Below are 57,671 nucleotides of genomic sequence, written 5' to 3' on the forward strand. Positions count from 1 at the left end.
TCAAAATCCAGAAAATTTTATTAATGAATTAAAAAAAGCAGGTGCCACATTATTTACGCCTGAAAATAAAGAAACAGATTGGTACATGGAACATGATAATACTGAATTTTCAGCTCCTACTATCAGTTTATGTATAAGAAAAATGCATCCCGCAGGAATAAATCTTCTTATCGTTAAAGGTCCTGATTTATCGCAATGTGAAGCGGTTCGTATCGAAGATGCAGAAAAAACTGTCTCTATATTTACGACTCTTGGCTACCATTGTATTCTCAATTATACAAAATCAAGAGAAATTTATTTTCTAGATAAGTTTCATATCACTATTGATAAGTTAGATAAATTAGGCTCATTTGCTGAGTTTGCCATTATGACTGACGACCCAAGTAAACTCCCACTCTATATTGACCAACTAAGGCATTTAGCCACAAAATTTGGCTTCACAGATAAAAATCTTGAGAAAAAGAACTATAAAACACTAATGTTAAATAACTTAAAATCATAAATACATTTATCCCTTCACGCTATCATTCTTTAGGGATCTTTTTGCTTCTCTCTCACTTATAACGTTAGAGTCTCTTATTTGTTCTATTAAATAAACAAAAAATAATTTAATTTATTGCTGTTTTAATCATTATTACTTTTTTATTTTATAAATAGAAGCACTCACACTATTTAAACCTAATTGTTTAAAAAGAAATGAGTTAATTACATAAAATTAATAATAAATCAACAGGTTAACTACCATTCTCTAAGGAGGTATCTTTTATATCATTTTTATTATTTATCTTTAACTTTTAATATTTAAGAAAAATTAATTAAAAATCAAAGCATTACGAAGCAATAAAATACATTTGATAAATTTATTAATTAGAACAATAAATAAGCATAAAGAATATTTATAAAATGCCGATACTATTTTTTAGTATTTGAAAAAATCAAAAGGATATATGGCATTAAATCAAAGAGTGACCTAAAAACATATTTTCATGTGTTTTTTTATTCTTTGTCTATACCAGTTACAGGAAGTAAAAATAAAACTTAAAAATCAATAAATTACACAGTTATATTTTTATGAAAAAGGAAATAACATTACATGTTTAACAACTTAAAACAACGTTATTTGCCAAACGTCTCTTTTAATATGTCAGGTTTAAAAACCACCACTTTAGTTTGGCTTATTACAGGCTCTTTAATCTTACTTCTTGGTCTAGCCTGTGTTCTATTCCTCTCTTCAGTTAATGATTACAAGAGAAATTTAAACACATTAAACAATATCTATCATGAACAATCACTATTAAATAGTACTTGGGAGGATTTACTACAAACGCGTAATACCTTAAATAGAGCCAGCTCTCGCCACTTATTAATTATTAATAAAATGGCTACAGCTAACACTGACATCTCTTCATTATTACAACAAACTAAAGAAAAGCTACAGCACGTTGAAAATGGATGGGAAAGTTTCAAAAATTTTCCTCATAACGTTGAAGATCAAAATTATGTGCAACAATTAGAGCAAAAATATACTGAACTTAATGTAGCACTCATTGAATTTTTAGCCTTCCTAGAACAAGGCAAAACATACGAGTATTTAAATCAGCCAACACAAACCTATCAAGACAATTTTGAGCAAGCCTATACAGCCTATCATCAACAACTAGAAAACTATTACACAGCTTCATTGGATGAAGGTGAGTTGCTGTACGATAAAATTATTTATAGTTTAATCGTTATTTCAGTTTTAATTGTTATCTTTTCTTTCTTAGTCCAAGTTGTACTGCGAAAAAACTTTATTTCACCTTTAAACGCAATAATGAAAAATATTGAAGATATTAGCAATGGAAAATTAGCAACCGATGTCACCACAAAAGGTCTATATGAAATAAATATTCTCACTGCTAATATTCAAAAAATGCGAGATCAGATAAAACGGATAGTCAATAATATCAATCATAGCTCAGGTCTTATTAATTCAGAATTAAGTGATATTGCTGTTATGAACAATAATCTTGCTATTCGAGTTGAACAACAATCAGCAGCCGTACTCGAAACTTCCGCAGGAATACGACAATTAAGTGTTACATCAAAACAGCATGCAGAAAATACACAAGCATCATGTGAGCTAGTAACAAAAGCAGATACGATGATCCACCAAAGCAATGAAATGCTCGCTAACGTTGTTGAAAATATGCATGAAGTTGTCACGTTCTCTGAACAAATTAATGATATTACTTCTACGATCGACAATATTGCCTTTCAAACAAACCTATTGGCTTTAAATGCTGCCGTAGAAGCGGCAAGAGTGGGAGAACACGGAAAAGGTTTTGCTGTTGTTGCTAAAGAAGTAAGAGAATTATCCATTAGCTGTAATTTAGCATCAAAAGAGATAAAAATACTTGTCGCTAATTCAAGTAAAAAAATAAATCAGTGCTTTCAGCTAGCCGCTGACGCAAACGATAATATGATAGATATTTCTAAGCATACTGAAAATATTAATGAAATGATCCACGATATTTCTATTTCTACAAATGAACAAAGTAATGGCATTGCTCAAATTGAAGATGCAATAAATCAATTAGATCAAACCACACAAGCTAACGCAACAATGACACGAGAATTAGTTAGTTCATTAGATTCATTGCAAACACAATCAGATAGACTGAAACAAGAACTAACTGTTTTTCATCAGTAAATGTTAAAGCCACTTCATATCATAAAAGCTATCTTAATCTTAGGATAGCTTTTTTATTCATGATTTAACCCAATGTTAAAAATGGCTAAATTCAGGGATCTCTTTTTTACCGTGTGATTTTAGAAAATCTAGCACTCTTCTTGGGGTTACATTTAGTATACGCTCTTGTGGAAAATCTATTTGGGCTAATACTTTTAATACTCGATCAAATTTTCCCAGAGAAGAAGCTATATGTGAGTCAGAACCTAATGCAATTAATCCTCCCGCATCACGTACAGCTTTAGCGATTTCTATACAGTTTTTCTCACTTCCTACTCTAGAATGAATAAATGATGAGTTATTCATTTCTAAAGCAACATTGTAACTAGCAGCGGCTTTTGCAACTTCAGCAATCTCTATTGGATATTTTGGATTACCTGGATGCGTAATCATTTGAACGCAACCACTTGCTATTGTTGCAATTAATGCTTTTGTATTATCAACAAGGCCTAATGACCCCATGACAGGATCATGAAAACCAGCAAGCACAATATCTAATTTCTTGCTCATTTTCTCACTACAATCTGTTTCACCTTTAATATTTTTAATATTCGCTTCTATACCGTAAAGAATACCCACACCATCAATAATACGAGGGATCACAGGTAAGTTAGAAAAATGCCATTCATGAGGAGCATCATCCATATCTGGGCCATGATCAGTAATTGCAAATAATTGAATACCCTGTTTTTTAGCTTGTTGGAAATATTCACTAACTGTACTGTAAGCATGTGTACTAGCAATAGTATGAGCATGTAAATCAACGGGATACATAAATAACTCCTTCCTAAAAACACCTTATGAACATCAATAAGATAGTTTTCTTAGCTATAAGATCTATCTAATATTAATTATCAATTCCAGTAAAATACGTAATAACCAACAAGCAATATACTATCGACTTGATCCTTTCTCACATTGGAAAGAAATGAAGATAAATTTTGATAAATATGCTTTAATCTTTAACATACTATTTAATATCAAATAGATAAATAAATTTCACTTTAGTACTATACACAACACAAGAATTTTGAAAACACATTATATTATGTAATTTCGTTTTAAATCCGGCTTTCAACTTTATAAAAGGTTATTTATGTTCAACTATCCAGCAATCGCTCATTTTGATGAAGAAAGTGAAACTTACGAAATTACCTACCGTGATTTTGATAACATACATGCAGTTGCTTATACAGAAGATGATATTGAACTAGAAGCCTCTGATATTTTACATGTAGGCCTTGAAGAATTTATTGCGAGTAAACTGCCTATTCCTGCACCATCAAAAGCACAAGCTGGTGATTTTATTGTCTACTTACCCCTTATCAGCTGTTTAAAAATTGCATTACATAATGCGATGCTAGAAACAAAAACAAAAAAATCCGATCTTGCAAGAAAAATGAATTTAACGAGCGCACAAATAGAGCGTTTACTTGAAATTAATCAAACCTCAAAAGTAGATAGCCTAGAGCAAGCACTTTATTTATTAGGTTATGCTATTTCAGTCAGCGTTAATAAAGATATTAAACAATAGTAATTAAAATAAAAATGGCTCTAAATCGATTAGAGCCATTCGTGCTAGACTATTTCACAACAAGTATGCAGGATATTAAAGCTTTTTACTTGCTAAAAAATTCGCATGGTTTGTATAAATAGCAACAATATCTTCACCACGCCCTACTAACCCAGCAACCTGATTTACCATATCCAGATGATCTTCAGCATAATCATCTTTAATCAGTTTACCTAACCGCATACTTGTACGACCTACCAAACCATCATTTTCATGTTCAGTAAAGAATGCACTTAATACACGCATTGCTGCATGAGTAGGATCCAGTAGATTGCCTTTCTCACCAACAATCAAACCTTGAATATAACTACCAAATGAATAATAGTAGACGCCATTTACAACTTCTTTACCTTCACCACCACGAATGGCAGGTAACCCTTGTGGGTACTTTTTATTAAACTCAGTTACATTTTCAGTTGTTAATGCTTCCAATGCAGCAACGGCATCTTGTGGATTACTGCGATGACCTGAAAATGTAGAGATAATAGTACCAATAGCTTTCATTACTGCATCAGCAATATATTCTGGCACACTATCCTTACGTACAATACGTCGTACCAAATCTGCAATCTCTGAACCATGGTTTACACCATTAATAGAGGTAACAGAAGCAATATTTTTTGCATGTTTTGCAGCAACATAACGACAAGCTAATGGTCCTTGGCTATGGCCAATTAAATTTACTTTTTTGGCTTTCGTTTCTTTGAGAACTTTTTGCACAAATCCCCAAAGTTGTTCACCACGAACTTCATTAGCGTTAAATGCCGAAAGAGAGGCAGTAAAAACTTTATGACCATCCTTTTCTAAGGCATCCGCGATGCCATAAAAATAAGGATAACCGACGACATTATCAAAACCAGATAGACCATGAACTAAAACAATTGGATATGTAGTTGGCATATTTTCCATTCCTTGGGCTTAAGTTAATCTATTTAATTTGCTAAACATCCTATTAGCAATTTCTAGAACAATATTTAGAGCACAAAAATCAAAACACAATATTTGAAGCGCAAAAATTATAGTAAACATCGTGTTTCAATGCCTTAATTATTCTAAGTATTATTAGCATAATCTCTATTTTACGATCGTAAAGCATTATTTTAATTTATTTATAATCTTAATTAACACCCGAAAAAATCAGCATACCTTCAATTATACCTTCCGCTTTTTTCAATTTTTTTCCAATATATGTATCCGAACATTTTTCATATTTTGCAAGCTGAATAAATGTCTTACCAAAAACATAATAATTAATAAGTAACTGATAATCCTTTTTATTGTTCACCATCAATCTTTTCATTAAATCATTGATAATATTAGCATCATGATGCGTACATTTTTTTCTTAATCTTATGCGTTCTGGTATGATTTCTTTTTTATTATTCAATAGATTAATGGCTTTTTGATCATTAGCCATCCATGCTCCCCACATTTCTAAAACTTTTGAAATATTTTCCATATTAACATCCTTATTTATCCATAAAGTCATAATTGCGTCCTACAATCATTTAATAAAACTTTATTAAAACTTAATAAACATTGATATTAATATAGTAAATAACGTGTAATTTACAACTAAGATTATAAATATACTAAGTTTTTAACTTAATTCATTGATACTAATGAAAAATAAAGAAGATATAAGTAGCCACTTTAATTAAAAACTCAATCATTTTGAAACTATAAAGAGTATTTTCTCTTAAAATGGCTATAAATATAAAAGAGTAGCAATTATGGTAATACTTCTTCAGGACGCAAAGTGAGTACTTCATATCCTGTTGCTGTTACTAAAATAGTATGCTCTGATTGAGCAGATAATTTTTTATCTCTTGTCACAACTGTCCAACCATCTTTTTTGGTTTTTATTTTAGCGCCACCTTGATTTATCATTGGCTCAATCGTAAAAGTCATACCTTCTTTTAATTCAACACCTTGTCCTTTAATGCCATAATGTAGCACTTGTGGTGCTTCATGCATTTCTCTTCCTATTCCATGTCCACAGTATTCTCTCACTACACTATACCCATGACTTTGTGCAAAACTTTGAATAGCATGACCAATATCACCTAATGTCGCACCTGGTTTTACTTCCTTGATACCTTCCCACATTGCTTGATACGTTATTTTTGCTAATTTGCGCGCAATAGGAGATGCCTCTGGCATAATATACATTTTACTAGAGTCAGCAATAAATCCATTTTTTTCTAGTGTAATATCAACATTAACAATATCTTTGCTTTTAAGGCGTTCATCTGCTTTTGGCACACCATGGCAAACAACTTCGTTGATAGATGTATTTAGCACATACTCATAACCATATTGACCTTTACTTGCTGGTCTCGATTGGAGTTCATTGACAATAAAATCATCAACTTTATCGTTAATCTCTAGTGTAGAAACACCCGGTACAATAAAATCATCAAGCATTGTAAAAACTTTCGCCAATAAACGTCCTGACTCACGCATTAATTCAATTTCATCAGCTGTTTTAATCGTTATTTTATCCACTCTTCTTTCCTCTTATTCTACTTCTTGCTTGATGGCTTCTTTTTCCAGCATCTCATTGATAATCATTGGAAACGTTTTATCTGGATTTAATTCAGCTTGAATGCCAATTTTTATCCAAAACTCTGCTTGAGCATTAACAGAGCGTGACATCACACTACTTGCTTTTCGCAAGTACTCATGTAACTCATCAGAAATTTTTACAATACCCACGTCAATCCTTATATACATATCATTATAAAACATATACGTTCTATAATAGAATTAAATTCATCTTCTTTCAATTGCTATTCGATATCGTTATAGGCATAAAATGCCGAAATAAAAAATAAGAAGAACAAGAGGAAATAAAACTCAATATAATGAGATTACCTTTTTATTTTTATATAGTTAATTATCTGTGTTTATAAATTCATACTATTTGATTTTAAACTATCAACTCTTATCAAAATAAAAGTTCTTTATTAAAAAATGTAGTTATTTACTAAATCCTTTCCAAAATAGCAACGATGCCCTAGAGCCTTGCATTCCTTAATGTTTATTCATTGCGTTTATTCTAATATAATGTAATCATTACGCTATTTTTTGAGCTTCGTGAAATAAAGCCACTTAAGATTTATATTAGCATTTAATGCTAATACACTTTTCTAGTTTCCTTTTTAAGTATACTTAACCTCTAACAACTTTAGTCTTAACGCCTTCTATACATCATCACCATTCTCTTAATTAATTATATAAACTTATAGGAGTTATCATGCCTGCAAAATCAGATCGTATTATATTAACTGGAGGCCCCGGCTCTGGAAAAACCACACTAATAAATGAACTTAAAAATAGAGGTTATCCTTGTTTTTTAGAAGCAGGAAGAGCCATTATTCAAGACCAAAGTGTGATTGAAGGAAATGCATTACCATGGGAAGAACCTAACGTTTTTGCACAAGCAATGCTAATTTGGGAGTTACGGTCATGGCATGAAGCAAACAACAATAAAAAACTTTATTTCTATGATAGAGGCCTCCCTGATATTGCAGGGTATTTACTACTATGTGGTTTAGCTATTCCCAAACACATTGATAAGGCAATTAACTTATTTCGTTATTCCACAAATGTGTTTATAGCACCACCATGGGCCGAAATTTATACTCAAGATCAAGAAAGAAAACAAACAGAAAAAGAAGCAAAAGAAACCTATTTAGCTATGGTAGCTATTTATAAAAGATATAATTATAATTTAATAGAGCTACCTAAAATAAGTATAACTGATAGAGCTAATTTTATTATTAATAAAATATAAAAATTTATTATCAGCCAGTAGTCATTACTGGCATAGATAATAGTGTTAAATTTTAATAAGAAGCCATGATCTGCAAATCAGGTTTTTCGCCTCGCATAATTGCCCGTTGTTGTTCATGAACGGCTTCATTAATTGCTTTTTGTTCTCCGGGGGTTCGAGTATTCTTACCACAAACTAATGTAGAACACACTGGGCTGCCTATTCTATGGCTCCCTGAATTACCCGCACTAAAAGTAACATTATCAGTAGTACAACCCAGTAAAAGAACAGATAATAAGAAGATTACTATACGCATATTTTTCCATATAAAATAAATTTTAATTTGATATTAAAATATTAATAGGCATCAAAAGTATAATGTGGCTTTTGTTTCCATTTGAATTCAACTGTTTGTTTTTCTTCATTCCAAATAGGTTCAGGAACAGGCATGGTAAAGCTTATTTTTTGAATAGGCTTTAATGTTGAATTATTATTTAAATACTGATTATTTATTGATGGTTTTTTATCGTTTAAACCAACTTTAAAGACTTGTCCAAATCTTTGTTTTTCTTCTTGGGCTTCCACTTCAAAACGAGACTGTTTTCCTAACATAAAAGCCAAGTTATTATTAATCAAGTGACTATCAATATTGGGATTATTTGAGCGTGTTTTCGTTAACTTAACCTGAGTTATTTTATTAGTAGTACAACCAGTGCTTATAAATACAGAAAGTAATAAAAATAAAAAATAATGCATAAACTGAATGTCAATAAGAAATAGGAGAAAATAATTATTTCATAAAATCGTTTCATCAACAAAATAAATTTCTTCATTTATATAAAAATAAAAAAATCAACTTATAAAATGATAATAAGAGATAATTTAAGCTATAAACTGGTTAGTAATACAAAATAAGAGAATAACTTAACTTAAATAATGAGAAAAAAAGCCTTATAACTTTAATTATTATAAGGCTTATCGTAATAGAATAAAATTTATTGGCCTGCTGACATTTTTTTCATTTGCTCTAAAGAATCTAAAGCTTGCTTACAAGTACTTTCCTGAACATCTTTAGGTAATGCTGCAAATTGTTCTTTAGCTTGATCATATTGCGCTTTCATTGCTTCTGCTTGAGCTTTAGTTGAATCATTTTTTGCCATTAACTCAACATAAGAGTCAGTTTCTTTAAAATAGTCTTCACATGCTTTAGATAAATCAGCAGAAACAGCGATAGATGAAATTGACAACAAACCCAATGCTAAAATAAGCTTTCTCATAAATATCCTTTAAGTGTTATTAACCATTAAAAAGTAACTTCCATTATTTTCTTACGTCAGCATTATCTCAAATAATAATAAAATAAGGATAAGCATTATCTTAATTAAAAAAACAAAGCCTAATCTAATAATGATTATTATTACAAACACAATCAAAATATGATGATTAATTTTAGTTTATTAATTTTGACGTGATCTATTTAAAAGAATCATGCTTTATTCTTATATATAGTTGCTCCGTACTTAATAGGTTCTATTAGTCAGGGGGGCTCCCCCATCAACGGAGGCATTTGATGTCTATAAAATGGGTTTTAATCTTATCTGGATTTATTATTGGTGCTATTGCGTTACTTCTTGGTATTAACGGAAATCCACCTAATATGGGGATTTGTGTAGCTTGCTTTATTCGTGATAGCTCAGGAAGTATGGGCTTACATCACACCGAAACGGTACAATATCTTCGTCCTGAAATATTTGGTTTTATTCTTGGTTCTTTTATTGCCGCACTTATCTTTAAAGAATTTCAATCAAAAGCAGGTTCTGCACCTATTATTCGTTTTACACTGGGCTTTCTAATGATGGTTGGTTGCTTAGTATTTTTAGGTTGTCCATTAAGAATGGTACTTCGTATCGGTGCCGGTGATTTAAATGCTGTAATAGGATTAATTGGATTAATTATAGGAATTGGTATTGGCAGTTTATTTGTTAAAAAAGGATTTTCTCTCCCAAGAAATTACAGCCAATCACCTATAGAAGGTTTTATTTTACCTACTATATGTATATTCCTATTTGCTTTATTCTTATGGAAGAGTGATATATTCAATGCCAGTGTAAAAGGACCTGGATCAAGTCATGCACCAGTATGGATGTCTATCATTGCAGGGCTTATTATTGGTTTTATTATTCAACGAACAAGATTCTGCTTTATTGGAATGGCCAAACATGTATTTCTATCACGCAATTATAATATGGCGCTTGGTGTAATCGCATTAACACTCGTTGTTTTTATGGGTAATCTCTATTTAGGCAAGTTTAATTTTAGTTTTGAAAATCAACCCATAGCCCACAGCGATGGATTATGGAATTTTCTCTCTATGACACTGGTAGGCTTATGCGGTGTACTCATTACAGGTTGCCCATTACGACAACTAGCTAATGCTGGTCAAGGTAACTCAGACGCTGCAATAAGCGTGATGGGGATGTTAGTCGGGGCTGCATTTGCTCATAACTTCAATTATGCCTCGAGCCCAGCCGGTGTCACGGATAATGGTAAGCTAGTTATTATTATTGGTTTATTGTTTGCTGTCATTGTTGCGACCATTTATACCCTTAATATAAGTAAAGCAAATAATAATGGAACTAGAAAAAATGACGCATAACTATTTATTTCTTTTTCATGAACAATACGCTGTAAAAAAACTTCAACAACAACTCCAGCAAAATAATTTTTCCTCAAAAATTATTGATGCTCCGCGAAAAATATCATCAGAATGTGAGCTAGCCATATCTATTTATTTTTCTGACGATGAAAATTATAAACAGTATATTAATGATAATGTTAGAGCTGTTTATAAAATAAATTCAAATCATTTTGATGTACTTTGGAAAGATGAATTTTAACATAGTACATAACTAAATTACCATTTTTAGAACCTAGGCAGTAAAAAGGCTACATCAGTAGCCTTTTCTTTATAAATAAACGGTGTGATTTATACGATTTTTAATCAAAAATAAATTATTTTTCTAAAAATCAAAAACCATCCTTTTTTAGTTAGATGGTTTTGTATCTTTATAAATTTATGGAGTAATTATTTTTACTACTTACTCTTCTTCCGGTGGATTTTTGAGGATCTGATGAATTTTTTCTTTCAGTTTCAATTTTTGTTTTTTTAGCTCAACAACTTCTTCACCATACCCTCTTCTATCTTTATGCTCTAATCTAACAATTCTATGGTCAAGTTCGTTATGTTGTTCAAAAAGAGCACGAAAATCGGGATCAGTCTGGCGAAGTTTTGAAATTAAATCACGATATTCTGGAAACATAAATAGTTACCTTCCTTATTAATTGTGAATTAAATACTCTTATAATATTTACCCAAACCGAGTAGACTGTCATTGCCTTTATGTTAAAAACAAGACCAATATCAATTAATATTTTTATTTTTTAAAATAACCTATTATTCTTATATTGTGCACTTTCAACATAGTTATAAAATTCAATGCACAAGAGCGTATAAAAAATGTAAATATAATTAATCTAAAAATCATAACGTAATGAAAAATACGTGTTTATTTATCTCTTCAAACCAAACATATCCATCCCTACCAATAATAAATTATATCCTTTTGGTAGATAAAGATAATTTATTACTTTAGGTAGCCATCTTTCCAGATATTCTGTAAACAGAGTTGATAAAAGTTGTCTTTTGCACACGATATTCCTCACAATAGGAAAATCAACTTATCGCTATCAACTAAGTACCGCCAAAAGAGAACATAGAGCCATCTATTCACATAGCAAAAAGTAAAAACAAGTAAACCCACGTAACACCAGATGCTCATAGGGAATGAAAAAACACCAATTTGCCTTAAAACTAGACAACATAAAGCATAAAAACACTTTTTTACTAAAAAAAAGCATTTATTGTTAATTTATAAAATGAAAATTCACTACATTTATATCGATCTCTAATAGTTTTTTATACCCATCTATTCGAGTCACTAAGCCCAATGCCGCCACATTGGGCTTTTTTATTAGCAATGGTTAGTATTAGTAGCATGTCTGATTATAGCTAGATTACATCTCTTTCACTTTACTCTAATACTTTTTAAAAAACTAAAACCATTTGATTTAATGTAACTTAATCAATGCTAACGACTACATTAAGCAATATTTTTATTTTTTCTCTATTTTTTATCTCACTATATTAACGTGCCTAATTTTACAACCGTTCATTTAATACAATAAAAAACAGGTAAAACAATAAACTCCTACGACAAAAATCATAAAAATAGAGATGCCGACTTAATTCCCTCTTGTCGGCATTAGTTACTATTTATTAGATGAAATATCTTGCTCTCGTAATTTAGAAAGCGCTAATTCTTTCATCCAATCTGCAAGTAATGGTGCTGTTTTTATTGAATCCAATAATGCGCGTTCTTTTTTTGTTAAACGAATAACAATAACTTCTGTTTTCATTGTAGACATAATATTTCCCCATTTGTAAAAAGAAAATATTGACACAAAACAGTAACAGAACGGTCTGACTTACACTGTTTTACAAAATCATCATTTAACGATGACGAGCAATACATTATGGTGGATTTATTTAACTTGGCTTAATCATTCTAATTTTTATATAGATGTTTTATTTAAGATGGATCATCATTAATAATAAGAACCATACAAATATAAATAAAGGTAAAAGAGTTAAAAGAAATTACAAATATGCGGAAAAGTATTATGTTAAGTTGTCGCGTAACTAGCAAACCAGCATCAAATCACACTAGCCATTTAATCTATATCCGCACAATCTGCTTCGGAAGCAGAAAACCCTTTCTCGCAAGAAAAAAGGAAGGTTCAACTCTTAAGGCTCTTAAACCCACAAGGTTATGGTTATAGATTAAAACTCAGCAATTGTTCAACTATATTTAATTCATTATAATATTTTAATCAAAAACATTATTAATGATTGAAACCACTATTGCTGTGCTTAATGCAATTAACACCAAATCATTTCCAACAATGCGCCATTCGTAACCAGGATAGTAAGGTAATTGGCTAAGCATTTTTTCAGGAACCATTTTCTTCGCAATACCAGGAGGCAATGGCTTTCCTCTTACTAAATTTTTAGCAATACCTGGCGGTAGCGATGAGTATCCAGTAAATCCACCATTCAGCGCAATTGCTCTAGCCTCATTGTAAGATAACGAAATTGAGAAAGATGTTTCATTATCAAAGTGGTTATTTTGTGATTTATTATGCCATTTGTTTGGTTTCTCTCCTTGATATCCTTTATTTTGACCTCTTCCATGCCCATTATTTGGATCAGCATAAGAAGAAACAGATATCATTGACAATCCTATAATTATCAGCAACGATTTACTTATTCTAGAAAGCGTTCTCATATCTATGACCTCAACAATTAATTTTTCACAGAATATCCTTCAAGTTACACGACTACCATAAGTAATACTCCTAGAAAAAGAATAATTAACAATATCATAGGGTTGATTCTGTAGTCAGCACTGACAAAAGTCTCACTAAACCAATTATTATAATAAGTGACTGATTCATACTCTGCACTGCCAGAATTTTTCTGCTGTTAGATTATTCCAAGCATATTGAGTTAGTAATAAACTGATTCACAACACCCAAGATAAAACATATTGATATTTTTATATTACAAAAGATCATTATTGCGATATAGCTATTGAGTTTTTATTTTATTTTGTTTATTAATAATAATGTCATTAACGCTGTAGGGTTATAGATTCTAAGTTGTTCATTTAGTTAACATGCTGTTCTCATCATTATACGATATGAGTATTTTCCTTTTAATCCATCTTCCCCAGATGGATTTTTTTTGTCTTTGAATAATTTGAATAATAAGAAGAGCCATATAAAAAACAGGATACTTCAATTAAGTAAAATTGCGTGAACTATATCATTAGATTTAAAATTCTGTTTATTAAATAAATATCAAAATGATAATTTTGTAATTCTAAATGATAATTTTCACTCAAACAACCTTTCTTAGTATTCTTTTAATTTAGAAAATTAAAAATTAAAAATTAAACTTTGTGATCAGAATCAATAAAATTATCGACCATAAACATTGACCGTTATAAAAAAATAATTTATTAATAATAACGGAATTAATTTTTATACAAATGTGTAATGATTAATTTCTAGAATACTTATTTCAAATAAGTGTTCTAATTCCTTCCTACTGCATATTTTATTACTTTTTTAATCCATCTCACTCAGATGGATTTTTTTTACCTTTTCCCTTACCCATAAAAATATTTAATTTTTATAAAAAAACAATATTTTTTTATCTCATATTAATAAAATTAAATAGAAAACATGGAGATTTAAATTATTTTATAATATAAAGAAAACTCATAATCTTTTTCTTATTATAACAATATAACCCATTTCCCCCAATTCACCTTGGGGGTTTTTTATTGAATAATTTAATACAAAATAACAAAAAAGGTCACCGAAGTGACCTTTATAAGAATGCTAAATAATTTTTAATAAAACTAATAATTATTAGCTAGCTTTGCAACCACTCAATACTGGTTTGTCTGTTCCTTCAACTAAATCGGCATTATCACCTTTAGTATAAAGCTTATAGGTGTAATTTTTATTTATTGCCTCATAATTTGCTCCAGAAGCCATTTTCATAATTTTCATTGGTATCATTTCGTTCATTTGATTAATAATTGCATAGCTATCCTTTTCTGTATTTATATAAATAACTTCCATTATTTTATTGTTTTCACATGTATAAGATACTTTCGTTACCTCATCTGCATTATCAGCCATAACAAAACCCGCAGATAAAAGGCTAACCGTAAAAGCAAAACTTTTTAATAATAGTTTCATATAATCTCCTAATACTATTTGGTACATACGTCTAATACATCACTAACTAATTTAATATAATTAATCAAAACTTTATATTTTTTTCCATGAGATTTATCCAATTGTAAAAAACACCATTGATTATTGAATAATAAAGAGATTATTTTAAGCTTTTCTTAATTTATATTGAAGATATAAACATGATTAGGTAAGTATTCAAAATATTAGCTGGCGAAATAGGTGTTGGCTCTAAGTTAAGGAATATGGAACAAAATCACAAAAGACCAGGCGTTTATTAAAAGCATTATGACAAATATAATTATTTAAGAGAAAAACACGTGATATGTAGAGTGAAAAGCCATCTTCACTTCAAGATTAGTGACATTTTATCTACACCCAACATAACGAGCTTTGAATATAGAATACCCCCTATATTATAATCCCCTCCCCCTATCTTAACTAATCAGTTTATCAGAATGAAGCTCAAACGAATTATCCACCAACACTGTATTTCTACCTAGTATAGGCGCCAAACTATTTCGCATTCAAGTTCTGTTACTTTGTATAAAATTCTTGCTTCACTCAGAATTTTAATACTTCTTCCCATAATTTTTGTCTAACTTTATCGACATTCTTAAATTTTTGATCACACAATTTATCTGCTATTTAATCAAGAATGGGTACACTATTTTCTTCTCCTGCATTATTGATGCTACTTATCATTTAATTAATATAAAACAATTAGTTATAGTAGATTTGGACTAAAATTATAGAACGACTATTTATTCAAGGTAAATTGAAACTGTTTCTTAGTTAATGCCAATAAATTCATTTCAAATAAGTATATCAATACAGTACAATGAATTAATTTCTATATAGGGCGCCCATATGAAACAACAAATTAAGCCTGAATCAAATCAAATTACCCAACCATATTGGCCTACTTTAAAGCTGATATTGAGTTCTTTTATTGTTTTTAATTTCTACTTAAATTTAGCTGATAAAAATAAAGTCTCATTTTTTATTGATATTTTTGACTTAACATTAATTCCTATGTTTGTATTTATAGTTGCATTCGTAACGAAGAATACCACGTGGAAATCTTTAAAACTTAGTTTACTTTCATCTTTTATCATTTACTTAACATTTCAAACAGTTGATGCAATTCCGCTATACTTCTCAGGCGAATTGAGTTTAAATACTTATATCTTTGAACCTCAAAATGGAGTATGGTTTTTCTTAGCCACTCCTGTTTGGCAAGCTTTTTTCTTATTATTACCAAAAAAATTAAAATCTAATAGCTTAATATTATTTTGTATTTTGATAGGATCATTATTCCTTTCTTATTTAGCCCAAAATAATTTAATTAACTCGTCAAAATTTTTCTCTATTATTATATATTTCCCATTCTTTATAATTGCTTATTTTATTAGTGCTGAAAAAATATCCTCACTTAGAAAAAAGCCTTGTTTGATAATTGTAATCACGACAACTTTAGCTATAGTCACACTCTATCATAAGGAAAGTATCACAAGCTTAATTATAAACATGACCAAAGTTGATTTTTTATCGTCTTTTTTTGTTATGTATATTTTAAAATTCTTTATAAGTATCGTTTTAGGTTCTAGTATAATTTATTTCGCTTTATCAACTGATAAATATGCTAGAGTATCAAACAATGCTTTAGGTGTTTATTTAATCCATCCTATTATTTGTTTTATTTTTTTACAAATCCTAGCTTATTTCCATGTAGAATATAATTCATTAGTAATAATATTACTGACACTATCAACTATTTTCCTCTCTATTTTATTAACTTTTAACTCTACCATTCACTGGTTTATTGAGCCTAAAAGAGTTGTTTTTTTTCAAAAGGATTAAGACAGATATGATTATTTAAGAAAAATAGGGTTCACGTAATGTGTGGTGTGAAAATTTTTCGTTACTAAAAGATGAGTAACACTTTATCTGTATCCAACATAATTAGCTTTAAACATATAAAAAACCCCATTAAAAGGCCTCTGTTAACTTAAAAAAGCAATAATTAACCTTTTAAATCAAGACGTACCATTTTTTGCAAGCCATTCTTTAACGCCCCCTTCGGGGGCGTTTACACTAACGTCGATATCTTTAGCTACACGATTAATGTTGTTCAGCATTATCTGCCATAACAAAACTAGAAGACAAAATACCTACTGCAAGAAAAATACTTTTAAATAAAAATCTCATATAGCCTCCTAAATGCCATTACGTTAGCATTTATAGAGTATTCTTTTACTCTTCACTCATTAAAAAAACCTATCTGAAACTCTAATGGGATTTATACCATTTAATATTAATCAATTAGTTATCTTTTGTTGGCCCCATGCAACGACTATTATGGCAACTAGCGAATCCAGCTATCGCTTTATTTGAATATACTCGAGTAAATTTGGGATGAGTCCAAACATTAGGCTGAACGTATAATCTAAAGCTTTTACCTGTTGTGTAGTAATAATGTGCTTGCTGAAAAAAGTGCTCATAAGAAGAAGCCCAATCTGACTTGTTAGACACTGCACAGGCGATAACTTCACCACCATGATTCATGGCTTTAACACAAAAATACCGACCATCTTCAATTTTTCCTGAATTAAAATCCGTTAACGTAACATTAGAATAATATTCAATATTATGACTTAATGTATCTGTGGCAAATGCCACTGGCGTTAATAATGAAAAGGCAAAAAACAGACTACGCACTAACATACTATTCCTTAAGAAAATAAAGATAAAAAGCCTCTAATTAGAATAATATTTCTTATTATTTTTTATTCTTTGCTGTAAACAAAGCTACAGTACCTTGTACATGTATAGAGATGTCATGGAATAAAGAGGAAAGCATTTCTTCCAAAGAGTCCGCTGAATCAGAATAATTGCAAAAAATACCTTTTTTGTTGTAAATAGACATTAATTTTTTACCAAAAATATTATGCTTTACTCCCTGCCCTAAAATCGTTGTGCCATATAAAACCCCTTTTTCTGTCAGTAAATAACTTATATTTTCTATCGCTTTTTTCTTATCAACCATCGTTCCTGGTAAACAATGTAGTAAATAAAACAAGGAGATAGAATTATAAGATGCATTTAATTTATTAGAAAAAGGCTGAAAAACATCATGCTGGAGACAATTTATTAATTTATCATCAGGTACATACTTTTTAGTATGTTCCAGACTGTGTAAATTAAGATCAGTCAATGAGATTTCTTTTATATAATTTAAAGATTTTTTTAAATAAAATCCCGTTCCAACACCAATATCCATATGGCGATCGCCGAGATGATTTTTAAAATGTGGTATTAAATATTTATTCGTATCACACTGCCATGCATAGCTATTAGAAATATTAAGCACCCACCAATCATATAGCTTCAATGACACTGGTGTATATACTTTAGCTCCATCATGTGTACTTAATGTCATACAATACCCTATCAAAAAATGACTATTTTATTTTTTATTTCTTGAATGAATAGTTGGAAATACCGAATAGTAAATCAGGAAATATTTTTAAAATATCATCTACTAACTAAATCACTTACTTCATTTCTATTAATTATAAATGAAAGCTTTCATTACTAAAAATTATCAATAATAACAATGATATATGATTTATTATTCTATATTTTAAGTAAATTTCAGTAACAATCAGCAACCATTACTTACCTTTATAATCTAAATATGATTAAGTAATAATCACTATTAACTAACTTATTCTGGTGATAGTTATGTCTTGCAAATACAAAATTCCTCTTGGAATTAATGTGCTAGATGCTACTCAAACACGAATTGAATGGTTGTTTGATACTTTTGAACAAATCTCTCTCTCCTTTTCTGGAGGTAAAGATTCTACTGTTCTGTTTCATCTTGTTGCTGCAGAAGCAAGAAAGCGACATCGAAAATTCAATGTTATGTTTCTTGACTGGGAAGTCCAATACTCCGCTACCATTAGCCATGTTGCAAAAATGAAGCTTTTGTATGCAGATTGTACGGAACGATTTTACTGGATAGCATTACCTATAACGACAGAAAGTGGGATCTCACAATATGAACCAACTTGGACAGCTTGGGAACCTGAAAAAAAATGGGTAAGACAACCTCCAGAAGATGCAATCACTGATCCAAACTTTTTCCCTTTTTATCATTCGAATATGATTTTTGAAGACTTTACACCCGCATTTAATCAATGGATCACAGGAAATCATCGTAGTTCAGTTATTTTATTAGGGATCAGAGCCGATGAATCATTAAATCGCTTTATTGCTATCAATAACAACAAAAAACTACGTTATGCTGATGATATACCATGGACAACGGCATCACCCGAAGGTTTTTATTATATGGCCTATCCTATTTATGACTGGCATGTAAAAGATATTTGGACATACATTTCACGTTTTAACCTCCCCTATAATTCTATTTATGATCTAATGCACCAAGCTGGGGTTAGTTTAAGTCAGATGCGCATTTGTGAGCCATTTGGTCCTGAACAACGTAAAGGACTATGGTTATACCATGTTTTAGAACCTGAGACGTGGAGTCTCGCCTGTGAACGAGTGAGCGGTGCTGATGCAGGTATGTTATACACTCACCCTCATAATAAATCAGGTTTTTTTGGGCAACGTAAAATTAGTAAACCTACCCATCATACATGGAAATCTTACGCCCACTTTTTACTAGCGAGCTTACCAAAACAAACAGCCGAACATTACCGAAATAAAATCGCAGTTTATCTTCATTGGTATGCTGAACGGGATTACCCAAATGGAATACCTGATGAACAAGACGGTGATACTAGCAGTAAACAAATCCCGTCTTGGCGACGGATCTGTAAAACTATTTTACGTAATGATTTTTGGTGTAGAACATTAGCATTTAGTCCTACCAAATCACACTGTTATGACCGATATTGCAAACGGATACAGGAAAAACGTAAAAATTGGCAGTTGATTTAACAAGAGGTAAATATGACTATTGAAACAGTGTTTTCTTCACTAAAAGATTATTTGCTAAAACTAAATGATGAACAAAAAATCGAAGCGATAAACAAAATTAAATTATTTCTTCATCAAATTAGCCCGTTCAAAAATGAACCTATAGATTGTGTTCTTTGGGTAAAGCAAAATCAAGTCGTAGCAAATGACTACAATCCTAATGTTATGTCTCCTACAGAAAAGAGATTACTCAAAACCTCATTAATAAAAGACGGTTATACTCAACCCGTTGTAGTATTGTCTGCACAACAAAATAAAACTAAACAATTGCAATGGCAAATCATTGATGGCTATCATCGTTATTTATTAAGCAAAGAAAATGCCTTAAAAAAACGGATTAATAATTATTTGCCCGTCACCATCCTTGATATTAAAAACAACACAATGTCAGATCAAATAGCAACTACTATTCGGCATAATCGAGCAAGAGGACAACATCAAGTCGCAGCGATGTCAGATATAGTTAGAGATCTATCTCGATTAGGATGGAGCGATAAACGAATTGGTGATGAACTAGGTATGTCACAAGATGAAGTATTACGCTTAAAACAAATCTGTGGATTAGCTGAATTATTTTCAAAGCGCCATTTCTCAGAGGCTTGGACAGTAAAATAAAAAATAACTGTTTTCTACCGATAAAACCAATCAACTCGGTTTTAAATTAATCCAATTTAAAACCCTGACAAAAACAATTAAGGCTACACATAATGCGTAGCCTTAATCTTATTCACGTTACCTAACTCAATTAGCTTTTATCTTTGTTTTCTATCGCTATTGTTTGCCGTTTTTCTTCTTCCGGCAACTCATATTCAATAGCAATAGTCAGAAGCCCACTTGATAAATCGGCTTTTTCTATTTTAACATTTTTACCGAGGTCAAACTGCAATGTAAATTGTCCTTGAGATATACCTCGGTGGATCCATTTATCATTGTCTTCTTCTGATTTTTCTTCTTTTTTCCCTTCAATCAATAAACGACTTCCTTTTAATGAAACCGATAGGTCATTTTCTTGATATCCAGGCACACTCACTGTCAGTTCATAATGGTTATCATCAATCTGTTTCAGGTTATAAGTCTGTACAGGTGATGCTATTGGCTTACTGCCTGTTAACTGACTAAACAGGCGATCTATCTGATCAAAACGATTTGAAACTAAGTTGTCAGATAATGTTGGGAATAATGAAAAAGGTTTAATGTTAGGCATAATTCCTCCTTCAGTATTTAGTAAATTATGGGCGGTATCTTATTGACCCTAAATATAAATATGAACGAACGAGAGTTTTTCAAGCCCTAAAATCTAAATTTTTTTATCTGTAGCCAATATGAGATTGTAGATAACAAAAAACCCCCCGCCGAAGCGAGGTTTTGTATATTCAACTATTTAATGCTTAACACATTTGAGCTGTCATCACATTTTTGCAAAAGATACATTTTGCGCCGCCCGGGTTGTTCACTGAGACATCGAATTGTGATGTTCTATATTGTGAACCGCGATAACAAGGGCATTTAAACAAGGTCTTCTGTTGCTCGATATGATCTAGCAGATGTACTAATTGCAATTTCTTTCATAATATAAATATAGTATTCGATATTAAATGTTTCATTTTAATATTTTTTAGAAAAATATTAACCATCAAATAATTAACAACAACTCTCACCATGAAAAATATATTTTTTTGATATTTTTATATAATAAAAATGCATTTATGAAAAATAATCATTGCTATTTTATATTATGTTAATTAATAATAGCATCGTTATTAGACATTATCCGTTTATTTAAATTTGCTTTATTCGATAAATTTCGTCATTTTCATTATACGATTGATATATACATTTCTTTAATCCATCTAAAAAGATGGATTTTTTTTACCTTCCTTTCAAAAAGAAGAAAAACCTTACTATTAAAACTGATACTAAATTAGTATTTTTTTATCTCAAAATAATAAATCCCCCAAAAAAGCATTGCAATTAACAATTATTTTATTATAAATGATACCTACAATATTTTTTCCTATGTCATTATATAACTCACTTCCCCCAACTCACTTGGGGTTTTTTTATTAAAAACCGATATGAATATTTTGATCTTTTTTAAAAGATTAAATAAATGCTAACACAAAGTTACATACATAGAGTTCCATATTTATATATACAACTCACCATTGCTATTTTCTCTAAGATATTTAAAAAGGAAAAGTTTTTATGTCTAAGAAATTAATCATTACTATAGCAACATCAATATGTTTACTTTCTGGCTGTGCAGTTAGATTAGCATCCTCACCAGAAGATTACCAAGGATCTGATTTTTCAAGAATTAGGGCTAAAAATTACGCATACCCACTTACGATGAATATTTATGAGAAAGACGGGGACTGCTATAAACACACTGATACAAAAAGTTTGGGGCCTGGATTTAATATTTTTGGTATAAAATCAACATATAACAAAAAAATACCTGGAATGTTACCCGCATCAAAAGAAATGCAAGGATTAGATGCTCTAGAATATAAAATAAAAGCTAATCAGCGGATTGAATTAGAATATAAAGCAGTAACATTCCGTTCTCAATACACACAAACAATTACAACATACCGACATAGATTTATACCTAAAGAAGGTCATGACTATGATTTATATGACGACAATTTAGGAATAATAAATATCTTTGATTTAACAACAAATAGCTTTGTAAATGATGGCTGGGGAAGCGACAAAGAATGCAAAGGTAAAGTAAGTTATTGGACAGGTAAAATGAATTATGATTAAAGCTAATAATATTACTTACCACCTTATTAAACCTCATTTAACTTATGTAAACTATTTTCTAAAAACAGAGTGGATAAACTTATTGACTCCCCCTCAAACGAGAAACACTTGATATATGGAGTGAAAAGCTTTTTCACTTTAAGATATATAATAATTATTTTACATAAAGTTAATCAACGATGATATTTTTAGGTAATCATAACCACCCGTAAAACGGGTGGTTTGCTCTCGCCCTATAAGGGTTTGTTATCGACTGCGCCTAAATGACGCTGCTTTCTCTTCGTTCAAGCTAAGTGTCTTTGCTACTTTGACTTACCCCTTGAAGAGGTTTTCATATTCTTACTACTCAATTTATCCAAGATTAAATCCGACTTTTCTTGCTCTCTGATATACTTTTGAATAGAGGCTTCATTGAGTCCAACTGTTGTGTCATAGAACCTTTCCGCCCAAAACTTTCTGTTGCCAAATTTATATTTGAGATTGGCATGTCTATCAAAGATCATCAACGAACTTTTACCTTTCAAATATCCCATGAAACTTGATACGCATATCTTCGATGGAATACTCACTAACATATGAACATTATTTGGCATAAGATGCCCTTCGATTATTTCCACACCTTTATACTTACAAAGGTCTCGAAGGATCTCACCTATACTTGAACGAATTTTATTAAAAATTACTTTCCGTCTATATTTCGGCGAAAAGACGATATGGTATTTACACAGCCACTTTGTATGTGCTGAGATTTGTGCTTTAATGCCCACAATAAAAACCGGAAACTAATAAGCTCCCGTTAACTATTTATCAAATTAACAATTACCTATATTTGATAATTGCGCCTTCCATACCTTTAATGATTAAATCAGCAGCTTCTGTCCAATCCATATAGCGTAGCATTATACCCATAATAATTAAGTAACTTATTAAATAAATTATAATTATTAGGGGTGATAATCTTTTTTTATGTGATCTTGGTTTGTATGTAACTGGTTGATTTTTAGTTTGGGTTGGAGTGGTTTTGGGGAAGATATTTTAAATGATTGAGAGCTTATTAAACTTGCCGCCAAACACTCAAATCTATTATTTATATTAAATAATAGATTTAGTTATAATAATTAAAGCTAGTAATAAATTAGAATATCTTATTTAAACTGAAAATAAAAAATAACAATTTATTATTCAACCGTTAGAACTTGATTATCAGCTTTGAGCGAAGAGCCGACTAATGGAGTAGATATACTAATATTGATATTTCCACGAGTCGATATCTAGGTATCCAGCAGTTTCTAATTCCTTTAGAGTTATTTTTTCCTCATGTATAATTCGGTGTAGCCAACTTATTAAGCTAGGAATAACATACTTTCGTCTGATAAAAGAAGGCAACTCAGACACTACCTGACATATTTCATTCCCATAATATTGCTGAGAGAAACTTGATTCAGTTTTCAATATATCCATATATTCACTATCAGATATATTAACAGGGAGATAGCTTAAAGCCATACTAAACTGTGAACATCGCCCTATAAGCAGTTCTGTAGTGGGTGGAAATATTTTAATTTTATTTGGCCTAGAGGATATATCTGCTAAAGAAAACCTATTCTCAATTATTGTTCTTAAAATTACAGGTGCATCGTCTTCATCTTCGTTTAAGTCAAAGATATAGAAATTAAGTTTTCCATTTGTGCAAACATTATGAAGAACTTCTTGCAAATAACGTTCACGTTCTTTCATTCGACGAAGTTTTTTTCGGAGTTTAAGTCTTTTTATTCGAATATCCTTCTGTATAGGCTCAACTGCCATTTCATTGATTTTTTTAATCAATTCATCAGTTTCACGTTGTCTTACAATAACATGCCCTGTTGGCCAATCATGATAATCCTCATATAATTCTCTTACAGCTATTGACCATTCCTCATCGGCTAACTCAACTTTGCCATCGCTTGTATACCATGTGCTAAGCAAAGGTGAGAATTCATTTGAATTAGCACCTACTGAGAAATGTTTTTTGGCTACCATAGGATAGAGTGCAATTTTTCTTACAATATCTCCCCAAAACAAAACTTGCACCAGAAAGTTACCATTTTGTTTGCGCGACACATTTAATTTCCTGATGTCTTTTTGTAATTTAGCATCAGCTGAAGCTGTGGTAAGAATGTAGAACTCTTTTAGCGGAGGAATAAATTTTTCAGCTTTTTCAATTTCAGATGTTATTTCGGATAATTTTATTTCTTTCTCGGGCCACTTAGATTTTTTTTTACATTGTAGACCAACTGGATAATCTTCCCCTCTTGCAGCAATAATATCTACTCCATCTTGTACCTGTCCCGCTCGTCCATGCCTAACAAGATTAGGATCACTCCACATGATCTCGAAAAGGTCGGCACAGAGTTCCTCAAACTGTTCCCATGACCTTGGTGGTGCATACTCAAAGTGAACTAATTCTGCCATCAACTAAACTCCTTCAAACAATGATTTTTATAAAATACCATTTGTTTCTGTTAAAAGTGACAAATAACTTCGAAATCATATCAAGATTCAAGCGTCCACTTCTGGCACAGGGCTGATAAACAGCCCTGATAGATTTATACTTCAATTGACTCAGAAATTTCCAATGCATCATCGACTTCAATACCGAGGTAACGGACCGTGCTTTCCAGTTTTTTATGTCCTAATAATAACTGAATTACACGAAGATTCTTTGTTTTCTGGTAGATCAGGTATGGCTTAGTTCTGCGCATAGAATGCGAGCTGTACAACGAATTATCAAGGCCTAGCTTTTCAATCCAACCATGAAAAATACGGTTGTATTGTCTGGTAGAGATATGATGAGCAGAACCTACTCGGGATTGGAAAATATAGTCCGCACTACGCAACTGAGCCATTCTTATCCATGCAGCAACTGAATCTCTAGTTCCTTTAGTCAGTTCAAATTGGACAGGACTACCCGTCTTTTGTTGTAACACTGTTGCTCTGCTGGAGACTGAACTGCCATATGCAACATCTGACACTCTCAACTTAACGAGATCACAGTCCCGAAGCTTGCTATCCAAGGTTAAATTAAACAAAGCTAAGTCGCGAATTTTCCCTTCTAACTCTAGTCTAATACGGAACCCCCAGATATGAGATATTTTAAGCGGTCGTTTTTGCCCAATGATACGATTTTTATTCCACGGTGACTTAGACATAATTAAATCTCCTATGATGTAGAGATTTAATTATGATTGTTATCCCGAAAGGAGCGAAGAGTTGAAAAGGTACCTGCTCTGTATGCAGGAAAGCCTCTAGAAGTATATGGAACGATTATATGGGATACTTACAATCCCTACAAAATTAGCATCGCAATAGATTTATTCAACAGGATCATCCTGATCAGAAAATCGATCTATCAAGTGGTTGAGATTCGGCACCTCTATTCCAGGAGGCAGCTGTGATTGGATAAAAGAAGAGCGATAGGGAATGTAGGAGTTCGAAAGGTCTTTTAATGTGATGAAGCTTAGATCTGGATAGAAGTTTGGCTCAGGGTGGGAAATCCCGTGGACAATTCGACCGGTATGCATCCCATTTAAAGTAATTTCAGGTGCTGGCGTGACTGATTTCATCTCTCGGCTCAGCCTGTTTGTCTCTTCCTGCCACAGTGAAGTCAAATAATTTTCATGTATGTGACTGCCGAAATATACTGAGTTATAAGACTCGTGGATTTGCAGCTTGTTGATTTGATGTACGTCTTCTTCGTTGTGGATATCAATGACAATGCTTGCTGAGCCTCCAGTAATTTCATACGCCTCGGTATCGTACAGGAATGCTAGCAGTGATGGGCTTAGCGGAAAAAATACCATCAATCCCAAGTTAATATTGCCCAGCTTGCTGCACTTATAGTCACTCAGGGCGATGTTGGTAAACGATACCGGAGAGTCGCTAAAAATGAATGGGCGACTTGTAGTGTTTTTCAGAATGATTAATTTTAAATCACTGACTTCATCTACCTTGTCTGGCACACACATAAGATTTACATACTGCGTTATTTTAGGATCACTAAAGGAGGACAACACTTGTTTCATTGCTTGCCTTACAGCGTCGGTAGCTTCTTGTGAGTGCCCAGAGTCATAGTTTACCAAGTCATCAATCTGGGGCTGGAGAAAATTTTTATAAAAATCCCGCACAGGCATTTCGTTGCTTCTGTACGTCAGCGTGCGCTCTCGCTGAAAAAGAATATTTTCAATGAGCGTGTTGATGTGCTCTCTTGATAACTTATCGACGGATTCGGTTCTAAGGACTTCAAGAATAGAGTAATGGTTCTTAGCGTACTTGGTATCAAAGTCAGTAATATTAGCTTCTGTTTCAATGCTCCCATAAAAATTATTTTTTGAAGATTGAGTATCGATAGCCGCAGGATAGATTACCTTGCCGTTCTTTCTGAGCAGCATACATATGCTGTTTTCATCGGCGGAAAAAAAGCGAAAATAATATTGAGGTACATAATGCTGATTTTGTGGCTTCTGATCGTCTACCATAACCATTTCCTTGATGTTTCTATTGTAAATCCCTGATATAAGCAGCAGCCAACTGGTCTACAGGCTATCCGAGAATATGAAAACAATATCAAATTAAGAATGCTTGAATCAAGCTGTAACATATTTAGTCGCAGCCAGCTCAGTTCACCCATAAGCGTAAGCTCCGAGAGTTCACTGCCGAGCCACTAACTAGCAATAATAGATTGAATTACTACATCTTGCCGAATTGTGTTGTTAGCAAGCCGCAGCTTTGGATCGAAAGCGGAGTTAGTAGAGTGTCTGCTATTGGCACAAAGCCGACCACCAACGAATATATCCTTTTTAGCGATCTCTCGTACTCAATAACTAAACTAACCATCTAAACTCTTCCTATCACCCACCATACTTCCTCACATCAATATAAAAATACTGCTTTCCTAGTGAGGTTGTTGACATCTGTCCGGAGACTATCATGGAATGTGGAATAATACGATTGCCTCGTCCACAAAGAGTTACTCTAATCGTTTTTCCTCCCATAGAATCCATCATCCCAATATGCCCAATTGTTGTGATTAATACCGCACAAGGGAATCCGACATCCACACCATTCCAATTATTTCCTGTGAATACAAAGTTATTTTCCTCTAATAAATTAAGCGGTCTTTGACTTGAAGCGTGTGTAATAACACCTTTATGATAAATTTGAATTCCCCATTTTTGAGGATGAAGTAAAATATGATAAGAATACTTCACAAATACATAAAGCTCATATTCTGCTGAATTACCTTGAATAGTATCGATTAAATTCACACACCACGCATTATTCTCATAAATCACTTCGGATAATCCACTTAATGATGGATTAGAGGCATTAAGAACTCGAATAAAAATAAGTGGTACTGCGTTATTATTACCTTCGATAACTTTAATTATGCCTGGCTTAGTTTTTATCTTTTTTAAAAATACGGCTGATTCATAAGGTGTTAATTCTTCGGTAATACCCTGATTAAAAAATAATGCACCATATTTACTCATATAAGAACAAAATGACTGGTCTGGATAACACTAATTCATAAATCCCCATGCTCTTAGGTATAAATAACCATTTCCAGTGTTATTGCAGTGGATAATATGAATGAGCATCTTCAAATAATAACTAAATTAGATGCCATTAAATTAGATAGTATTTAAATTCAGCTATATACTTTTTTATTAAAATACTATGATCCTGTTACTATCAAATCCATATGATGTTGCAAAATTAATATATTCATTCAACAAATTTGATGGCATGGTCGGTGTACGTGATAATATCCATAAATAATCTTTATCTGGCCCTACAACCAAAGAATATTGATAATTTTTATCCAATTTGATGATATTATATCCACCATAGAACGGACCAAAAAATGATACTTTTAATGCACCTTTATTAGATGAACCAACAAAATAAGCCTTACCGATACTTTCTTTCCAGCGATGTTTATTTTGACTCCAACCTCGATTAATAACCTTAACACCACCATCATCTCGTAATGAATAATTTGCGGTAACTTTCGTTAAGCCTTTTTCAAAACGATTATCTATTCTAGCGACCTCATACCACTGCCCAAGATAACGTGAGAGTTCAAAATTATTAATAGGCTCAATATCACTCGGAGGAATAACATTGCATCCAGTAAGAATAAATGAACTTAAAAAAGTGACAAAAGAACGTATCATATTTTCCTCCTATCAATAAGTTTATTATAATCCATAACGTAATCTTAAGGATTGAGGATAAGGATGAAAATATCTCTGTTTACTCAAATAATTATCAGGATACTCTGATAGATAATGATTAATTAATGTTAAAGGTGCTAATAAAGGCTGTATTCCTTGATGATATTCTAAAATCAATTGACTTAATGCTTGTCGCTGATTTGGTGTTAAATAGCGCTTAAAATACCCCTGTATATGCATAAGAACATTGGTATGATTACGTCGTGTTGCTTGGTGCTGTAATAATGTCATAAATCTATTTCGATATTCATCAAAAAAAGCTTCCAATGAATGCCATTCTTTATTATTAGCAACAAAGCGACCTAACTCTCTATAAAGAGGTTGAGAATGAGCCAATAAGAGCAGTTTATATCTTGTATGAAAATCGATTAAAGACTGACGAGTAAATGCGTCCATTCTCAATTCATTCAACTCATCCAGTGCAAATACACGTATAACAAAATTTTCTCTTATATGAGGATCATTCAATCGCCCATCTTCCTCTATTGGTAACCAAGGCATCATTTTTTTCAGATTTTCTGTAAAAATACCCGTCCCTGCTTTCCGATTACCATTACCAATAGGATCATATACACGAACACGCTCTAATCCACAACTTGGTGATTTTGCACAAACAATATACCCACTAAACTGATTAAATTTCTCTAAATACTCAACAGAATACCGATTCATCTTTTCAGTTAAATCACCTTCACTCCCGTTACTAAATTTTAATGCAATTTCTCCTGAATTTGATTTAACTAATCTTAGTGCGGGCCTTGGTGTAGGTAAACCAATAGCTATCTCAGGACAAGCCGATTGATATTCAAAATAATCAGATAGTTCATCTACGGCAAGAAGAAAGCGCTTATGACCACCATCAAACCTAACATTATTCCCTAATAAACAAGTGCTAATCCCTACAAAAATTTTTTTACCAACAAAATTATTTTTGTGAATATCTGTAACAGAGTTAAACATTCTTACTACCTCATATGAAACATTCATATAATCTGATTATAGTAGATCATAACTGTATTCATATTAGTAAGATTATGCTTTTTTTACTACTTTTATAATTTTAATTAGGTTTCAATCTTTCAGCACTAGAAATATATAACTCAATAACTAGTAGCAGTATCGTTCCTGAGTAAACAATAAGTAACTGAGTATTTTTATATTCAACAACAATTAACCTAATTATCGCAGTTATTGCGATGTAAATAAAATATTACAATGGAAAATGATAATTATACTGAAAATATTTAATAATTAATGCAATAAATTCAAAATAAAAAAAGTAATTTACAAGACCATCAATTAATAAATAAACTTAAAGTGGCTCACTAACTTTAAATAACAAGTTAGTAAGAATATTAGTTTCTTTAACTAAAAAAATTATTAAAATAATTACAACCAATGTCAGGCCAATACTACTAATTCATTGTAAAACTAGACTAATTACTTTTGTTTAATTTAGTCCTGACATAATAAATCCTAATATCAAATTTTCTATAAATTAAAATAAAAAATAGATGGGAGACTTTATATTTAATTAGGTCGCAATCAAGGCATCGAACCTCAATTTTTAATTTAAATAAAACCCAATACTCTCCCAGTTAAGCTAATAGCGGAATGAATTTATCTGAACCAATGAACTATCACGAATGTAACTAAGAGCAATAAAACAATGATAATTACATTCAGTATATTTGAGTCGGATAATAATCTAGAGCAGATAACAAGATAAATAACTTACGAGATCTTTTTGTCCTTCAGAATAAAATCAAGTAATGCTTGGGTACGTCGTTTTTGAGGAAAAATATAGAAGCACATCCTCTACGCTTTCGTTTTTATAAATACTTTCAACATCAATCATTATCTTATCTCCTGAGATTTATCATATGCTTCAATAGACTCTGGTGTATATAAAGACTGTGTCCCTTCGTTGATATTATAATCTTCTAGCATCGCTGTATGAGTATTATTACAAACCTCTTCAATATTATTCGGAACCTAACCATCTTTAATGCCTAAATTACGATACCGTTCTAACATTGGTTAATTTATCCATATGCATAGTCTCCCAGAGGAGTGTCCGTTGATGATTAGTGAGAGCGAGTGAAAAGTGAAACGATAAAAATTAGGTAGGTATTGATACTTTTAAGTGTCTTCAATAAACCTTCAAGCAACTACTCTTTAAGTGACGCATTAGAAACAATTACAAGACCATACATATCCATGTATTCGTTTGTTATAAGTACCCTTGAATAAATTGCTTCGTTTTCTCTGACAAATAAACACAACTCTCCTGTGTGTTTTTGCGCCAATAGGATTCAATCGCCACCAGCAATGGATCGCCTGCATCATTAATTTTTTGTGTACCGATTCGATATTGCTTTTTACCTGAGGGAGATGTCGTGCAAATTAATTGTGTGAGTTGTTGAGTTTCACCATCAGCCGTATGGATATTCGCCGTTAAAATGGCGGAGGTATTCTTTTCACTGTCTGTTTCTGATGCATAGTGAAGACTAAACTGTAATTCGCTTATCTCTTTTGACATAACATTTACCGATTTATTTTAGTTGATAAGGTGCCGACTCACAGCTCTTGTGTGAAAGGTATAAGTGGGTGTTGATTCTGTGGTCGGCGTAGACGGAAAGGTTACAAAGTAACCTTATTTAGGGTTGAATATATTAATGAGAATAATTATCATTACATATGTATCGAATTGACAGGTTTGATACGAATTAGTACGACATGACTTACATTGCTTCTTGCGTTTATTTTATATGCCGATATGACTCCTAGCGTATCGGCATTTTTTTATTTTGTTTTGAGTAATTCTTTTATACTTATAATTTAGATATTCCGCTCAGTGCCAAAAGCGGACTTTACTAACTTCCTCCATTTGAAGTTTTTTCAAGTGTCGAATATTGGGAAAGAACGTCAATGATCCGCGAGACACATTCATCACTGGATAAACTGTATGAGTCTAAAATAAGGTGTTCTCTGTTCCATGGTTCATAAGTCAAGTTTGTGACATCTTTCCAGTCAGGCAAGGTTAATCCCTCAACTTCAGATACTCTGGTTTCAACTCGTTTACGATGCTCAATTATATCGGAACACACAATCTCAATTTCTAAAAAACCAGTTTTTGCGAATAAAGCTATATCTCGATAGGCATCACGGGTTAACGCCAATGGATTCACTGAGTCAGCAATTACTGTTGCCCCTAATTGCAGATTCTCTCTGGCGAGTGAGTAAGCGACAAAATAACCAGCAGGCCCCATTTCGCGATCATCTTCATCGGCTTTGCGTATGGCTTGCTCAATCGTGTCGATTCGCAAGTAAAAAGCGTTTAACCGCTTTGCCAAAGCCTGAGCGATAGTACTTTTCCCGCTTCCAGGCAAACCACTGAAAATGATTAGCATAACTTGTCCTTTAAATAATGAAATCTAATAACATTGAAATATTTCGAACCCTAAATTGTTGGATTTCGTGAAGCTATTATGACAAGCGATATGACAAGAGTCGAAGAATATTACTACTCGTATTAATACTTGACGTGTCCGCCTTCGCTCAAAACTAATTGTGTTTTACCTACTAACCCCATTAAATCAAGTCTGGCCAAATACAATTATTCCCCGACAAAAACAATTAAGGCTACACATTATGCGTAGCCTTAATCTTATTCACGTTATCTAACCCAATTATTTTTTATCTTTATTTTCTATCGCAATTGTTTGCCGTTTTTCTTCTTCAGGTAATTCATATTCAATAGCAATAGTCAGAAGTCCACTTGATAAATCAGCTTTTTCTATTTTAACATTTTTACCGAGGTCAAATTGCAACGTAAATTGTCCTTGAGATATGCCTCGGTGGATCCATTTATCATTGTCTTCTTCTGATTTTTCTTCTTTTTTCCCTTCAATCAATAAACGACTTCCTTTTAATGAAACCGATAAGTCATTTTCTTGATATCCAGGCACACTCACTGTCAGTTCATAGTGGTTATCATCAATCTGTTTCAGGTTATAAGTCTGTACAGGTGATGCAATTGGCTTACTGCCTGTTAACTGACTAAACAGGCGATCTATCTGATCAAAACGATTTGAAAGTAAGTTGTCAGATAATGTTGGGAATAATGAAAAAGGTTTAATGTTAGGCATATAACTCCTCCTTCAGTATTTAGTGAATTATGGGTGGTATCTTATTTACCCAAAATATAAATATGAACGAGCAAGTATTTTTCAAGCCTTAAAACCTAAATTTTTTATCTTTAGCCAATATGAGATTGTAGATAGCAAAAAACCCCGCCGAAGCGAGGTTTTGTATATTCAACTATTTAATGCTTAACTCATTTGAGCTGTCATCACACTTTTGCAAAAGATACATTTTGCGCCGTGTGGATTGTTCACTGTGACATCAAATTGTGATGTTCTATATTGTGAACCACTACAACAAGGGCATTTAAAATAGAGGCGAATAGTAATAGCGCCTTTAGAGAGCCACCACGTTGCCTGCTGCTGGGCCTTTCATACCATTTTCCATGGTGAATGAAACTTGTTGGCCTTCCGCTAATGTTTTGAAGCTATCACTTTGGATTGCAGAGAAATGTACGAAGACATCTTTGCTACCATCAGCTGGAGTAATAAAACCAAAACCTTTACCTTCATCGAACCATTTTACTGTGCCAGTCATTGTATTAGACATAGAATTTCCTTTAATTTATTTAATTTGCCATAAGGCATATGCGGTTTGTTTTGTATTTTTACTTATGGGTATTAATTAGAAGGAATTCACAATGAAGAGGTATCGAGGATAACGCTAAACGGGAACAACTTTAAACTTACTAACATAAATAGGTCTGTACTTCCAAACCAGTGACGCTATTAAGCCATAGAAAAATGCAGATAGCAAACTTTATTTTTTAACGATGAAACCACTTGTATACTATCGAAAATAAAACCCTATTAAAAGGTACCGACTCACAGATCTTGTGAAAGTCAGGTGTTGTGATTAATTCTGTTAGTCGGCATATACAGAAAAGACCACAGAAGTGGCCTTTAGATCTAGAAAGTAATTTTATTGATTATGGTTTAACGCTATAACGACTAGTAATCGCCACTCTATTAAACGCACCTATAATTATTGAAATCCATTCAATTGAAGCTAATTGTGCCTCATCCCAATATTTAGCAGATTCTTGATAGATATCATCAGGCACATACTCGTTATGAATAAGGTTCACAGACTCGGCTAAAGACAAAGCAGATTTCTCTTTTTCTGAAAAATACTCAGTTTCCTTCCATGTAGCAACCAATGCTATTTTATCAATACTTACACCACATTTTTGTGCATCCTGTGTATGAAGCCTTACACAGAAAGCACAACCATTTATTTGTGAAAGCCTTAACTTTAACAGATGAATAAAGCCTTCTTCTAGTCCAGCCAATATTGCTTGCTCATCAATATTATTACTCATGGTAATTAATTGACTATATGCCTTAGCATTTTTTTTCGATAGTGATACTCGGCTATTCATACATACTCCATAGATATATCTAACATCTGGATATACAACCAGTTTTTTACAAATATCTTTATCATATTTGTGTCATGTACATAAGTAATTCAAATGAACATTAAACTACTAGCATTGATTGTGATTTATTCGGAATAACCAAGCATGTGACCCCGTAAGCAATCTTTACAGGTTGCAGATAATAAAAAAGACCGCCTAGGCGATCTTTAAGAAATTTATAACAGATTAAGGTTGAACTTCCTTATCTATTCAGCATCTTTTTCTTTAGTTAAACAATAACGCAAATTTTGTCTAATCGCTTCAATTGACCAGATCCAAAAAGCGGTTCCGACAAACTCAGAAACTAATGCTTGATAACCTGCTGTCCAAAGCCAGCTAGATAACCCTAATAATGGTACAACTAAACCATGAGCAAAAACAGAAACACCAATACCAAAACAAATACCGTGTAATAATTTAACCTTTGGTAAGTATTCAGCAATAACACAATATATCACAGCGATAACTATTGAGAATAATATATGAACACCATTACCGCCCCAATTAATACTATACCCCATCCAATGATACGTCATAGTATCTATATTTAATCCTAGCTTTTCTAATAAGACGACCGGAGGTGGTGTCGTTTCAAGTGTTCTCGGTGGAATTAGGTCTTCAAAACCAGATTTTACTAAAGCTGAAAAGATACCTGCTATAATACCAACGTATATTGCTATACCAATATGCCTAGAACTTTTTTTCGTTAATTTAAACAAATCAATCATTATATATACTCGCTCTATAAATTGAATATTATGAGTATAGTAGAGATAAGAATACCTGTTTATTATTTTAATTATTAGTTAAATACTGCAGATTTATTCTTATAGGATAACAATAAATTTCATCTTAAATATAAACAAACAATCAATGAAAACAAAAAACTTCCAACAAATTTTTTAATTAATAATTAAAAATATATATTAAAAAATAAAACCCCGCAAAAAGCGAAGCTCCTTGGTTGGATAAATACTGGATTATTCAAGAAGAGCGTTTAAAGGAAGGTGATATAAAACCGAATACATATAAACAAAAAAGGAAGCCGGTAGATTTAATGAGGCAAGCCTTATCCATGAAACCATTACCCGCTGTTGATGCCAGAGATATTGCTGAAATTCTGGATGAATATAAATCTAATGGTCAGCACAGAATGGCACAGGTCGTTAGATCCGTTTTTAGTGATATTTTTAAAGAAGCACAACATGCGGGTGAAGTTCCACCAGGTTATAACCCCGCATTGGCAACCAAAAGGCCAAAAACTCGGATAAAACGTCAAAGATTGACTTTAGATGAGTGGCATCAGATTTATGATTTAGCGGACAAGCAACATCGTTATATGGGTAATGCGATGCTCCTTGCTCTCGTAACAGGTCAGCGCATTAGCGATATCTCACGAATGCGTTTTCAAGATATTTGGGATGACCATTTACATGTTGTTCAAGGAAAAACGGGGGCTAAAGTGGCCATTCCCCTTTCTTTACGCAATCAGGCCATCAATGTTTCACTTAAAGAAATCGTTGACCGCTGTCGTGATCGCGTGGTAAGCCACTATTTAATTCACTATTTTCGGACTACATCACAAGGGCAACGAGGAGGCCCTGTCACCGCAAATACGATGACAACGAATTTCACCAAAGCAAGAAATAAAACCAATATTGATTGGGGTGAAGGAATGCCAGCTTCCTTTCATGAGCAACGTTCATTATCAGAACGTTTATATCGAAAACAGGGTATCGATACGCAAGCGTTATTAGGACATGCCACTCGAGCACAGACAGACCGTTATAATGATGTTCGTGGAAAAGAATGGATAACCATCGCGTGTTAATCTTATTTCTGACCTTATTTTAATTCATCAGATAATCTGCAAATGATAATTTTCGCCACGTTTATCATGCAGTTTGCAGATTATTTTCTTTCTTTTTCATTTCGCCGTAAACAAAACCTTATCGCCTCTTTTAACGTGTTGATTTTAACACTTACGTTTTATTCATTGTTTGTTTGGTTTTGCTACATTAGGCTACTTTTAATACAAAAATACGTATCAACACGTTACACACACTCATAAAAAATCCTGTAACAAAAACGGGAACCCTTAAGTTCCCGTAATCAATTCACAACACTAATTATATTACATATGTTTGATAATCGCGTCACCAAACTCGCTACATTTCAGCAGTTTAGCGCCTTCTAACTGACGTTCAAAATCATAAGTGACAGTCTTAGCAGCAATCGCGCCTTCCATACCTTTAATGATTAAGTCAGCGGCTTCTGTCCAACCCATGTGGCGTAGCATCATCTCCGCAGAAAGAATAATAGAACCAGGGTTAACTTTATCTTGGCCTGCATATTTTGGTGCTGTGCCGTGTGTTGCTTCAAATAGAGCACACTCATCACCAATATTTGCGCCAGGAGCGATACCAATCCCCCCCACTTGAGCTGCTAATGCATCAGAAATATAGTCACCATTGAGGTTCATACATGCGATTACATCATACTCTGCTGGGCGTAACAGGATTTGTTGCAAGAAAGCATCGGCGATAACGTCTTTAACGATGATCTCTTTACCTGATTTAGGATTCTTGATTTTAACCCAAGGACCACCATCTAATAATTCGCCACCAAACTCTTCACGAGCTAACTCATAACCCCAGTCTTTAAAGGCACCTTCGGTAAATTTCATAATATTACCTTTGTGTACCAATGTAACTGAATCACGGTCGTTATCGATAGCGTATTCAATTGCAGCGCGAACTAAACGTTTAGTTCCTTCTTCTGAACAAGGTTTGATTCCAATACCACAATCTTGTGGGAAGCGGATTTTGGTAACACCCATTTCAGTTTGTAAGAACTTAATTACTTTATCTGCTTCTGCTGAGCCCGCTTTCCACTCAATACCTGCATAGATATCTTCTGAGTTTTCACGGAAGATAACCATATCAGTTAGTTCAGGTTGTTTTACTGGGCTTGGAGTACCTTTATAATAACGTACTGGACGTAGGCAAATATAGAGGTCTAGTTGTTGACGTAATGCAACGTTTAATGAACGGATACCACCGCCAACTGGGGTAGTAAGAGGACCTTTAATAGAAACACGGTATTCACGGATAAGATCTAAGGTTTCTTCTGGTAGCCAAACATCTTTACCATAAACCTGCGTTGATTTTTCGCCTGTGTAGACTTCCATCCACTCAATCTTACGTTCTTTGCCGTAAGCTTTCTCAACTGCTGCATCAACAACTTTTAACATTGCTGGCGTAACATCAATACCGATACCGTCCCCTTCGATATAAGGGATAACCGGATTATTTGGAACAACAAGCTTACCTTTAGCATCTAGTGTAATTTTAGCGCCATTAGCCGGAACAACTACTTTGCTTTCCATTTACCTCTCCTTTCATGTAAGCGCACGCTTTGTTAATTTTTTGTAAGAGACCTGTCAATACTACTTGATTATTCAGCTAACGCCAATCGCTTCTCTTTTAAGGTATAATCAATCTCCCATTTTTTACAAAAACTCACTATGGCAAATCAACTTAAAAATAGCGCTAAATCGAGAAAACATCACACTCCATCAGCACAAAGAAAATCAGCTCGCCCAAGAGGTGAGCGAAAAGTCGTTATCTTCAATAAGCCCTTTGATGTTCTTGTGCAATTTACGGATGAAAATGGCAGAAAAACACTAAAAGACTTTATTCCTATTCGTGATATTTATGCAGCTGGACGTTTAGATAGAGACAGTGAAGGACTTTTAGTCTTAACAAATGATGGCAAGCTACAAGCAAAATTAACACAACCAAGTAAAAAAACGGGAAAAATCTACTATGCTCAAGTTGAAGGCATCCCAAGCGCTGTCTCATTACAACAATTTAGCAATGGATTAGAGCTTAAAGATGGCAAAACATTACCTGCACAAGTCGAAATAGTTGAACAACCCGAATGGCTATGGCCGAGAAATCCTCCAATTAGAGAACGTCAAACTATCCCGACAACTTGGTTGAAAATAACGTTATTTGAAGGTAAAAACCGTCAAGTGAGACGAATGACGGCTCATATCGGTTATCCAACATTGCGCTTGATCCGCTTTAGTATGGGAAATATTACATTGGATAATTTATTACCCGGTGAATGGAAGGAGATTGATTTTGTTTAAACCTAATGTGACTGTCGCGTGTATCGTTCATGCAAAAAATAAGTTTCTCGTCGTTGAAGAAACGGTCAATGGAAAAGCGACGTGGAATCAGCCGGCTGGGCACCTTGAAGCCAATGAAACACTAATTCAGGCTGTTCAGCGTGAATTATGGGAAGAAACGGGATTAATACTTCCCGTTCAATATTTTCTTAAATTACATCAATGGATTGCTCCAGATAAAACACCATTTCTACGTTTTCTTTTTCTTATTGAAGCACAAGAGCAATTTGAAACTCAGCCTCAAGATAGCGATATTGATTGTTGTCACTGGGTTAGCGCCGATGAAATTATTCATAGCCAGCAATTACGCTCACCATTAGTAAGAGAAAGCCTGCTATGTTATCAACAAGGTGAACGCTATCCTCTTTCTTTATTAGGTAGTTTTGGAACACCTTTTAACTAAATAATAGAAAAGGAAAAACAAAGCATCAAAAACAGAGTAAGACTTGGTGCACCTGTGTCAGTGATATGGTAAAGTATGGCGCTTATTTTTCCGCAGTGAGATCCAGTCATGTCAGATAACAGCCAAAAAAAAGTCATCGTAGGAATGTCCGGTGGCGTAGATTCATCCGTCTCAGCCTATCTTCTTAAGGAACAGGGATATCAGGTCGTTGGTCTGTTTATGAAGAACTGGGAAGAAGATGACGATACAGAATATTGCTCAGCCTCTACCGATCTTGCCGATGCGCAAGCTGTATGCGATAAACTTGGCATTGAGCTTTATACCATCAATTTTGCTGCTGAGTATTGGGATAATGTTTTTGAACACTTTTTATCCGAATATAAAGCAGGCCGCACGCCAAACCCAGATATTCTGTGCAATAAAGAAATAAAATTTAAAGCATTTTTAGAATATGCAGCTGAAGATTTAGGTGCTGATTACATTGCAACAGGTCACTATGTTCGCCGTCGTGATATTGATGGTAAAAGTCAATTACTTCGTGGTGTTGATAATAACAAAGACCAAAGCTATTTCTTATATACATTAAGTCATGAGCAAATTGCAAAAAGCCTTTTCCCTGTTGGTGAAATGGAAAAACCTGAAGTCAGAAAAATTGCTGAAAAACTTGAATTAGCAACAGCCAAGAAAAAAGATTCAACGGGTATTTGTTTTATCGGCGAGCGTAAATTTACCGATTTCTTATCGCGTTATTTGCCTGCAAAACCGGGTGCTATCGTGACTGTTGATGGAGAAACTATTGGTGAACACCAAGGCTTGATGTATCACACATTAGGTCAGCGTAAAGGCTTAGGTATCGGCGGCACAAAAGATGGCGGAGAAGATCCTTGGTATGTAGTAGATAAAGATGTTGAGAACAATATTCTTGTTGTTGCTCAAGGCCATGAGCATCCAAGATTAATGTCTGTCGGTCTAATTGCTCAGCAATTACATTGGGTATCAAGAGAACCTATTACTGAAGCTTTCCGCTGTACTGTTAAAACACGATATCGCCAACCTGATATTGCGTGTACAGTAACACCATTAGGTGAAGACAAAATTGAAGTCCGCTTTGATTATCCCGTCGCAGCAGTGACTCCGGGACAATCAGCCGTCTTTTATCAAGACGAAGTCTGTTTAGGTGGCGGTATCATTGAAACCCGAATTCAGGAGTAGATGTGGCTAAAGATTTTCGTGATATAACACTTGCATTGGCAGGCATCTGCCAAGCAAGTCGTCTCGTTCAGCAAATAGCTTACCAAGGTAGTGCAAACGAGAGCGATATTGAAGTAATGGTTAACAGTGTTTTTAATCTCAACCCAACTTCAACATTAGATGTTTATGGCAATCAAGTCGGTCACTTAAAATTAGGCTTTCAAACACTGAAAGCCATTCATCAGGCGGTAAGAAGAGAAAAATTAACGCTTGAATTGATGACTTACCAACAAGGCTTAATCAATCTAGAACGTCTTATTAATAGAAATGATGATTACAGTTCTCGTTTATCGCAAAAAATTTCTCAATTAGAGCGCCAAAAAAGTTACTTTGAACCCATGTCTGAAGGTGTATTTAATGCACTTGCAGGCGTTTATGTTGATGCGGTTAGTCCTGTTGGTCCACGCATTCAAGTTCACGGCGCAATTGATCTGCTAAAGAATCCTATTATTCAAGCTAAAGTTAGAGCGCTATTATTAACTGGCATTCGTAGTGCAGTGCTCTGGCGTCAAGTAGGTGGTCGTCGTTTTGATTTTTTACTGCATCAAAAGACTATCCTGCGACAAGCTGATGATTTTCTCGCTCAATGTTAATACTTTAAATTCAACCTGGGAGTTGCCAACAATGGAATTATCTTCGCTGACAGCGATTTCACCGATTGACGGTCGTTACGGTAGTAAAACTTCGTCGTTACGTTCTATTTTTAGTGAATTCGGTCTTCTGAAATTCCGTGTACAGGTAGAAGTTCGCTGGCTACAAAAGCTGGCATCTTGCGCCGACATTAAAGAAGTTCCAGCCTTTGAAAAAAACGCAATCGATTACCTTGATGCAATTGTTGCTAACTTCAATGAAGAAGATGCTGCTCGCATTAAAACAATCGAACGCACCACTAACCATGATGTAAAAGCCGTAGAATATTTCTTAAAAGAAAAAGTGGCGACCATCCCTGCTTTACATCAGGTTTCTGAATTTATTCACTTTGCTTGTACTTCTGAAGATATTAATAACCTGTCTCATGCCATTATGCTAGAAACGGCACGCCAAGAGATCTTATTACCTGCATGGCGTGAAATTATTGATACCATTAGCAAAATGGCTCAAGAATACCGTGATTTACCATTGCTTTCTCGTACTCATGGTCAACCTGCAACACCATCTACAATAGGCAAAGAGTTTGCTAACGTTGCTTACCGTATGGAGCGCCAATATCGTCAACTAATACAAGTTGAAATCTTAGGTAAAATCAATGGTGCAGTAGGTAACTACAATGCTCACTTAGCTGCATACCCAGAGGTAAACTGGCATCAATTTAGTGAAGAATTTGTCACTTCACTTGGTATTACATGGAACCCATACACAACTCAAATTGAACCACATGATTATATTGCGGAGCTTTTTGATTGTATTAGTCGATTCAATACTATCTTGATTGATTTTGACCGTGATATTTGGGGTTACATTGCACTGAACCACTTTAAACAAAAAACCATTGCAGGTGAAATTGGTTCATCAACCATGCCTCATAAAGTAAACCCTATTGATTTTGAAAACTCTGAAGGAAACCTAGGGTTAGCAAATGCCGTTATGGGACATCTTTCTAGTAAATTACCTGTTTCTCGCTGGCAACGTGATTTAACAGACTCAACTGTACTGCGTAATTTAGGTGTGGGTATGGGTTATGCGCTGATTGCTTATCAATCAACCATGAAAGGTCTTAATAAACTTGAAGTAAATGAAAATCACCTTCGTGAAGAATTAGACTGTAATTGGGAAGTATTAGCTGAACCAATTCAAACTGTAATGCGTCGTTATGGTATTGAAAAACCTTACGAAAAACTAAAAGAGCTTACTCGTGGTAAACGCATCACAGAACAAGATATGGTCGTTTTCATTGATGGTTTAGAACTACCAGAAGATGAAAAAACACGCTTAAAAGCAATGAAACCTGAAAGCTATATTGGTTTTGCAACTCAACTTGTTGATAAATTAAACTAATTTACCTCTCTAAAAAGGCAGATAATTTCTGCCTTTTTTTATAATCAAAACACAACGAAAACTATCTGTAACTTAAACACTTTGCTGGATACAGTGTTTTTTAAGCGATAGATTGTCTATGATGAACCCATATTTTATCTGATAGATTGACTATCATTTCCTATATTTATTTTGCAACAGTGAATTTTTGCTGATTGTACTCAAGGTGGAATAATGCGGATCTTAATTATTGAAGATAATATCTTACTTCGCCATCACTTATCTGTGCAATTTCGTGACGCAGGACATCAAGTTGATGCTGCAGAAGATGCCAAAGAAGCAGATAGTCTCATTGCGGAAGGAACTCCTGATGTTGCCATTGTAGACTTAGGATTGCCGGATGAAGATGGCATTAGCCTTATTCGTAGATGGCGAGAGAATAATATTACCTTACCAATAATGGTGTTAACGGCTCGAGAAAGCTGGCAAGAAAAAGTTTCAGCGTTAAATGCAGGCGCTGATGACTATGTGACAAAGCCCTTTCATTTCGAAGAAATTGTTGCACGTATTCAGGCATTAATGCGAAGAAACATGGGAATTGCATCGCAAACCCTCGCAATCGAACCTTTTGAATTGGATTTGTCACGTAAAGAGTTCATGATTTCGGGAGAACAAATTAAGTTAACTGCATTTGAATATACAATTTTAGAAACCTTGATGCGTAATCAAAATAAAGTTGTCAGCAAAGATGCATTAATGCGTCAGTTGTATCCAGATGCTGAATTAAAAGAGAGCCACACTATTGATGTGCTAATGGGCCGGCTGCGTAAAAAAATCTTAGAAAGATATCCAAATGACTTAATAGTTACAGTACGCGGACAAGGCTATCGTTTTGATATGAAACCTTAATATGCAAAAAAAACAGCGCTCTCCACTCTCATTACGAACTCGTTTTTTACTTGCAACTAGTGCCATAATTTTAGCGCTTGTGCTTTCTTATGGGTTAGTTGCCATTGTCGGTTCAATTGTCAGTGTGGATAAAACCACTTTTATGCTAATGCGTAGTCAAAGCAATCTTTACTACAGCTTAGCGCAGTGGGATAAGGGCAAGCTGAATATTGAATTTCCTACAAGTCTCAATAATAACACCTCTTTGGTGATTATTTTTGATGATAAAGGTAGCGTATTATGGACAACGCCTGATTTACCTAAAGCTATTCCAGATAGCATTAAACATAAATGGCGCCATGAAGAAGGCTTATTCGAGATCTCAGTTGATATTAAAACAACACGTTTAATGCTAGAGCAATTACCGCAATATCGTGTTTATCTCAAACGCCTTGAGGAATATTCCAGTAATGAGTTTTTAACTCACTCAGTTGTAATTAACCATTATCCTGCAGCTGATAATATGCCTTATATGGCGATCGCGGTTATCGATCCTATCCCTCAGCGGATGCAAAAAGCCAGTCAAGTTTGGGATTGGTTCTTATATATCATTGTTGCAAATCTATTTTTGGTTGTCCCCTTAATTTGGTTGGCTGCACATTGGAGTTTAAGACCCATAAAACAAGTTATTGAACAGATCAGTGCATTAGAAAAAGGAACTCGCAATGATTTGGATGAAAACCCACCAACTGAATTAAAAGGCTTAGTCCGAAATTTAAATGTGTTATTGCGTAATGAACGCAGTCGTTACAGTAAATATCGTACAAGTTTATCTGATCTTACCCATAGCTTAAAAACACCACTTGCTGTATTGCAATCGACATTACGCTCTTTACGTTCGGGTAAACAAATGACTATAGAGCAAGCTGAACCTATCATGCTCGAACAAATAGAACGAATTTCACAGCAAGTCGGTTATTATCTGCACAGAGCATCCATCCATGGTGATCACAATATTACCACGCGAAAACTCCATTCACTGTCAGGATTACTCGATAATCTTTGTAGTGCATTAAGTAAGGTTTATCAGTCAAAAGGCGTTGATCTAACACTCAATGTTTCACCTGAAATCATGTGGTTAGGTGAAAAAAATGATTTTATGGAAGTGATGGGTAATATTATTGATAACGCCTGCAAATACTGCTTAGAATTTGTTGAAATCAATGTTAGCAATAATGAAAGTAGTGTAATTATTATTATTGATGATGACGGACCAGGCGTCAGCCCGGAAAAAAGAGAAGCTATTTTTCAGCGAGGAACAAGAGCAGATACGCTTCGTCCAGGACAAGGTTTAGGATTATCTATCGCAGTAGATATTATTGAACAATACCGTGGTGAAATTACTATTACCGATAGCCCTTTAGGTGGTGCTCGTATTACCGTAATTTTTGCTGAGCAGCAACTGACGGCTGAGCGTGAATAATCATTGTCGATTAAGGGGCACTTCTTTCTTTTTTAAATTACCGCCAAATCTACGATGTTAAGTATCATATCTGTTCACTTATTATCGTGTTACTCACATTGCTCAAAGGAATGTTTAGCAGGAAGTTAGAATTCATTATACTATGGCTCTAGGCTTCCCGAATTCAGGATATACACAATGGACTATAAACTTAATTTAGATTGGCAATCATTCCTTGAAAGCCATTGGCAAAAACGCCCTTTATTAATTAAAAACGGCTTCTCTCGTTTTGTTGATCCTTTATCTCCTGACGAACTTGCTGGTCTTGCAATGGAAGATGAAGTTGATAGCCGTCTTGTTAGCTGTCAAGACGGACAGTGGGGAGTCAAACATGGGCCTTTTGAGCACTTTGAAGGACTTGGTGATAAAGATTGGTCTTTACTTGTACAAGCCGTCGATCACTGGCATTTTCCTAGTGCGGCATTAATGAAGCCATTTCGTGTGTTACCTGATTGGCGCATTGATGATTTAATGATCTCTTATTCTGTTCCCGGTGGTGGTGTAGGCCCACATCTTGATCAATATGATGTCTTTATCATTCAGGGACAAGGTCGTCGTCGTTGGCGTGTGGGTGAAAAAATCCCAATGAAACAACATTGCCCTCACCCTGATCTGCTTCAAGTTGATCCTTTTGAAGCAATTATTGATGAAGAGTTAGAGCCGGGCGATATTCTTTATATCCCACCTGGATTCCCACATGAAGGTTATGCGATTGAAGAATCACTAAACTACTCTGTTGGTTTCAGATCGCCTAATGCTCGTGAACTTTTCAGTGGGTTCGCTGACTATGTATTAGCAAATGATTTAGGTAGCTATCGTTATAGCGATCCTGATCTAACACAGCGTGAAAACCCAGCATTAGTACAACACCAAGAGTTAAATAAACTTCATGCCATGATGGAGGATTTACTTGCTCAACCAGAAGTATTCCGACACTGGTTTGGTGAATTTATTTCTCAATCTCGTCATGAGCTTGATCTCGCCGTTCCTGAACCTTTATATGAAAATGCAGAAATTCATGATCTGCTACAACAAGGCGAGCAACTCCATCGTTTAAATGGTCTTCGCGCACTACGTGTCGGCGACAATTGTTTTGTAAATGGTGAGTTGATGGATACTGATCATATAGAAGCTGTGGATGCACTTTGCCAATATGATTATATTGATAAACAACACTTAGGTGATGCGTTAGCTGATCCGAAGTTTATACGTTTATTAACACATTTAGTTAACCAAGGTTATTGGTACTTTGAAGATTAATCATCACTAATTTTCAATTATTAGTTATAAAGCCCTGTCATATTATTTGCAGGGCTTTTTATCATTAAATATTTAATAAATATTATTTAAAAATCTAACGAATTAAATAATTTATTGATTCTTTTAAGAGCACTCTCGTATTATGAAAGAAAAAAGGAATAACAACAAAAAAGGTACTTTGTAAGAAAAAAAGCAATAATGTATGTTTGCTATTTGTTGCATAAAGAGAAAAGGAGATAAAATAAGTTATCAAAAAATAGCTCAAAATAATAATAAACGATTGTTGCTCAGATTTTTTAATTACTTTCTTTTTATGAAAGCTTAGTTGCTGTTCTATTGCAGGTTTTAATGATTTCCCTGTGATGTTTTCCATTTAATATCCTTATATTATATTCAGTTTGCTGTCATTATAAGATAAATTCAGTGAACTCAATTTATTAAAGAGTGATTAATATTAGGCCTATATTAAAAGTTTAATTGCAAATAATATGTAAACCCATTATTATAAAATCATTCTATTTTTAATTAACTAAACTTCCCTATTAATACTCTCTATACCTTACCGCTTCTCCTATTTTATCTTATGAGAAAATTAGATTTTACTTGTTTTTTTTACAATAAAATCGTCTATAAAAAATTTATTGTTTTAATCGTTGCTTTTATTTTATTAACCATGATATTTGCAGAAATAATAAAATAGCAAATGTGAAAACACCACCAGCAAAATGAATATCATTTTATGTTAGATAAAGCTAGAAAAAGTGAAATCATGAATTTCTTAGCAGAAGTAAATTTACTAAAAAAATAATAGCCGAAATATCGGCTATTATTTTTATTTTAGAAGTTCACTAAGTGATTAGATAATTACATTAGCCTTCTCTCTTTCAGCCGTAATTTCAGCGATACGCATAATCACACTCACCGCTGCTTCCATACCTTCTAAAGAGATAAACTCATGCTTACCATGGAAATTATATCCCCCTGTAAAAATATTAGGACAAGGTAAACCACGGTAAGAAAGTTGGGCTCCGTCTGTACCACCACGAATAGGCTTGATATTTGGCTCAATATCACAATCAATCATTGCTTGTTTGGCTATTTCAATGATATGAGGGAATTGAACAACTTTATCATGCATATTGTAATAGCTATCATCAATCGTTAGCTCAATATAACAATCAGGATGCAGGCCTTTACCCACTTTCTCTGCAATCGCAATCATATTCTGTTTGCGTTTTTCAAATAGGTTACGATTAAAATCACGGATAATATAATGCATTTCCGCTCTTTCTACCGAGCCTTTAATACTTTGCAGATGGTAAAAACCCTCATAACCATCGGTATTTTCTGGTGTTTCATCAATAGGTAATTCTTGATGAATACGTGTTGCTAATCCTAACGCATTAACCATCACCCCTTTTGCACTACCTGGGTGAACATTGTTACCGACAATTTTGATATTTACAGATGCAGCATTGAAGTTTTCATACTCTAGCTCACCAACACCACCACCATCAACGGTATAAGCCCAGCTAGCACCGAATGCTTTTAAATCGACATAATGTGCACCACGCCCGATTTCTTCATCAGGAGTGAAAGCAATACGAATATCCCCATGAGGTCGATTGGTTTCTTTTAAGCGCACCATCGCAGTAATGATTTCAGCGATACCGGCTTTATCATCCGCACCTAATAAAGTTTTACCGTCTGTGGTGATTAATGTTTTACCAATCATTGAATGTAAGATTGGGAACATAACCGGCGATAACACTTCATCACCAATACCCAACGCAATATCACCACCACGATAATCTTCAAGAACTTGTGGTTTTACATGTTTTCCTGAAAAGTCAGGAGATGTATCAAGATGCGAAATAAAGCCAATAACAGGTACAGACCAAGATACATTGGATGGTAAACTTGCCATTACACATCCCTTGTCACTGAGTGTTACATCGGAAAAACCCAGTTTTTTTAATTCGTGAGTCAATGCTTTGGCAAGTTTTAATTGTCCATCACTACTCGGTGACATTTTTGAAGATGGTTTTGATTGTGTATCAAAATTAATATATTCAAAAAAACGTTCTAATAATTTATCCATGTTGCCCCCTAAGATCTCTCTAAGAACAATAATAGGGAACTCTATAAAATAATTATTGCGTCAAATCAGCTTTAGGATCATTAATTAATTCAAACAATTTATGAACATATTCATCAACTACCTGACTTGCTGGGCCATAATGTTTCTCTTCAAACTGGCTTTCAACCAAACTTGGTTCAAGATTTAACTCGACAGTATGAGCACCTGTTAACCGAGCTTCATGGACAAAACCAGCCGCTGGATAAACATTTCCAGATGTACCGATAGAGATAAAAATATCAGCCTCAGCCAAAGCGCGATAAATCTCTTCCATACCAATGGGCATTTCACCAAACCAGACAATATGTGGTCGTAGTGGCGATGGGAATTGGCAACAATGGCAACGATCAGTTGTTTCTAAGTCCCCTTTCCACTCAAATACTTGACGAGATTGAGGGCAACGCACTTTTAGCAATTCACCATGCATATGCAAAATATGTTTACTACCTGCTTTTTCATGCAAGTTATCAATATTTTGCGTAACGAGTAAAAAATTTTCTTTACCTAAACGTTGCTCTAGTTTTGCTAATGCATAATGCGCTTCATTAGGTTGAATAGAGGGATGTTGCAATTGGCGGCGGCGTTCATTGTAAAACTGCTGAACTAACTGGGGATTGCGTTGATAACCTTCAGGTGTTGCAACATCTTCAACACGATGTTCTTCCCACAATCCATCTTCTGATCGGAATGTTTTAATTCCTGATTCAGCCGAAATGCCAGCCCCTGTTAATACGACAACTTTGGGTAAATTCATTTCATGTTCCGTTTTATGGGTTAGATGAAAATAGCGACAACGTGAATGTTGTCTGCGTAAACTCTTAATTTTACGAAACTTCCTAAGCCGACGATGACGAAGTTTAAGTTTCATCATGACAATCCTTGGTTTTCAAGTTTAAATAGCGCGTTTCTTATCTTTACTAGTTTAAGCGTTTTTTCTTCTTTGTCTGTCAATAATCTTATTGTCCACTTAAAATTCTAGCAGGATCTAGTTTAGTGGCTCGACGTGCAGGATACCAACTTGCAATCAGACTTAAGATCACTGTGGTAATAAATACAGAAAAAACGTCAATTAAATGAACTTGCGAAGGTAGAAAGTCGACGAAATAAACATCACCAGACAACACACTATGTCCCGTTAATGATTCAATAACAGACACTAATGGCGTTAAATTATAAGCAATCAATACACCCAATATCACACCAGCAACACAGCCAATCATGCCTGATAATAAGCCGTACCATAAAAAGATATTGCGAATATGACTATCTCGTGCGCCTAACGTTCGTAAGATAGCAATATCACTACTTTTATCTCTTACCGCCATAATCAACGTTGAGACAATATTAAAACAAGCGACACCAATCACTAAGATCATCGATAAATACATAATGCTACGGATCATCTGAATATCACTATACATATAGCCATAATCGCTTATCCAACTTTTGGCATAAACATATTCTTTACTGTTTAAACCTGCATTATGAATAATTTCATTCGCTAAAAAAGGATCTATCGTTTTCACTTCAATCCCCGTTATTCCTTGCCCATAATCCATATATTGTTGAGCATCGGCTAAAGGAATTAACGCCAATTGATGATCGAGCATACCACTAAGTTTAAAAATACCACTTACTTGTAAGCGAATACGCTTAGGCTGTAAAAGCTTCGTTGGATCATCATTATTAGGAATTAATACGGTGAGCCAATCACCTTGTTTGATCTTTAATGCATCAGCAACACCTTGCCCAATAATAATTTGTTGTTTACCAGCTTTAAATTCTTGCCATGCATTATTTTCTACATATCGAGGTAATAAACTGATCTCACTCTGTTTTTCAGGTGAAACACCCATAACTTGTACGGCCTTTAATTCTGTTCCTTTTTCTAACAATCCTGTGAGTAAAATATAAGGAGCCGCGGCGACAACACCTTGGGTATTTTCAATACGAGGTAATGCTGATTGCCATTGTACAAATGGCTGTTCTACTGAATAAATTTGTCCGTGAGGCACCACTGATAAAATGCGATTTTTTAATTCACGTTCGAACCCATTCATGGCACTTAGACCAATAATTAAGACAGCAACACCAAGCATAATGCCCAGTGTTGAAATAACTGAAATTAAAGAAACCATTCCCGCACGTTTTCGCCCTCTAGAAAAACGTAATGCGGTCACTAATGCAAGTGGCAATTGCGCCATTATTTCACTCCTGAAATTGCGTTTTGTGACTGTAGTTGACCATCTTTCATTTCAAGTTGGCGCTGAAAACGAGCAGCTAATGACAAATCATGCGTTACGACTAGAAAAGCAGTTTGTTTTTCTTTGTTTAACTTAATCAACAATTCGAAAATCCCTTCTGCATTTTTCTGATCAAGATTACCCGTTGGTTCATCAGCAAGGACTAATGAAGGATCGTTCACTAATGCTCTCGCAATCGCAACACGTTGTCTCTCACCACCAGAAAGCTCTGAAGGACGATGATGAGCGCGATCTTTTAGCCCAACCGCTTCGAGTAAAGACATCGCTTTTTCTTTCGCAACTGAAGCAGTCGTACCACCAATCATCAGCGGCATAGCAACATTTTCAAGTGCTGTAAAATCAGGTAATAGATGATGAAATTGATAAATAAATCCCAATTGGCTATTACGTAAGTCAGCCTTTTCAGACGAAGATAATTTATTAAGTGATTGACCTTTAAAAAAGACTTCACCTGAAGTCGGAGAATCCAATCCCCCCAATAAATGTAATAAAGTACTTTTTCCTGAGCCGGAACTGCCTACTATGGCAAGAAAATCCCCCTTATCCATTTTAAAAGAGACGGATTTCAGCACTTGAGTGGAAATAGAACCATCTTGGTATTGTTTACATAGGGCGTGACAATCCAATAAACCCTCTTTGTTAATTTGCATTTGTTTTTCTGATGCCATTGTTCGTTTATTCAAAGAAGAATTACTCATAACGTAGCGCCTCTGCTGGCTGAATAGCCGCGGCCCGCCAAGACGGGTATAAAGTGGATAAAAGAGAAATAATAATAGCGGCGAAACCAATCATAAAGACGCGCCCCCAATCAAGTGTTGCAGGCAATTCGACACCTTGAGGAATAAGTCCTACCGCTGGCATAATGACGTTTAATTGACTTGAGAGTAATGCCCCTAACAGACCTCCCGCTACCGTACCTAAAATACCGGCACCAGCACCTTGTAGCATAAAGATAGACATAATCTGAGCGCGTTTTAGCCCCATTGTTTGCAAAATAGCAACTTCACCTTGTTTTTCCATCACCAACAAAGAAAGTGAGGTAATAATATTAAAAGCTGCCACAGCTATAATTAAGCTTAATAATAAGCCCATCATGTTTTTTTCCATTTTAACAGCCTGGAAAAACTCACCTTTACGTTCGCGCCAATCTCTCCAACTAAGATTTTTATCTAAAGATTGAGCACTGTATTTTTCAATATTGAGAGGATCAGTAAAGAAAAGACGCCATCCTGTGATATTACCCGGCTGATAACGCATTAAACGTGCTGCATCTTGCTGATTAACTAAGATTTGTGAGGCATCTGCATCACCACCACTTTGAAAAATACCTTTAACTGTAAATAAGCGTTGACTAGGTAATCTTCCCATTGGTGTTAATTGGCTTACACTCGGCACAATAAGGCGAATATTATCCCCCTCTTTTGCTTTTAACTGTTTAGCAAGGCCACTTCCGAGGATCACACCATAGTCACCTGCTTTTAGCATAGAAAAATCTCCATAACGAATATGTTTCGTTAAAGGTTCATCTTGCTCTTTTTCTATACCTAGCATGACACCAACGCTGATATTGTCTTTACTCTGTAAAACAACATCGCCTTCTACTAAAGGGGTAACGTTTATGATACCTTCACGCGTCAGTAATCTTTCAGCTATATTTGAATCTCGGGGTACTTGTCCGTTAGGTGAAGTCACGATTGCTTGTGGAATATAAGCAAGAATGCTTTCTTGCAATGAACGTTCAAAGCCATTCATGACAGAAGTCACTGTGATCAGTGCTGCTACACCTAACATAATCCCTAAAGCGGATAGCCATGAGACGAAGCGACCGAATTTATCGACCGCACGACCCCGCATATAACGGAGCCCTATATAAAATGAGACAGAATTGTACATGAAATCTGTGCTGTTCCTGTTGCTAATGCGAAGTGTTCAGGGATAATAAAGGGTAGTCTTACTGAATGGAACCACTCTATTCCCAAACTGTGGTTTTTTCTTTTATCTTAACCTGCCCGCCAGTTTAAGCTTTAGCCATTAAGCTAAAGATGTGTTGGGAGTTAACTACAACAAAGAGTTCACATTACACGCTTATGTCCTCAGAATATCGTTATCAACTTCCTATAAAACAAGGGGATACTCGTCAGCTAGGTCAACTGACTGGTGCCGCTTGTGCTCTAGAATGTGCAGAGATCATCAAACGTCACTCTGGATTAGTCGTTCTTGTTACTCGCGATATGCAAAATGCATTACGTTTACAAGATGAAATCCGCCAGTTTTGTGATTATCCAGTAGAGACATTATCGGATTGGGAAACTCTGCCATATGACAGTTTTTCACCTCACCAAGAAATTATCTCAAACCGCCTTTCTACGCTATACCGTATTCCATCACTTCTCAAGGGAATTTTAATCTTACCAGTCAATACGTTAATGCAGAAAGTCTGCCCGACTGATTATCTCGCAAGTCATGCGCTGGTAATGCAAAAAGGAGAGGTGCTTTCTCGTGATAATTTACGTAAAACATTAGATGAAGCAGGATATCGCCATGTAGAACAAGTATTAGAACATGGGGAATACGCAACGCGTGGTGCATTATTAGACTTATTTCCTATGGGAAGTGAATTTCCTTATCGTATTGATTTTTTCGATGACGAAATAGATAGCCTGCGCACTTTTGATGTCGATACACAGCGGACACTAGCTGAGGTTGAGCAAATTAATTTACTGCCAGCCCATGAATTTCCAACCGATGCAAATGCGATAGAAATTTTCCGTAGTCAATGGCGTGAACGGTTTGATGTAAGACGTGATCCTGAACATATTTATCAGCAAGTCAGTAAACACATATTGCCAACGGGAATTGAATATTGGCAATCCCTGTTTTTTGAACAACCTTTATCTAACTTATTTGCTTATTTCCCTAAAAACACATTGATAGTGACGCAAGATCTACAAGATTTTGCAGAAAAGTTTTGGCAAGACATTAATCAACGTTTTGAAAGCCGTCGCGTTGATCCTATGCGCCCTCTGTTACCACCTGATGATATTTGGCTAAATGTTGATAAATTTAATAAAGAGTTAAAACAGTGGCCTCGTATTCAACTTAAAACAGAAACGCTACCAGAAAAAGCTGGGCAGACCAATTTAGGCTATCAACCACTCCCTGATTTATCGATTAACGCTCAAAGCAAATCACCTTTAGATAACTTACGTCGATTCCAAGAACAATTTTCAGGCAGTATTATTTTCTCTGTTGAAAGTGAAGGTCGACGCGAAACCGTACAAGAGCTTTTATCACGGATAAAAATAGCACCCAAGCAGATCATTGAATTATCTGACGCTCAAGAGAAAGGTTTTTATTTTATTATTGGTGCTGCTGAACATGGATTTATTGATAATCATCGTCAATTAGCCATGATCTGTGAAAGTGATATGTTAGGTGAACGCATTAATCGCCGTCGCCAAGACAATCGTCGCGCTATCAATACAGATACCTTAATTCGCAACCTTGCTGAATTAAGCATAGGACAACCTGTTGTTCACCTTCAGCATGGTGTTGGTCGCTATCAAGGAATGACAACACTAGAAGCCGGTGGCGTTAAAGCTGAATACTTGATGTTAAGTTACGCAGGTAATGACAAACTTTATGTGCCTGTTTCATCACTTCATTTAATCAGTCGTTATTCTGGTGGCGCAGATGAAAATGCCCCACTGCATAAATTAGGTGGCGATGCATGGGTAAGAGCACGTCAAAAAGCCGCCGAAAAAGTACGTGATGTCGCAGCAGAGTTATTAGATGTTTATGCTCAACGTGAAGTAAAAACAGGCTTTGCCTTTAAAATGGATAAAGAGCAGTATCAAGCATTCCGCCAAAGCTTTCCTTTTGAAACAACACCTGATCAAGAAATGGCGATAAATGCTGTCCTTAGCGATATGTGCCAAGCCATTTCAATGGATAGACTCGTCTGTGGTGATGTGGGATTTGGTAAAACAGAAGTTGCAATGCGCGCTGCATTTCTTGCCGTTAACAACAATAAGCAAGTCGCCATTTTAGTGCCGACCACCTTATTGGCGCAGCAACATTTTGATAATTTCCGTGATCGTTTTGCTAATTGGCCCGTTAACATTGAGATGATCTCGCGCTTTCGTAGCGCTAAAGAGCAACAGCAAATCACAGAAAAACTGGCTGAAGGAACGATTGATATTGTCATTGGTACACATAAACTCCTTCAGCCTAATATTCAATGGAAAGATTTAGGGCTACTCATTGTCGATGAAGAGCACCGCTTTGGTGTTCGTCACAAAGAACGAATAAAAGCCATGCGTGCAAATGTCGATATTTTAACGCTAACGGCAACACCTATTCCTCGTACGTTAAATATGGCAATGAGTGGTATGCGTGATCTTTCTATCATTGCAACACCACCAGCACGTCGCTTATCCGTAAAAACTTTTGTGCGGGAATATGATGACTTAGTAGTGCGTGAAGCTATCTTGCGTGAAACATTGCGTGGTGGACAAGTTTATTACTTATATAACGATGTTGAGAATATCGAAAAAGCTCGTGAGAGACTGGCTACACTCGTCCCTGAAGCACGTATTGGTATTGGTCACGGACAAATGCGTGAACGTGAACTTGAGCGTGTGATGAATGATTTCCATCACCAACGTTTTAATGTGTTACTTTGCACCACAATTATTGAAACAGGTATCGATATACCGAGCGCAAACACCATTATTATTGAACGTGCAGATCACTTTGGTTTAGCGCAATTACATCAATTACGCGGTCGTGTCGGTCGTTCTCATCATCAAGCTTATGCTTATTTGTTGACACCACATCCTAAAGCAATGACAAAGGATGCTCATAAACGTTTAGAAGCGATTGCTTCACTAGAAGATCTAGGTGCAGGTTTTGCATTAGCGACTCATGATCTAGAAATTCGAGGCGCTGGTGAATTATTAGGTGAAGAACAGAGCGGTCAAATGAATACCGTCGGTTTCTCGCTTTATATGGAATTGCTAGAAAGTGCAGTAGAAGCGCTTAAAGAAGGTAGAGAGCCATCACTTGAAGATCTCACCAATCAACAAACTGAAATTGAATTAAGAATGCCTGTCTTATTGCCTGATGATTACATTCCTGATGTAAATGTCAGACTTTCATTCTATAAACGAATTGCCAGTGCAATCGATTTAACTGAGCTTAATGATCTAAGAGCAGAGTTAATCGATAGATTTGGTAAATTACCTGATGCAGGGCGTTATCTACTACGTAATGCAGCTATTCGCTTAAGTGCAGTAAACTTGGGCATTACTCGAATTGAAGCCCATGATAAAGGTGGATTTGTTGAGTTTGGTGAAAAGAACAAGGTTGATCCGGGATATTTAATCAGCTTACTTCAAGAGCAACCTGCTATTTTCCGTTTAGATGGCCCATCAAAACTGAAGTTTATTACAGACTTAGCTGAGCGTGAAAAACGACTCACTTTTATCGATGATATGTTAAGTGCATTTAATGAGCACAAAACAACCGCGCTTTAGCAGTTATTGAATCAACAAAAAGGCGTAATTGAAATAATTTCATTACGCCTCTCTTGTATATTGTTAGGTTTACTCTTTGCGACAAGGTACTTTTTCATTCATAGAACAATAAGGATCTTGTTCTAAAATCAGCCTACCATCAGAATCTAATGCGATAACTTCACCGGGTTTAAACGTGGTGCGTACTTTGCCAGGTGTTCCATCAATAGTATAAAGCACATCATAACCAACAATTCTACGCTCTTGACGATAAATCGGGATACACTCTTTAAATTGAGGATAAGGGAAATTAGCAATATTACTGTTATTGAGTGCTTCAATCATATAGAACACTCGACACTCTTGCTCTGCGGGATGAAATCGTGACAAATTTTCTGGTGTAAAAGGTGTTGGTAAGCCGATTCGATGACAATACTCTTCTGTCACAAAAACGGTTGATTTAATAGGTGTAGCCGAAACGACATGAGCATATTGAGGTTGGGGAAATACCCACCTCCATACAATAAATGAAAGAATAGCTAATGCTATGATTAGCCCTATTAGTGTGTACTTTCTGACATTAACACCCACTTTTACCCCTTTTTATTCGTTTTATCCTTAATTGCTACAGATATAGAATAAAAGCCACTGTTTCACTCTAACTGGCTAATATATTTAGTATTCAATAAATGAATTCTCTAATCTGATAGCTTAATTCAACATCCATGCTGATTAACATAATAAGTAAACTACGTATTTATGACATGTTAAATACACCACTTATTTCTGTTTTAATTACTTAATTAAATAAATAATGACGACATTCTTAATACTTATACATTAAATTAAGATAGATCTTAATTTATTAAACTGAAAAATAGAAATCGTTATGCTATTTATAATACATCATTATGATAACACTAGATTAACAAATGTTGCCTAAAAATAGGGACTCTTTCATATTTAACTTATATTATAAAGTTTACTTTTAAGATTTGTAAAACTATTTAACCTAATTAAATACGAGTAAAAATAACAAGTTAAGCTTAACTCTAATAATTTTCACTTATTATTTTTCTAATACAAATTTATGAAATACCATAACATTTTATTTGATGAATTAATGAATTAAACATCATTTTTTATTTAAGAAAAGTCTTAAATAATTTATCGTAATAAATAAAGTTAACGTTATCTTTGATATTACAGCTTGACCTTAATAATAAAATTATATTTATCATTGTGATATTTAGTTTTAGAGTTATTGGTTATTTTTGATATCGACAGATAAATCGTCTAGTGCTTTATGCTGAGATTATTTATCTTATTTAGATATTCTTATTTAATTATTTAATTTAAAAGAAAAAATAGATAAAAAACCCTCATACAATATGAGGGTTTTAAAAGGTGACTTTTGTCTTCTCGGTAAAGCAAAAGATAAATTAATGGAGTTTTAGTTTTGGTCTAATCACTCGGTTGATTGATCCGACTAACATCATAAGCCCTGTTTTGATATAACCATGCAAAGCTATTTGGTGCATTCGATATAAAGAGATATAAACAATCCGCGCTATACGCCCTTCGATCATCATATCCCCCTTCATTAAATTCCCCATCAAACTCCCCACAGTACTAAATTTTGAGAGTGAAACTAATGAGCCA

Annotated in this window: 57 protein-coding genes and 3 pseudogenes (2 of these 60 running past the window's edge); 20 read left to right on the top strand and 40 right to left on the bottom strand. The window is 34.2% G+C overall.

Features of this window, described 5'->3' with window-relative positions:
- On the top strand, window positions 1-502 hold the 3' portion of the coding sequence (gene cyaB / locus QSH13_RS01335; protein WP_196544866.1) for a class IV adenylate cyclase. Its footprint begins 50 nt before the window's first position; 502 of the gene's 552 nt are visible here — the last part of the coding sequence; its start codon lies off the left edge, out of view; its stop codon occupies window positions 500-502.
- 591 nt (window positions 503-1,093) lie between these two features.
- Window positions 1,094-2,692, top strand: a complete 1,599-nt coding sequence (locus QSH13_RS01340; protein ID WP_196544867.1) for a methyl-accepting chemotaxis protein — start codon at window positions 1,094-1,096, stop codon at window positions 2,690-2,692.
- A gap of 75 nt (window positions 2,693-2,767) precedes the next feature.
- Here the strand turns inward: QSH13_RS01340 and QSH13_RS01345 are convergent, their stop codons facing one another.
- The gene (locus QSH13_RS01345) at window positions 2,768-3,505 is read right to left on the bottom strand and encodes a phosphatase (RefSeq protein WP_109397237.1); all 738 of its coding nucleotides are present in this window, start codon (window positions 3,503-3,505) and stop codon (window positions 2,768-2,770) included.
- 322 nt (window positions 3,506-3,827) lie between these two features.
- Between QSH13_RS01345 and QSH13_RS01350 the strand changes: the two genes are divergently transcribed.
- Window positions 3,828-4,265 (top strand): type II toxin-antitoxin system HicB family antitoxin, encoded by a 438-nt coding sequence (locus QSH13_RS01350; RefSeq protein ID WP_109397236.1) that lies wholly within the window; start codon window positions 3,828-3,830, stop codon window positions 4,263-4,265.
- A gap of 75 nt (window positions 4,266-4,340) precedes the next feature.
- Here the strand turns inward: QSH13_RS01350 and QSH13_RS01355 are convergent, their stop codons facing one another.
- From QSH13_RS01355 to QSH13_RS01370, 4 genes are all read right to left on the bottom strand, one after another.
- The gene (locus QSH13_RS01355) at window positions 4,341-5,204 is read right to left on the bottom strand and encodes a lipase family alpha/beta hydrolase (RefSeq protein WP_109397235.1); all 864 of its coding nucleotides are present in this window, start codon (window positions 5,202-5,204) and stop codon (window positions 4,341-4,343) included.
- A gap of 217 nt (window positions 5,205-5,421) precedes the next feature.
- The gene (locus tag QSH13_RS01360) at window positions 5,422-5,763 is read right to left on the bottom strand and encodes an antiterminator Q family protein (RefSeq protein ID WP_109397234.1); all 342 of its coding nucleotides are present in this window, start codon (window positions 5,761-5,763) and stop codon (window positions 5,422-5,424) included.
- A 272-nt stretch (window positions 5,764-6,035) separates the two neighbouring features.
- The gene (gene map / locus QSH13_RS01365; RefSeq protein ID WP_109397233.1) at window positions 6,036-6,812 is read right to left on the bottom strand and encodes a type I methionyl aminopeptidase; all 777 of its coding nucleotides are present in this window, start codon (window positions 6,810-6,812) and stop codon (window positions 6,036-6,038) included.
- A gap of 12 nt (window positions 6,813-6,824) precedes the next feature.
- Complete coding sequence (locus QSH13_RS01370; protein WP_109397232.1) at window positions 6,825-7,022, bottom strand: ParD-like family protein; 198 nt, start codon at window positions 7,020-7,022, stop codon at window positions 6,825-6,827.
- Between the two features lie 541 nt (window positions 7,023-7,563).
- Between QSH13_RS01370 and QSH13_RS01375 the strand changes: the two genes are divergently transcribed.
- Complete coding sequence (locus tag QSH13_RS01375; protein ID WP_109397231.1) at window positions 7,564-8,103, top strand: AAA family ATPase; 540 nt, start codon at window positions 7,564-7,566, stop codon at window positions 8,101-8,103.
- 52 nt (window positions 8,104-8,155) lie between these two features.
- Here the strand turns inward: QSH13_RS01375 and QSH13_RS01380 are convergent, their stop codons facing one another.
- The 3 genes from QSH13_RS01380 to QSH13_RS01390 all read right to left on the bottom strand — a co-directional run bounded on the left by QSH13_RS01380 (window position 8,156) and on the right by QSH13_RS01390 (window position 9,359).
- Window positions 8,156-8,398, bottom strand: coding sequence for a hypothetical protein (locus QSH13_RS01380; RefSeq protein ID WP_109397230.1), 243 nt, complete (start codon window positions 8,396-8,398; stop codon window positions 8,156-8,158).
- A 41-nt stretch (window positions 8,399-8,439) separates the two neighbouring features.
- Window positions 8,440-8,838, bottom strand: coding sequence for a hypothetical protein (locus tag QSH13_RS01385; RefSeq protein ID WP_286038706.1), 399 nt, complete (start codon window positions 8,836-8,838; stop codon window positions 8,440-8,442).
- Between the two features lie 239 nt (window positions 8,839-9,077).
- A complete protein-coding gene (locus QSH13_RS01390; protein ID WP_109397228.1) occupies window positions 9,078-9,359 on the bottom strand; it encodes a DUF5339 domain-containing protein in 282 nt (93 codons plus the stop codon).
- A gap of 293 nt (window positions 9,360-9,652) precedes the next feature.
- Here QSH13_RS01390 and yedE point away from each other — a divergent pair, with 293 nt between their 5' ends.
- Both yedE and QSH13_RS01400 read left to right on the top strand, forming a co-directional pair.
- Window positions 9,653-10,738 (top strand): YedE family putative selenium transporter, encoded by a 1,086-nt coding sequence (gene yedE, locus QSH13_RS01395; protein ID WP_228407281.1) that lies wholly within the window; start codon window positions 9,653-9,655, stop codon window positions 10,736-10,738.
- Window positions 10,713-10,979: a putative Se/S carrier-like protein gene (locus tag QSH13_RS01400; RefSeq protein WP_109397226.1), complete on the top strand. Its 267-nt coding sequence runs from the start codon at window positions 10,713-10,715 to the stop codon at window positions 10,977-10,979. Before yedE ends, QSH13_RS01400 begins: the two co-directional genes overlap by 26 nt.
- A 201-nt stretch (window positions 10,980-11,180) precedes the next feature.
- Here QSH13_RS01400 and QSH13_RS01405 read toward each other — a convergent pair whose 3' ends face one another.
- The 4 genes from QSH13_RS01405 to QSH13_RS01420 form a co-directional block, all read right to left on the bottom strand.
- Entirely contained in the window at window positions 11,181-11,402 is a 222-nt protein-coding gene (locus tag QSH13_RS01405) for a DUF465 domain-containing protein (protein ID WP_109397225.1), read from the bottom strand.
- Window positions 11,403-12,411: 1,009 nt separating this feature from the next.
- Window positions 12,412-12,567 carry a hypothetical protein gene (locus tag QSH13_RS01410; protein WP_185900850.1) on the bottom strand — a complete coding sequence of 52 codons (156 nt, stop codon included), beginning with the start codon at window positions 12,565-12,567 and terminating at the stop codon, window positions 12,412-12,414.
- 461 nt (window positions 12,568-13,028) lie between these two features.
- Window positions 13,029-13,487, bottom strand: coding sequence for an anti-virulence regulator CigR family protein (locus QSH13_RS01415; RefSeq protein ID WP_109397224.1), 459 nt, complete (start codon window positions 13,485-13,487; stop codon window positions 13,029-13,031).
- Window positions 13,488-14,637: 1,150 nt separating this feature from the next.
- On the bottom strand, window positions 14,638-14,973 hold the full coding sequence (locus QSH13_RS01420) for a c-type lysozyme inhibitor (RefSeq protein ID WP_109397223.1): 336 nt from the start codon (window positions 14,971-14,973) through the stop codon (window positions 14,638-14,640).
- A gap of 867 nt (window positions 14,974-15,840) precedes the next feature.
- On the opposite strand from QSH13_RS01420, the gene QSH13_RS01425 reads away from it, so the two are divergent.
- A complete protein-coding gene (locus tag QSH13_RS01425) occupies window positions 15,841-16,833 on the top strand; it encodes an acetyltransferase (protein WP_196544843.1) in 993 nt (330 codons plus the stop codon).
- Window positions 16,834-17,295: 462 nt separating this feature from the next.
- Here QSH13_RS01425 and QSH13_RS01430 read toward each other — a convergent pair whose 3' ends face one another.
- Both QSH13_RS01430 and QSH13_RS01435 read right to left on the bottom strand, forming a co-directional pair.
- The gene (locus QSH13_RS01430; protein ID WP_196544842.1) at window positions 17,296-17,697 is read right to left on the bottom strand and encodes a subtilase family AB5 toxin binding subunit; all 402 of its coding nucleotides are present in this window, start codon (window positions 17,695-17,697) and stop codon (window positions 17,296-17,298) included.
- 55 nt (window positions 17,698-17,752) lie between these two features.
- Window positions 17,753-18,412, bottom strand: coding sequence for a class I SAM-dependent methyltransferase (locus QSH13_RS01435; RefSeq protein ID WP_196544841.1), 660 nt, complete (start codon window positions 18,410-18,412; stop codon window positions 17,753-17,755).
- A gap of 305 nt (window positions 18,413-18,717) precedes the next feature.
- Between QSH13_RS01435 and QSH13_RS01440 the strand changes: the two genes are divergently transcribed.
- A complete protein-coding gene (locus tag QSH13_RS01440) occupies window positions 18,718-19,944 on the top strand; it encodes a phosphoadenosine phosphosulfate reductase (RefSeq protein ID WP_109397220.1) in 1,227 nt (408 codons plus the stop codon).
- A gap of 12 nt (window positions 19,945-19,956) precedes the next feature.
- Window positions 19,957-20,598: an IbrB-like domain-containing protein gene (locus QSH13_RS01445; RefSeq protein WP_109397219.1), complete on the top strand. Its 642-nt coding sequence runs from the start codon at window positions 19,957-19,959 to the stop codon at window positions 20,596-20,598.
- A 130-nt stretch (window positions 20,599-20,728) separates the two neighbouring features.
- Here the strand turns inward: QSH13_RS01445 and QSH13_RS01450 are convergent, their stop codons facing one another.
- Window positions 20,729-21,187: an Hsp20 family protein gene (locus QSH13_RS01450; RefSeq protein WP_109397218.1), complete on the bottom strand. Its 459-nt coding sequence runs from the start codon at window positions 21,185-21,187 to the stop codon at window positions 20,729-20,731.
- 202 nt (window positions 21,188-21,389) lie between these two features.
- A pseudogene (ymcF, locus tag QSH13_RS01455) lies at window positions 21,390-21,527 on the bottom strand (cold shock small protein YmcF); the annotation flags it as partial.
- A 661-nt stretch (window positions 21,528-22,188) separates the two neighbouring features.
- Here ymcF (QSH13_RS01455) and QSH13_RS01460 point away from each other — a divergent pair.
- On the top strand, window positions 22,189-22,752 hold the full coding sequence (locus QSH13_RS01460; RefSeq protein ID WP_109397217.1) for a hypothetical protein: 564 nt from the start codon (window positions 22,189-22,191) through the stop codon (window positions 22,750-22,752).
- A 302-nt stretch (window positions 22,753-23,054) separates the two neighbouring features.
- Here the strand turns inward: QSH13_RS01460 and tnpA are convergent, their stop codons facing one another.
- The 15 genes and pseudogenes from tnpA to QSH13_RS01535 all read right to left on the bottom strand — a co-directional run bounded on the left by tnpA (window position 23,055) and on the right by QSH13_RS01535 (window position 35,324).
- Window positions 23,055-23,519 (bottom strand): IS200/IS605 family transposase, encoded by a 465-nt coding sequence (tnpA, locus tag QSH13_RS01465; protein ID WP_109397216.1) that lies wholly within the window; start codon window positions 23,517-23,519, stop codon window positions 23,055-23,057.
- 475 nt (window positions 23,520-23,994) lie between these two features.
- A complete protein-coding gene (locus tag QSH13_RS01470) occupies window positions 23,995-25,206 on the bottom strand; it encodes a PDDEXK family nuclease (RefSeq protein ID WP_286038707.1) in 1,212 nt (403 codons plus the stop codon).
- 134 nt (window positions 25,207-25,340) lie between these two features.
- The gene (locus tag QSH13_RS01475) at window positions 25,341-25,943 is read right to left on the bottom strand and encodes a tyrosine-type recombinase/integrase (protein ID WP_286038708.1); all 603 of its coding nucleotides are present in this window, start codon (window positions 25,941-25,943) and stop codon (window positions 25,341-25,343) included.
- Window positions 25,944-26,105: 162 nt separating this feature from the next.
- The gene (locus QSH13_RS01480; protein ID WP_286038709.1) at window positions 26,106-27,269 is read right to left on the bottom strand and encodes a DUF4238 domain-containing protein; all 1,164 of its coding nucleotides are present in this window, start codon (window positions 27,267-27,269) and stop codon (window positions 26,106-26,108) included.
- 372 nt (window positions 27,270-27,641) lie between these two features.
- The gene (locus QSH13_RS01485) at window positions 27,642-28,283 is read right to left on the bottom strand and encodes a hypothetical protein (protein ID WP_286038711.1); all 642 of its coding nucleotides are present in this window, start codon (window positions 28,281-28,283) and stop codon (window positions 27,642-27,644) included.
- A 177-nt stretch (window positions 28,284-28,460) separates the two neighbouring features.
- The gene (locus QSH13_RS01490) at window positions 28,461-28,970 is read right to left on the bottom strand and encodes a lipocalin family protein (RefSeq protein ID WP_286038712.1); all 510 of its coding nucleotides are present in this window, start codon (window positions 28,968-28,970) and stop codon (window positions 28,461-28,463) included.
- Between the two features lie 24 nt (window positions 28,971-28,994).
- Window positions 28,995-29,990 carry a YbgA family protein gene (locus tag QSH13_RS01495; RefSeq protein ID WP_286038713.1) on the bottom strand — a complete coding sequence of 332 codons (996 nt, stop codon included), beginning with the start codon at window positions 29,988-29,990 and terminating at the stop codon, window positions 28,995-28,997.
- 100 nt (window positions 29,991-30,090) lie between these two features.
- Window positions 30,091-30,450, bottom strand: a pseudogene (locus QSH13_RS01500) (phosphate-starvation-inducible PsiE family protein).
- An 813-nt stretch (window positions 30,451-31,263) separates the two neighbouring features.
- Window positions 31,264-31,572 (bottom strand): hypothetical protein, encoded by a 309-nt coding sequence (locus QSH13_RS01505; protein WP_286038714.1) that lies wholly within the window; start codon window positions 31,570-31,572, stop codon window positions 31,264-31,266.
- Window positions 31,573-31,906: 334 nt separating this feature from the next.
- Window positions 31,907-32,443, bottom strand: a complete 537-nt coding sequence (locus tag QSH13_RS01510) for a P-loop nucleotide/nucleoside kinase family protein (RefSeq protein WP_109397210.1) — start codon at window positions 32,441-32,443, stop codon at window positions 31,907-31,909.
- Window positions 32,444-32,722: 279 nt separating this feature from the next.
- Window positions 32,723-33,181, bottom strand: a complete 459-nt coding sequence (locus tag QSH13_RS01515) for an Hsp20 family protein (RefSeq protein WP_023582443.1) — start codon at window positions 33,179-33,181, stop codon at window positions 32,723-32,725.
- A 183-nt stretch (window positions 33,182-33,364) separates the two neighbouring features.
- Entirely contained in the window at window positions 33,365-33,505 is a 141-nt protein-coding gene (ymcF, locus tag QSH13_RS01520; RefSeq protein ID WP_418312483.1) for a cold shock small protein YmcF, read from the bottom strand.
- Window positions 33,506-33,512: 7 nt separating this feature from the next.
- Window positions 33,513-33,725 (bottom strand): transcription antiterminator/RNA stability regulator CspE, encoded by a 213-nt coding sequence (cspE, locus tag QSH13_RS01525; protein ID WP_004244726.1) that lies wholly within the window; start codon window positions 33,723-33,725, stop codon window positions 33,513-33,515.
- 379 nt (window positions 33,726-34,104) lie between these two features.
- Entirely contained in the window at window positions 34,105-34,557 is a 453-nt protein-coding gene (locus tag QSH13_RS01530) for a carboxymuconolactone decarboxylase family protein (RefSeq protein ID WP_109397209.1), read from the bottom strand.
- Window positions 34,558-34,802: 245 nt separating this feature from the next.
- A complete protein-coding gene (locus QSH13_RS01535; RefSeq protein ID WP_072062621.1) occupies window positions 34,803-35,324 on the bottom strand; it encodes a YagU family protein in 522 nt (173 codons plus the stop codon).
- 233 nt (window positions 35,325-35,557) lie between these two features.
- Here QSH13_RS01535 and QSH13_RS01540 point away from each other — a divergent pair.
- Window positions 35,558-36,427 (top strand): annotated as a pseudogene (locus QSH13_RS01540) (tyrosine-type recombinase/integrase); the annotation flags it as partial.
- Window positions 36,428-36,730: 303 nt separating this feature from the next.
- On the opposite strand, the gene icd reads toward QSH13_RS01540, so the two are convergent.
- Window positions 36,731-37,984 (bottom strand): NADP-dependent isocitrate dehydrogenase, encoded by a 1,254-nt coding sequence (gene icd / locus QSH13_RS01545; protein WP_023582546.1) that lies wholly within the window; start codon window positions 37,982-37,984, stop codon window positions 36,731-36,733.
- A gap of 138 nt (window positions 37,985-38,122) precedes the next feature.
- Between icd and rluE the strand changes: the two genes are divergently transcribed.
- The 8 genes from rluE to QSH13_RS01585 all read left to right on the top strand — a co-directional run bounded on the left by rluE (window position 38,123) and on the right by QSH13_RS01585 (window position 46,089).
- On the top strand, window positions 38,123-38,752 hold the full coding sequence (gene rluE, locus QSH13_RS01550) for a 23S rRNA pseudouridine(2457) synthase RluE (RefSeq protein ID WP_109396115.1): 630 nt from the start codon (window positions 38,123-38,125) through the stop codon (window positions 38,750-38,752).
- Entirely contained in the window at window positions 38,745-39,194 is a 450-nt protein-coding gene (locus QSH13_RS01555) for an NUDIX hydrolase (RefSeq protein ID WP_109396116.1), read from the top strand. Before rluE ends, QSH13_RS01555 begins: the two co-directional genes overlap by 8 nt.
- A 108-nt stretch (window positions 39,195-39,302) precedes the next feature.
- The gene (gene mnmA / locus QSH13_RS01560) at window positions 39,303-40,406 is read left to right on the top strand and encodes a tRNA 2-thiouridine(34) synthase MnmA (RefSeq protein ID WP_109396117.1); all 1,104 of its coding nucleotides are present in this window, start codon (window positions 39,303-39,305) and stop codon (window positions 40,404-40,406) included.
- Window positions 40,407-40,408: 2 nt separating this feature from the next.
- Window positions 40,409-41,038 (top strand): high frequency lysogenization protein HflD, encoded by a 630-nt coding sequence (hflD, locus tag QSH13_RS01565; protein ID WP_109396118.1) that lies wholly within the window; start codon window positions 40,409-40,411, stop codon window positions 41,036-41,038.
- A gap of 31 nt (window positions 41,039-41,069) precedes the next feature.
- Window positions 41,070-42,440, top strand: a complete 1,371-nt coding sequence (gene purB, locus QSH13_RS01570; RefSeq protein WP_109406389.1) for an adenylosuccinate lyase — start codon at window positions 41,070-41,072, stop codon at window positions 42,438-42,440.
- Window positions 42,441-42,653: 213 nt separating this feature from the next.
- Window positions 42,654-43,328, top strand: a complete 675-nt coding sequence (phoP, locus tag QSH13_RS01575) for a two-component system response regulator PhoP (protein WP_109396120.1) — start codon at window positions 42,654-42,656, stop codon at window positions 43,326-43,328.
- Between the two features lies 1 nt (window position 43,329).
- Window positions 43,330-44,790: a two-component system sensor histidine kinase PhoQ gene (gene phoQ, locus QSH13_RS01580; protein ID WP_109396121.1), complete on the top strand. Its 1,461-nt coding sequence runs from the start codon at window positions 43,330-43,332 to the stop codon at window positions 44,788-44,790.
- Window positions 44,791-44,967: 177 nt separating this feature from the next.
- Window positions 44,968-46,089: a ribosomal protein uL16 3-hydroxylase gene (locus tag QSH13_RS01585; protein WP_109396122.1), complete on the top strand. Its 1,122-nt coding sequence runs from the start codon at window positions 44,968-44,970 to the stop codon at window positions 46,087-46,089.
- Between the two features lie 94 nt (window positions 46,090-46,183).
- On the opposite strand, the gene QSH13_RS01590 is transcribed toward QSH13_RS01585, so the two are convergent.
- The 6 genes from QSH13_RS01590 to lolC all read right to left on the bottom strand — a co-directional run bounded on the left by QSH13_RS01590 (window position 46,184) and on the right by lolC (window position 52,386).
- Complete coding sequence (locus QSH13_RS01590; RefSeq protein WP_109396123.1) at window positions 46,184-46,462, bottom strand: hypothetical protein; 279 nt, start codon at window positions 46,460-46,462, stop codon at window positions 46,184-46,186.
- A 483-nt stretch (window positions 46,463-46,945) separates the two neighbouring features.
- Window positions 46,946-48,190: a peptidase T gene (gene pepT / locus QSH13_RS01595; protein ID WP_286038715.1), complete on the bottom strand. Its 1,245-nt coding sequence runs from the start codon at window positions 48,188-48,190 to the stop codon at window positions 46,946-46,948.
- Between the two features lie 52 nt (window positions 48,191-48,242).
- Window positions 48,243-49,100: a Sir2 family NAD+-dependent deacetylase gene (gene cobB, locus QSH13_RS01600; RefSeq protein WP_109396125.1), complete on the bottom strand. Its 858-nt coding sequence runs from the start codon at window positions 49,098-49,100 to the stop codon at window positions 48,243-48,245.
- 85 nt (window positions 49,101-49,185) lie between these two features.
- Entirely contained in the window at window positions 49,186-50,433 is a 1,248-nt protein-coding gene (gene lolE / locus QSH13_RS01605; RefSeq protein WP_286038716.1) for a lipoprotein-releasing ABC transporter permease subunit LolE, read from the bottom strand.
- Window positions 50,433-51,137 (bottom strand): lipoprotein-releasing ABC transporter ATP-binding protein LolD, encoded by a 705-nt coding sequence (lolD, locus tag QSH13_RS01610; RefSeq protein ID WP_109406533.1) that lies wholly within the window; start codon window positions 51,135-51,137, stop codon window positions 50,433-50,435. Before lolD ends, lolE begins: the two co-directional genes overlap by 1 nt.
- Before the next feature lie 46 nt (window positions 51,138-51,183).
- Window positions 51,184-52,386: a lipoprotein-releasing ABC transporter permease subunit LolC gene (gene lolC, locus QSH13_RS01615; RefSeq protein WP_286038717.1), complete on the bottom strand. Its 1,203-nt coding sequence runs from the start codon at window positions 52,384-52,386 to the stop codon at window positions 51,184-51,186.
- Window positions 52,387-52,580: 194 nt separating this feature from the next.
- On the opposite strand from lolC, the gene mfd reads away from it, so the two are divergent.
- Window positions 52,581-56,030 (top strand): transcription-repair coupling factor, encoded by a 3,450-nt coding sequence (gene mfd / locus QSH13_RS01620; protein ID WP_109406393.1) that lies wholly within the window; start codon window positions 52,581-52,583, stop codon window positions 56,028-56,030.
- Window positions 56,031-56,099: 69 nt separating this feature from the next.
- Here the strand turns inward: mfd and umoD are convergent, their stop codons facing one another.
- Complete coding sequence (gene umoD / locus QSH13_RS01625) at window positions 56,100-56,600, bottom strand: flagellar biogenesis regulator UmoD (RefSeq protein WP_109396129.1); 501 nt, start codon at window positions 56,598-56,600, stop codon at window positions 56,100-56,102.
- Window positions 56,601-57,451: 851 nt separating this feature from the next.
- Window positions 57,452-57,671, bottom strand: the 3' end of a protein-coding gene (locus QSH13_RS01630) for an NAD(P)/FAD-dependent oxidoreductase (protein ID WP_109396130.1). The gene runs 1,088 nt beyond the window's last position; only the last 220 of its 1,308 coding nucleotides appear in the window; its start codon lies off the right edge, out of view; it ends in the stop codon at window positions 57,452-57,454.

Origin of the sequence: Proteus faecis (assembly GCF_030286765.1) — a bacterium.
GTDB lineage: Bacteria > Pseudomonadota > Gammaproteobacteria > Enterobacterales > Enterobacteriaceae > Proteus > Proteus faecis.

What these genes read in the sequence shown, in the direction of transcription:
- QSH13_RS01340 (WP_196544867.1), top strand. Translation starts at nt 1,094, where the DNA reads ATGTTTAACAACTTAAAACAACGTTATTTGCCAAACGTCTCTTTTAAT.
- QSH13_RS01345 (WP_109397237.1), bottom strand. Translation starts at nt 3,505, where the DNA reads ATGTATCCCGTTGATTTACATGCTCATACTATTGCTAGTACACATGCT.
- QSH13_RS01350 (WP_109397236.1), top strand. Translation starts at nt 3,828, where the DNA reads ATGTTCAACTATCCAGCAATCGCTCATTTTGATGAAGAAAGTGAAACT.
- QSH13_RS01355 (WP_109397235.1), bottom strand. Translation starts at nt 5,204, where the DNA reads ATGCCAACTACATATCCAATTGTTTTAGTTCATGGTCTATCTGGTTTT.
- QSH13_RS01360 (WP_109397234.1), bottom strand. Translation starts at nt 5,763, where the DNA reads ATGGAAAATATTTCAAAAGTTTTAGAAATGTGGGGAGCATGGATGGCT.
- QSH13_RS01375 (WP_109397231.1), top strand. Translation starts at nt 7,564, where the DNA reads ATGCCTGCAAAATCAGATCGTATTATATTAACTGGAGGCCCCGGCTCT.
- QSH13_RS01380 (WP_109397230.1), bottom strand. Translation starts at nt 8,398, where the DNA reads ATGCGTATAGTAATCTTCTTATTATCTGTTCTTTTACTGGGTTGTACT.
- QSH13_RS01385 (WP_286038706.1), bottom strand. Translation starts at nt 8,838, where the DNA reads ATGCATTATTTTTTATTTTTATTACTTTCTGTATTTATAAGCACTGGT.
- QSH13_RS01390 (WP_109397228.1), bottom strand. Translation starts at nt 9,359, where the DNA reads ATGAGAAAGCTTATTTTAGCATTGGGTTTGTTGTCAATTTCATCTATC.
- yedE (WP_228407281.1), top strand. Translation starts at nt 9,653, where the DNA reads ATGTCTATAAAATGGGTTTTAATCTTATCTGGATTTATTATTGGTGCT.
- QSH13_RS01400 (WP_109397226.1), top strand. Translation starts at nt 10,713, where the DNA reads ATGGAACTAGAAAAAATGACGCATAACTATTTATTTCTTTTTCATGAA.
- QSH13_RS01405 (WP_109397225.1), bottom strand. Translation starts at nt 11,402, where the DNA reads ATGTTTCCAGAATATCGTGATTTAATTTCAAAACTTCGCCAGACTGAT.
- QSH13_RS01410 (WP_185900850.1), bottom strand. Translation starts at nt 12,567, where the DNA reads ATGTCTACAATGAAAACAGAAGTTATTGTTATTCGTTTAACAAAAAAA.
- QSH13_RS01415 (WP_109397224.1), bottom strand. Translation starts at nt 13,487, where the DNA reads ATGAGAACGCTTTCTAGAATAAGTAAATCGTTGCTGATAATTATAGGA.
- QSH13_RS01420 (WP_109397223.1), bottom strand. Translation starts at nt 14,973, where the DNA reads ATGAAACTATTATTAAAAAGTTTTGCTTTTACGGTTAGCCTTTTATCT.
- QSH13_RS01425 (WP_196544843.1), top strand. Translation starts at nt 15,841, where the DNA reads ATGAAACAACAAATTAAGCCTGAATCAAATCAAATTACCCAACCATAT.
- QSH13_RS01430 (WP_196544842.1), bottom strand. Translation starts at nt 17,697, where the DNA reads ATGTTAGTGCGTAGTCTGTTTTTTGCCTTTTCATTATTAACGCCAGTG.
- QSH13_RS01435 (WP_196544841.1), bottom strand. Translation starts at nt 18,412, where the DNA reads ATGACATTAAGTACACATGATGGAGCTAAAGTATATACACCAGTGTCA.
- QSH13_RS01440 (WP_109397220.1), top strand. Translation starts at nt 18,718, where the DNA reads ATGTCTTGCAAATACAAAATTCCTCTTGGAATTAATGTGCTAGATGCT.
- QSH13_RS01445 (WP_109397219.1), top strand. Translation starts at nt 19,957, where the DNA reads ATGACTATTGAAACAGTGTTTTCTTCACTAAAAGATTATTTGCTAAAA.
- QSH13_RS01450 (WP_109397218.1), bottom strand. Translation starts at nt 21,187, where the DNA reads ATGCCTAACATTAAACCTTTTTCATTATTCCCAACATTATCTGACAAC.
- QSH13_RS01460 (WP_109397217.1), top strand. Translation starts at nt 22,189, where the DNA reads ATGTCTAAGAAATTAATCATTACTATAGCAACATCAATATGTTTACTT.
- QSH13_RS01470 (WP_286038707.1), bottom strand. Translation starts at nt 25,206, where the DNA reads ATGGCAGAATTAGTTCACTTTGAGTATGCACCACCAAGGTCATGGGAA.
- QSH13_RS01475 (WP_286038708.1), bottom strand. Translation starts at nt 25,943, where the DNA reads ATGTCTAAGTCACCGTGGAATAAAAATCGTATCATTGGGCAAAAACGA.
- QSH13_RS01480 (WP_286038709.1), bottom strand. Translation starts at nt 27,269, where the DNA reads ATGGTAGACGATCAGAAGCCACAAAATCAGCATTATGTACCTCAATAT.
- QSH13_RS01485 (WP_286038711.1), bottom strand. Translation starts at nt 28,283, where the DNA reads ATGAGTAAATATGGTGCATTATTTTTTAATCAGGGTATTACCGAAGAA.
- QSH13_RS01490 (WP_286038712.1), bottom strand. Translation starts at nt 28,970, where the DNA reads ATGATACGTTCTTTTGTCACTTTTTTAAGTTCATTTATTCTTACTGGA.
- QSH13_RS01495 (WP_286038713.1), bottom strand. Translation starts at nt 29,990, where the DNA reads ATGTTTAACTCTGTTACAGATATTCACAAAAATAATTTTGTTGGTAAA.
- QSH13_RS01505 (WP_286038714.1), bottom strand. Translation starts at nt 31,572, where the DNA reads ATGTCAAAAGAGATAAGCGAATTACAGTTTAGTCTTCACTATGCATCA.
- QSH13_RS01510 (WP_109397210.1), bottom strand. Translation starts at nt 32,443, where the DNA reads ATGCTAATCATTTTCAGTGGTTTGCCTGGAAGCGGGAAAAGTACTATC.
- QSH13_RS01515 (WP_023582443.1), bottom strand. Translation starts at nt 33,181, where the DNA reads ATGCCTAACATTAAACCTTTTTCATTATTCCCAACATTATCTGACAAC.
- cspE (WP_004244726.1), bottom strand. Translation starts at nt 33,725, where the DNA reads ATGTCTAATACAATGACTGGCACAGTAAAATGGTTCGATGAAGGTAAA.
- QSH13_RS01530 (WP_109397209.1), bottom strand. Translation starts at nt 34,557, where the DNA reads ATGAATAGCCGAGTATCACTATCGAAAAAAAATGCTAAGGCATATAGT.
- QSH13_RS01535 (WP_072062621.1), bottom strand. Translation starts at nt 35,324, where the DNA reads ATGATTGATTTGTTTAAATTAACGAAAAAAAGTTCTAGGCATATTGGT.
- icd (WP_023582546.1), bottom strand. Translation starts at nt 37,984, where the DNA reads ATGGAAAGCAAAGTAGTTGTTCCGGCTAATGGCGCTAAAATTACACTA.
- rluE (WP_109396115.1), top strand. Translation starts at nt 38,123, where the DNA reads ATGGCAAATCAACTTAAAAATAGCGCTAAATCGAGAAAACATCACACT.
- mnmA (WP_109396117.1), top strand. Translation starts at nt 39,303, where the DNA reads ATGTCAGATAACAGCCAAAAAAAAGTCATCGTAGGAATGTCCGGTGGC.
- purB (WP_109406389.1), top strand. Translation starts at nt 41,070, where the DNA reads ATGGAATTATCTTCGCTGACAGCGATTTCACCGATTGACGGTCGTTAC.
- phoP (WP_109396120.1), top strand. Translation starts at nt 42,654, where the DNA reads ATGCGGATCTTAATTATTGAAGATAATATCTTACTTCGCCATCACTTA.
- phoQ (WP_109396121.1), top strand. Translation starts at nt 43,330, where the DNA reads ATGCAAAAAAAACAGCGCTCTCCACTCTCATTACGAACTCGTTTTTTA.
- QSH13_RS01585 (WP_109396122.1), top strand. Translation starts at nt 44,968, where the DNA reads ATGGACTATAAACTTAATTTAGATTGGCAATCATTCCTTGAAAGCCAT.
- QSH13_RS01590 (WP_109396123.1), bottom strand. Translation starts at nt 46,462, where the DNA reads ATGGAAAACATCACAGGGAAATCATTAAAACCTGCAATAGAACAGCAA.
- pepT (WP_286038715.1), bottom strand. Translation starts at nt 48,190, where the DNA reads ATGGATAAATTATTAGAACGTTTTTTTGAATATATTAATTTTGATACA.
- cobB (WP_109396125.1), bottom strand. Translation starts at nt 49,100, where the DNA reads ATGATGAAACTTAAACTTCGTCATCGTCGGCTTAGGAAGTTTCGTAAA.
- lolE (WP_286038716.1), bottom strand. Translation starts at nt 50,433, where the DNA reads ATGGCGCAATTGCCACTTGCATTAGTGACCGCATTACGTTTTTCTAGA.
- lolC (WP_286038717.1), bottom strand. Translation starts at nt 52,386, where the DNA reads ATGTACAATTCTGTCTCATTTTATATAGGGCTCCGTTATATGCGGGGT.
- mfd (WP_109406393.1), top strand. Translation starts at nt 52,581, where the DNA reads ATGTCCTCAGAATATCGTTATCAACTTCCTATAAAACAAGGGGATACT.